The 44,973-nt window shown below is 61.8% G+C and carries 43 protein-coding genes and 1 tRNA gene; 33 read left to right on the top strand and 11 right to left on the bottom strand.

Going from position 1 to position 44,973, the window contains the following annotated elements:
• Positions 1 to 372: 372 nt before the first annotated feature.
• Positions 373 to 1,923 (top strand): 2-isopropylmalate synthase, encoded by a 1,551-nt coding sequence (locus DK391_RS30505; RefSeq protein WP_109481724.1) that lies wholly within the window; start codon positions 373 to 375, stop codon positions 1,921 to 1,923.
• 121 nt (positions 1,924 to 2,044) lie between these two features.
• Here DK391_RS30505 and DK391_RS30500 read toward each other — a convergent pair whose 3' ends face one another.
• Positions 2,045 to 2,569 (bottom strand): hypothetical protein, encoded by a 525-nt coding sequence (locus tag DK391_RS30500; protein ID WP_109481723.1) that lies wholly within the window; start codon positions 2,567 to 2,569, stop codon positions 2,045 to 2,047.
• Positions 2,570 to 2,746: 177 nt separating this feature from the next.
• Between DK391_RS30500 and DK391_RS30495 the strand changes: the two genes are divergently transcribed.
• From DK391_RS30495 to DK391_RS30360, 28 genes are all read left to right on the top strand, one after another.
• A complete protein-coding gene (locus tag DK391_RS30495; protein ID WP_109481722.1) occupies positions 2,747 to 4,024 on the top strand; it encodes a branched-chain amino acid ABC transporter substrate-binding protein in 1,278 nt (425 codons plus the stop codon).
• A gap of 170 nt (positions 4,025 to 4,194) precedes the next feature.
• Positions 4,195 to 4,464 (top strand): 30S ribosomal protein S15, encoded by a 270-nt coding sequence (rpsO, locus tag DK391_RS30490; protein ID WP_109481721.1) that lies wholly within the window; start codon positions 4,195 to 4,197, stop codon positions 4,462 to 4,464.
• A 313-nt stretch (positions 4,465 to 4,777) separates the two neighbouring features.
• The gene (gene pnp, locus DK391_RS30485; protein WP_109481720.1) at positions 4,778 to 6,916 is read left to right on the top strand and encodes a polyribonucleotide nucleotidyltransferase; all 2,139 of its coding nucleotides are present in this window, start codon (positions 4,778 to 4,780) and stop codon (positions 6,914 to 6,916) included.
• Between the two features lie 128 nt (positions 6,917 to 7,044).
• Entirely contained in the window at positions 7,045 to 8,061 is a 1,017-nt protein-coding gene (locus tag DK391_RS30480; protein ID WP_109481719.1) for an NAD(P)H-quinone oxidoreductase, read from the top strand.
• Positions 8,062 to 8,216: 155 nt separating this feature from the next.
• A complete protein-coding gene (tpiA, locus tag DK391_RS30475) occupies positions 8,217 to 8,996 on the top strand; it encodes a triose-phosphate isomerase (RefSeq protein WP_109481718.1) in 780 nt (259 codons plus the stop codon).
• Between the two features lie 86 nt (positions 8,997 to 9,082).
• Complete coding sequence (secG, locus tag DK391_RS30470) at positions 9,083 to 9,472, top strand: preprotein translocase subunit SecG (RefSeq protein ID WP_109481717.1); 390 nt, start codon at positions 9,083 to 9,085, stop codon at positions 9,470 to 9,472.
• A gap of 112 nt (positions 9,473 to 9,584) precedes the next feature.
• A tRNA-Leu gene (locus tag DK391_RS30465) sits at positions 9,585 to 9,669 on the top strand.
• Between the two features lie 172 nt (positions 9,670 to 9,841).
• Positions 9,842 to 10,201, top strand: coding sequence for an NADH-quinone oxidoreductase subunit A (locus DK391_RS30460; RefSeq protein WP_109481716.1), 360 nt, complete (start codon positions 9,842 to 9,844; stop codon positions 10,199 to 10,201).
• A 62-nt stretch (positions 10,202 to 10,263) separates the two neighbouring features.
• Positions 10,264 to 10,743 carry an NADH-quinone oxidoreductase subunit B gene (locus tag DK391_RS30455; RefSeq protein ID WP_006052903.1) on the top strand — a complete coding sequence of 160 codons (480 nt, stop codon included), beginning with the start codon at positions 10,264 to 10,266 and terminating at the stop codon, positions 10,741 to 10,743.
• A 20-nt stretch (positions 10,744 to 10,763) separates the two neighbouring features.
• Complete coding sequence (locus tag DK391_RS30450) at positions 10,764 to 11,366, top strand: NADH-quinone oxidoreductase subunit C (protein ID WP_109481715.1); 603 nt, start codon at positions 10,764 to 10,766, stop codon at positions 11,364 to 11,366.
• Between the two features lie 9 nt (positions 11,367 to 11,375).
• The gene (locus DK391_RS30445; RefSeq protein ID WP_109481714.1) at positions 11,376 to 12,629 is read left to right on the top strand and encodes an NADH-quinone oxidoreductase subunit D; all 1,254 of its coding nucleotides are present in this window, start codon (positions 11,376 to 11,378) and stop codon (positions 12,627 to 12,629) included.
• A gap of 170 nt (positions 12,630 to 12,799) precedes the next feature.
• Positions 12,800 to 13,285 carry an NADH-quinone oxidoreductase subunit NuoE gene (gene nuoE / locus DK391_RS30440; protein ID WP_109481713.1) on the top strand — a complete coding sequence of 162 codons (486 nt, stop codon included), beginning with the start codon at positions 12,800 to 12,802 and terminating at the stop codon, positions 13,283 to 13,285.
• Positions 13,282 to 14,610: an NADH-quinone oxidoreductase subunit NuoF gene (nuoF, locus tag DK391_RS30435; protein WP_109481712.1), complete on the top strand. Its 1,329-nt coding sequence runs from the start codon at positions 13,282 to 13,284 to the stop codon at positions 14,608 to 14,610. Before nuoE ends, nuoF begins: the two co-directional genes overlap by 4 nt.
• A 96-nt stretch (positions 14,611 to 14,706) precedes the next feature.
• A complete protein-coding gene (gene nuoG / locus DK391_RS30430) occupies positions 14,707 to 17,040 on the top strand; it encodes an NADH-quinone oxidoreductase subunit NuoG (protein WP_109481711.1) in 2,334 nt (777 codons plus the stop codon).
• Positions 17,041 to 18,105 (top strand): NADH-quinone oxidoreductase subunit NuoH, encoded by a 1,065-nt coding sequence (nuoH, locus tag DK391_RS30425; protein ID WP_109481710.1) that lies wholly within the window; start codon positions 17,041 to 17,043, stop codon positions 18,103 to 18,105.
• 14 nt (positions 18,106 to 18,119) lie between these two features.
• Positions 18,120 to 18,608 (top strand): NADH-quinone oxidoreductase subunit NuoI, encoded by a 489-nt coding sequence (gene nuoI / locus DK391_RS30420; protein ID WP_012401389.1) that lies wholly within the window; start codon positions 18,120 to 18,122, stop codon positions 18,606 to 18,608.
• A 164-nt stretch (positions 18,609 to 18,772) separates the two neighbouring features.
• Positions 18,773 to 19,441, top strand: coding sequence for an NADH-quinone oxidoreductase subunit J (locus DK391_RS30415; protein WP_109481709.1), 669 nt, complete (start codon positions 18,773 to 18,775; stop codon positions 19,439 to 19,441).
• 18 nt (positions 19,442 to 19,459) lie between these two features.
• Positions 19,460 to 19,765 (top strand): NADH-quinone oxidoreductase subunit NuoK, encoded by a 306-nt coding sequence (gene nuoK, locus DK391_RS30410; protein ID WP_006052894.1) that lies wholly within the window; start codon positions 19,460 to 19,462, stop codon positions 19,763 to 19,765.
• An 18-nt stretch (positions 19,766 to 19,783) separates the two neighbouring features.
• A complete protein-coding gene (gene nuoL / locus DK391_RS30405) occupies positions 19,784 to 21,850 on the top strand; it encodes an NADH-quinone oxidoreductase subunit L (RefSeq protein WP_109481708.1) in 2,067 nt (688 codons plus the stop codon).
• A gap of 24 nt (positions 21,851 to 21,874) precedes the next feature.
• Positions 21,875 to 23,368 carry an NADH-quinone oxidoreductase subunit M gene (locus DK391_RS30400; RefSeq protein WP_109481707.1) on the top strand — a complete coding sequence of 498 codons (1,494 nt, stop codon included), beginning with the start codon at positions 21,875 to 21,877 and terminating at the stop codon, positions 23,366 to 23,368.
• Between the two features lie 25 nt (positions 23,369 to 23,393).
• Positions 23,394 to 24,878, top strand: coding sequence for an NADH-quinone oxidoreductase subunit NuoN (gene nuoN / locus DK391_RS30395; RefSeq protein WP_109481706.1), 1,485 nt, complete (start codon positions 23,394 to 23,396; stop codon positions 24,876 to 24,878).
• Positions 24,878 to 25,174, top strand: a complete 297-nt coding sequence (locus DK391_RS30390) for a DUF2818 family protein (protein ID WP_109481705.1) — start codon at positions 24,878 to 24,880, stop codon at positions 25,172 to 25,174. Before nuoN ends, DK391_RS30390 begins: the two co-directional genes overlap by 1 nt.
• A gap of 41 nt (positions 25,175 to 25,215) precedes the next feature.
• Complete coding sequence (locus DK391_RS30385) at positions 25,216 to 25,806, top strand: NUDIX hydrolase (protein WP_109481704.1); 591 nt, start codon at positions 25,216 to 25,218, stop codon at positions 25,804 to 25,806.
• A gap of 240 nt (positions 25,807 to 26,046) precedes the next feature.
• A complete protein-coding gene (locus DK391_RS30380; protein WP_109481703.1) occupies positions 26,047 to 26,478 on the top strand; it encodes a DUF1178 family protein in 432 nt (143 codons plus the stop codon).
• A gap of 53 nt (positions 26,479 to 26,531) precedes the next feature.
• A complete protein-coding gene (locus tag DK391_RS30375; RefSeq protein WP_109481702.1) occupies positions 26,532 to 27,728 on the top strand; it encodes an acyl-CoA dehydrogenase family protein in 1,197 nt (398 codons plus the stop codon).
• A 10-nt stretch (positions 27,729 to 27,738) separates the two neighbouring features.
• Complete coding sequence (locus DK391_RS30370) at positions 27,739 to 28,866, top strand: acyl-CoA dehydrogenase (protein ID WP_109481701.1); 1,128 nt, start codon at positions 27,739 to 27,741, stop codon at positions 28,864 to 28,866.
• 27 nt (positions 28,867 to 28,893) lie between these two features.
• On the top strand, positions 28,894 to 29,352 hold the full coding sequence (locus DK391_RS30365) for a MaoC family dehydratase (RefSeq protein WP_109481700.1): 459 nt from the start codon (positions 28,894 to 28,896) through the stop codon (positions 29,350 to 29,352).
• Positions 29,349 to 29,813, top strand: coding sequence for a MaoC family dehydratase (locus DK391_RS30360; protein WP_109481699.1), 465 nt, complete (start codon positions 29,349 to 29,351; stop codon positions 29,811 to 29,813). The genes DK391_RS30365 and DK391_RS30360 overlap by 4 nt, the downstream gene beginning before the upstream one ends.
• Positions 29,814 to 29,878: 65 nt before the next feature.
• Here DK391_RS30360 and DK391_RS30355 read toward each other — a convergent pair whose 3' ends face one another.
• The 4 genes from DK391_RS30355 to DK391_RS30340 all read right to left on the bottom strand — a co-directional run bounded on the left by DK391_RS30355 (position 29,879) and on the right by DK391_RS30340 (position 34,694).
• Positions 29,879 to 31,096 (bottom strand): acyl-CoA dehydrogenase family protein, encoded by a 1,218-nt coding sequence (locus DK391_RS30355; protein ID WP_109481698.1) that lies wholly within the window; start codon positions 31,094 to 31,096, stop codon positions 29,879 to 29,881.
• A gap of 78 nt (positions 31,097 to 31,174) precedes the next feature.
• Positions 31,175 to 32,263, bottom strand: coding sequence for a phosphotransferase (locus DK391_RS30350; RefSeq protein ID WP_109481697.1), 1,089 nt, complete (start codon positions 32,261 to 32,263; stop codon positions 31,175 to 31,177).
• Between the two features lie 73 nt (positions 32,264 to 32,336).
• Positions 32,337 to 33,125: an enoyl-CoA hydratase gene (locus DK391_RS30345; RefSeq protein WP_109481696.1), complete on the bottom strand. Its 789-nt coding sequence runs from the start codon at positions 33,123 to 33,125 to the stop codon at positions 32,337 to 32,339.
• Positions 33,126 to 34,694, bottom strand: a complete 1,569-nt coding sequence (locus DK391_RS30340) for a 3-hydroxyacyl-CoA dehydrogenase (protein ID WP_109481695.1) — start codon at positions 34,692 to 34,694, stop codon at positions 33,126 to 33,128.
• Between the two features lie 136 nt (positions 34,695 to 34,830).
• On the opposite strand from DK391_RS30340, the gene DK391_RS30335 reads away from it, so the two are divergent.
• Complete coding sequence (locus tag DK391_RS30335) at positions 34,831 to 35,478, top strand: glutathione S-transferase (protein ID WP_109481694.1); 648 nt, start codon at positions 34,831 to 34,833, stop codon at positions 35,476 to 35,478.
• Between the two features lie 106 nt (positions 35,479 to 35,584).
• Here DK391_RS30335 and DK391_RS30330 read toward each other — a convergent pair whose 3' ends face one another.
• The gene (locus tag DK391_RS30330) at positions 35,585 to 36,775 is read right to left on the bottom strand and encodes a pyridoxal phosphate-dependent aminotransferase (RefSeq protein WP_109481693.1); all 1,191 of its coding nucleotides are present in this window, start codon (positions 36,773 to 36,775) and stop codon (positions 35,585 to 35,587) included.
• 121 nt (positions 36,776 to 36,896) lie between these two features.
• Positions 36,897 to 37,427, bottom strand: coding sequence for a putative toxin-antitoxin system toxin component, PIN family (locus DK391_RS30325; protein ID WP_109481692.1), 531 nt, complete (start codon positions 37,425 to 37,427; stop codon positions 36,897 to 36,899).
• Between the two features lie 57 nt (positions 37,428 to 37,484).
• On the opposite strand from DK391_RS30325, the gene yaaA reads away from it, so the two are divergent.
• Together yaaA and DK391_RS30315 are read left to right on the top strand one after the other, a co-directional pair.
• A complete protein-coding gene (gene yaaA / locus DK391_RS30320; RefSeq protein ID WP_109481691.1) occupies positions 37,485 to 38,267 on the top strand; it encodes a peroxide stress protein YaaA in 783 nt (260 codons plus the stop codon).
• A 29-nt stretch (positions 38,268 to 38,296) separates the two neighbouring features.
• The gene (locus DK391_RS30315; RefSeq protein WP_109481690.1) at positions 38,297 to 39,463 is read left to right on the top strand and encodes a M14-type cytosolic carboxypeptidase; all 1,167 of its coding nucleotides are present in this window, start codon (positions 38,297 to 38,299) and stop codon (positions 39,461 to 39,463) included.
• A 145-nt stretch (positions 39,464 to 39,608) separates the two neighbouring features.
• On the opposite strand, the gene DK391_RS30310 is transcribed toward DK391_RS30315, so the two are convergent.
• The 4 genes from DK391_RS30310 to DK391_RS30295 all read right to left on the bottom strand — a co-directional run bounded on the left by DK391_RS30310 (position 39,609) and on the right by DK391_RS30295 (position 43,481).
• A complete protein-coding gene (locus tag DK391_RS30310) occupies positions 39,609 to 40,217 on the bottom strand; it encodes a hypothetical protein (RefSeq protein WP_109481689.1) in 609 nt (202 codons plus the stop codon).
• A gap of 203 nt (positions 40,218 to 40,420) precedes the next feature.
• A complete protein-coding gene (locus DK391_RS30305; RefSeq protein WP_109481688.1) occupies positions 40,421 to 41,095 on the bottom strand; it encodes an energy-coupling factor ABC transporter permease in 675 nt (224 codons plus the stop codon).
• A 91-nt stretch (positions 41,096 to 41,186) separates the two neighbouring features.
• Positions 41,187 to 42,068, bottom strand: coding sequence for a response regulator transcription factor (locus tag DK391_RS30300; RefSeq protein ID WP_109481725.1), 882 nt, complete (start codon positions 42,066 to 42,068; stop codon positions 41,187 to 41,189).
• A 198-nt stretch (positions 42,069 to 42,266) separates the two neighbouring features.
• A complete protein-coding gene (locus DK391_RS30295; RefSeq protein WP_109481687.1) occupies positions 42,267 to 43,481 on the bottom strand; it encodes a DUF2863 family protein in 1,215 nt (404 codons plus the stop codon).
• Positions 43,482 to 43,741: 260 nt separating this feature from the next.
• Between DK391_RS30295 and DK391_RS30290 the strand changes: the two genes are divergently transcribed.
• Positions 43,742 to 44,872 (top strand): AI-2E family transporter, encoded by a 1,131-nt coding sequence (locus DK391_RS30290; RefSeq protein WP_109481686.1) that lies wholly within the window; start codon positions 43,742 to 43,744, stop codon positions 44,870 to 44,872.
• Positions 44,873 to 44,973 lie beyond the last annotated feature (101 nt).

Raw genomic sequence — 44,973 nt, 5'->3', positions numbered from 1 at the left:
GTGTTAGCCCGCTTTCTTTTGCCTACTTTTCTTTGCGGCGGCAAAGAAAAGTAGGTGCCGCCCCGCACAGGGGCAACCCAGGCAGACCACTAACAAAGAGCGGATGCCATCAAAAACCCAACCAACAGCCCCCGCAATTGCATGATTGCAACAATGCCGCTATAGTCTCTGGCATGGCACTTTCCCAGTTCCCCTTCCTGTCTCTTCAAGCCGGCAAGCTACTACGCTCGCTAGCGCTAGCGCGCCTGCCGCGCTGATCGTTTTCGCCCTCCGTCTGCCTCGTGCGTTGTCTAGCGTCGCCTGCGGTGGTGGCGCAAACACCCGAATTCCGTTTTCCAATTCAAATTGACCGAATCCCCCTGGAGACCCGAGATGGCAGACAAGCTCATCATTTTCGACACGACCTTGCGTGATGGCGAACAATCACCCGGTGCGTCGATGACGAAGGAAGAAAAGATCCGTATCGCGAAGCAGCTGGAACGGATGAAAGTCGATGTGATCGAAGCGGGCTTCGCCGCCAGTTCGAACGGCGACTTCGACGCGATCCACACGATCGCCGGCATGATCAAGGACAGCACGATCTGCTCGCTCGCCCGTGCGAACGACAAAGACATCCAGCGCGCCGCCGACGCCCTCAAACCCGCCGACCATTTCCGCATCCACACGTTCATCGCGACGTCGCCGCTGCACATGGAAAAGAAGCTGCGCATGACGCCCGAGCAGGTGTTCGAGCAGGCGAAGCTGGCGGTGCGTTTTGCGCGCAAGTTCACGACTGACGTCGAGTTCTCGCCGGAAGACGGCAGCCGCTCGGACATGGACTTCCTGTGCCGCGTGCTGGAAGCCGTGATCGCGGAAGGTGCGACCACCATCAATATCGCCGATACCGTCGGCTACGGCGTGCCGGAACTGTACGGCAACCTGGTCAAGACACTGCGCGAGCGCATCCCGAACTCCGACAAGGCCGTGTTCTCGGTGCACTGCCATAACGACCTCGGCATGGCTGTCGCGAACTCGCTGGCAGGCGTGCAGATCGGTGGCGCGCGTCAGGTCGAGTGCACGATCAACGGCCTCGGCGAGCGCGCGGGCAATACGTCGCTCGAAGAAATCGTGATGGCCGTGCGCACGCGCAAGGACTATTTCGGCCTCGATCTCGGCATCGATACGACGCAGATCGTGCCGGCTTCGAAGCTCGTGTCGCAGATCACCGGTTTCGTGGTGCAGCCGAACAAGGCAGTGGTTGGCGCGAACGCGTTTGCGCACGCGTCCGGCATCCACCAGGACGGCGTGCTGAAGGCGCGCGACACCTACGAAATCATGCGGGCCGAAGACGTGGGCTGGACCGCGAACAAGATCGTGCTCGGCAAACTGTCGGGCCGCAACGCGTTCAAGCAACGTCTGCAAGAACTGGGTATTTCGCTCGACAGCGAAAGCGAACTGAACCTCGCGTTCCAGCGCTTCAAGGAACTCGCGGACCGCAAGTCCGAAATCTTCGACGAAGACATCATCGCGATCGTCACGGAAGAATCGGCGGAAGCGCAGGAGAAGGAGCACTACAAGTTCGTGTCGCTGTCGCAGCACTCGGAAACGGGCGAGCGGCCGCATGCGCGCATCGTGTTCTCGGTCGAAGGCAAGGAAGTGATCGGCGAAGCGAACGGCAATGGTCCCGTCGACGCGACGCTGAACGCGATCGAAACCGAAGTGGGCAGCGGTTCGGAACTGCTGCTGTACTCGGTCAACGCGATCACGACGGGCACGCAGGCGCAGGGCGAAGTGACCGTGCGTCTGTCGAAGGCCGGGCGTATCGTGAACGGCATCGGCACCGATCCGGATATCGTCGCGGCTTCGGCGAAGGCCTATCTGTCGGCGCTGAACCGCCTCGGCGCGGGCCATGACAAGCTGAATCCGCAACGCTCGGAAATCTGACGCTTTCGGGCAGCATTCAGCCGCAATGAGAAAACCCCGCTACGGCGGGGTTTTTCTTTGCGTGCTGTCGATGAAAAAAGCCGCCCAACGAGGCGGCTTTTAAGATTCACAGCGTAACAACTCAGAAGAGACTGCGCCGATCCGGATCGTGCAATGGATCAGGCGTCTTCTGCGTCAGCCGCAGGATGCCCTGATCGTCGAAATAGAAGCTGTACATCATGTACCAGACGTTGTCTTCCAGATACCGATACGTCCAGACTTCGCGCTTCATCAGCGGGAAGTAATTCGTTTCGACGGGGCGCCCGAAGTTGACCAGAACGTCGTCGCGGGTCCATTTGCCGATTTCCGCGCGATAGAACTCGTTCGGCTGCAGCACCTGGCGAACGTTGAGGATCTTGCCGGCCGAATCGATGTCGGCAGCGGTGGTGTACTCGCCCATCGGCTGCGTCGGCCACATCAGTCGCTTGCCGCCGTTGGGCAGATCGTAGACTTCGCGCGGCGGGCCGAGGCGCGCGACGATGGTCGACTGATCCGCGCCCGCCTGATAGTTCTGCCAGGCTTGCGCGCATCCGGCGAGCACGACGGCGCAGGCGAGCGCGGCAAGCGCGCCGCGCACCGGGCGCACGGATGAAATGCGGTTGAACATGACCCCTCCAATGGTGTTCGATGACTGATCGTTGTTCTTCCCTGATATTTTGACACGCGCCGCATCAAAAGATTGTCGGGCGTTCGTCCGGCGGGACGCGCTTTCGCGTGCGGTCTGCTTGCTTGCGGGACGCGCGACGGCCTATGATCCGCGCTTCGATCGACAGATGAGACGCTGATGAAAGCAAAGTGGGTAAAAACGGCCATGGCCGCGATGACGCTGGCGGCGGCTTCCGTAGCCGGCGCGCAGGCACAGAGCGCGCCGACGGGTGCGCCAATCCGCATCGCGATGATCGAGGGCATGTCGGGCCCGTTCGCGAACGCGGGCGCGGCCGTCGAGCGGAATCTGCGCTTCGGTGTCGAAACGGTGAACGCGCGCGGCGGCGTGAAGCTTGCGGACGGCGCGCATCCTCTCGAACTGGTCGTGCTCGACAGCAAGGGCAGCGCGGAAGAGGCGCTGGTGCAACTGCGCGCAGCCGCCGACAAACACATTGGCTTCATCACGCAAGGCAATAGTTCGGCCGTGGCGGCGGCCTTGCTGACCGCCATCGACAAGCAGAACACCCGCGAGCCGGACAATCGCGAACTGTTCCTCAATTATTCTGCCGACGATCCCGCGCTCACCAACGCGAACTGCAGCTTCTGGCATTTCCGCTTCGACGCTCACGCGGGCATGCGTATGGATGCGCTCGCCGATGTGATCCAGCGCGATAAATCGGTGAAAAAGGTCTATCTGCTGAATCAGGACTACAGCTTCGGGCACGACGTGAGCACGCTGGCGCGCGCGGCACTGGCTTCGAAGCGGCCGGATGTCGCCGTGGTCGGTGACGAATTCCATCCGATCGGGCGTGTGAAGGATTTTGCGCCCTATATCGCCAAGATCCGTGCGAGCGGCGCCGATGCCGTGATCACAGGCAACTGGGGCAACGACCTGACCCTGCTGGTGAAAGCCGCGCGCGAGCAGGGCCTCGACACGAAGTTCTACACGTTCTACGGCAACAGCCTGGGCGCACCGGCCGCACTCGGCGATGCGGGCGTGAAGCGCGTGATCGCCGTGGCCGACTGGCATCCGAATGCGGGCGGCGCGGCATCGGACGCGTGGTATGCGTCGTTCCGCCAGCGCTTCCCGGCGGCGCAGGACGATTACCCGGTGCTTCGCATGCCGCTGATGATCGACATGCTGGCCGCGGCGATGACCAAAGCGGGCAGCGCGCAGCCGGACAAAGTTGCCAAAGCGCTGGAAGGCATGAAATACGACAACGGCTTCCACGCATCGTCGATGCGTGCCGACGATCACCAGTTGATCCAGCCCCTTTACGTGATGGAGATGGACAGGGCGGGCACGCCGGGCGTCCATTTCGACAACGAAGGCTCGGGCTACGGCTTCAGGACCGTGCTGGCGCTGCCGCCCGAGCGTACCGTTCTACCGACCACCTGCCAGATGAAGCGGCCCTGACGGGCGCCGGATCTGGCTGCCAGGCCGGTCCGGATGATGGTCATGAGCACGCCCCGAAACGGCAGGGTTCGCCGGATGACAGGGCTGTGCTACAATACGCGACTCGTTTTGGTGTAACCCACGGCACGGCCTTTCTTCCGTGACCGCCTGTCGATTCAAAGGAAATCAACATGTCCGTAGCTGAAATCAAGAAATCCGACGTCGTCGCGCAATTCGCACGCGCTGCTAACGACACCGGCTCCCCCGAAGTTCAGGTCGCTCTGCTGACCACGCGCATCAACGAACTGACGGTTCACTTCAAGGCCCACACGAAGGATCACCACAGCCGCCGCGGTCTGCTGCGCATGGTGAGCCGTCGTCGCAAGCTGCTCGACTACCTGAAGGGCAAGGACGCTGATCGTTACCGCGCTCTGATCGAGAAGCTGGGTCTGCGTAAGTAATCCGGCGCATCGGACTTTCTGTCAGCAAGATGCCTGTGTCAGTTCCGCTGATACAGGCATTTTGTTTTTCAACGGTGCGCTTCGTGTGAGGTTTGCCGTTGTATCACCCCGTCCAGCGTGCCGGTTGCGCTGGGGGTAAACGAATCAAAACCGGGCTTCAGGGTAGGGCGCTGTGTCATTCCAGCGGTTCGCGTGCCAGTACTGCATTCACGTGATTCTCTGGAATGGCATAACACTCCTCTACCCGAAAGGTTCCGGCCCTGACGGTGCCGCGCGTTGTTGCGCGGCATGACCAAAAGATCAAGGAGGACAAATGTCTCTGTTTAACAAGGTCGTCAAAGAGTTCAAGTGGGGCCAGCATACGGTTCGCATGGAAACGGGTGAAATCGCCCGCCAGGCGAGCGGTGCCGTGCTGGTCGACGTCGAAGACACCGTCGTGCTGGCCACTGTGGTCGGCGCGAAGACGGCGAAGCCGGGCCAGGACTTCTTCCCGCTGACCGTCGATTACCTCGAAAAGACCTACTCGGCAGGCAAGATCCCCGGTGGCTTCTTCCGCCGCGAAGGCCGTCCGTCGGAAGGCGAAACGCTGATTTCGCGCCTGATCGACCGTCCGCTGCGTCCGCTGTTCCCGGAAGGCTTCTACAACGAAGTGCAAGTCGTCATCCACGTGATGTCGATCAACCCGGAAGTCCCGGCTGACATCCCCGCGCTGATCGGTGCCTCGGCTGCGCTGGCTATCTCGGGTCTGCCGTTCAACGGCCCGGTCGGTGCTGCGCGCGTCGCGTACATCAACAACGAATACGTGCTGAACCCGACCCGCTCGCAGATCAAGGAATCGCGTCTGGATCTCGTCGTTGCCGGTACGGAACGCGCAGTGCTGATGGTGGAATCGGAAGCCGATCAACTGCCGGAAGACGTGATGCTGGGCGCTGTCGTGTTCGGTCACGAGCAGATGCAAACGGCTATCGACGCGATCCATGAACTGGTCCGCGAAGGCGGCAAACCCGAGTGGGATTGGCAAGCAGCGCCGAAGAACGAGGCGCTGATCTCGCGCGTCAACGAAATCGCGGGCAACGACCTGCTGTCGGCGTATCAGACGCGTGACAAGCAGGCTCGCTCGGCCAAGCTGAAGGAAGTCTACGCAGCGACGCAAGCCAAGCTGGAAGAAGAAGCGGCAGCAGCGGGCACGGCAGCAGCCGACAAGGCGTCGGTGGGCAACGTGCTGTTCGACATCGAAGCGAAGATCGTCCGTTCGCAGATCCTGAACGGCGAGCCGCGTATCGACGGCCGCGACACGCGCACGGTGCGCCCGATCGAAATCCGTACGGGCGTCCTGCCGCGTACGCACGGTTCGGCGCTGTTCACGCGTGGTGAAACGCAGGCGCTGGTTGTCGCCACGCTCGGCACCAAGGGCGATGAGCAGATCATCGACGCACTCGAAGGCGAGTACCGCGACCGCTTCATGCTCCACTACAACATGCCTCCGTTCGCCACGGGCGAAACGGGCCGCGTCGGTTCGCCGAAGCGCCGCGAAATTGGCCACGGCCGTCTCGCAAAGCGCGCGCTGGTTGCTTGCCTGCCGAGCGCAGAAGAATTCGGTTACTCGATCCGCGTCGTGTCGGAAATCACGGAATCGAACGGTTCGTCGTCGATGGCATCGGTGTGCGGCGGCTGCCTCGCGCTGATGGACGCCGGCGTGCCGATGAAGGCGCACGTCGCGGGCATCGCGATGGGCCTGATTCTCGAAGGCAACAAGTTTGCCGTGCTGACCGACATCCTCGGCGACGAAGATCACCTCGGCGACATGGACTTCAAGGTGGCGGGCACGGCTGACGGCGTGACGGCACTGCAGATGGACATCAAGATCCAGGGCATCACGAAGGAAATCATGCAGGTCGCGCTCGCGCAAGCGAAGGAAGGCCGCATGCACATCCTCGGCAAGATGACCTCGGCAGTGTCAGGCGTGAACACGGAAATGTCGGCGTACGCGCCGCGCATGATCACCATCAAGATCAATCCGGAAAAAATCCGCGACGTGATCGGCAAGGGCGGTTCGGTGATCCGCGCGCTGACGGAAGAAACGGGCACGACGATCGACATTTCGGACGACGGCGTCGTCACGATCGCTAGCACGAGCAGCGAAGGCATGGCTGAAGCGAAGAAGCGCATCGAGAACATCACGGCGGAAGTCGAAGTCGGCCAGGTGTATGAAGGCACGATTCTCAAGCTGCTGGACTTCGGCGCGATCGTCAACCTGCTGCCGGGCAAGGATGGTCTGCTGCACATCTCCGAAATCGCCAACGAGCGCATCAAGGACATCAACGACTACCTGAAGGAAGGCCAGCAAGTGAAGGTCAAGGTCATCCAGACGGACGAGAAGGGTCGTGTGCGTCTGTCGGCGAAGGCACTGCTGAACGAAGCACCGCAATCGGAACCGACGCCGCAGCAGTAATGCGGTGAAGGCAGAGCGGCCGGTAGCGCAACTGCGCGCCGGCCGTTTTTCATGTAGGGTGCATTGCAGTGCGAACGGGTTGTGCACGACCCGTTTGCAGCGCAATCCAGTCCTGGGGAGAGACGACGATGAACGCAATCGAAATCACCGAATTCGGTGCGCCGGAAGTCTTGAAACTCGCCGAACGGCCGATGCCGGAGCCGAAGGCGGGCGAAGTGCTGATCAAGGTGTCGGCATCGGGCGTGAACCGCCCGGACGTGTTCCAGCGCAAAGGCGGTTATGCACCGCCGCCAGGCGCGTCGGATCTGCCGGGGCTGGAAGTGGCGGGGGAAATCGTCGGCGGAAATATCGACGAGAAGCGCAATCCGTTCGGTCTGAAGATCGGCGATCGCGTCTGTGCGCTGATGGCGGGCGGCGGCTATGCGGAATACGCGGCTGTGCCGCTGCTGCAATGCCTGCCGGTGCCGAAGGGTTTCTCCGATATCGAAGCGGCTGCGCTGCCCGAGACGTTCTTCACGGTGTGGAGCAATGTTTTTGACCGTGCAATGCTCGGCAAAGGCGAGGGCGGCGAGAACGAGACTTTTCTCGTGCAAGGCGGGTCGAGCGGCATCGGCGTGACGGCGATCCAGATTGCGCATGCGCTCGGCTATCGCGTGTTCGCGACGGCCGGCACCGATGAGAAGTGCCGTGCGTGCGAAGCGCTCGGCGCCGCGCGGGCGCTCAACTACAAGACGGAAGATTTCGTCGAAGTGATCAAGTCGCTGACGAACGATCGCGGCGTCGCCGTGATCCTCGACATGGTGGCGGGCAGCTATGTGCCGCGCGAACTGAAGGCACTCGCCGATGGCGGCCGTATCGCGATCATCGCGTTGCTGGGCGGCGCGAAGGCGGAAGTGAACCTGAATGACATTCTGCGTCGCCGGCTCACGATCACGGGGTCGACGCTGCGTCCGCGGCCCGTCGAGTTCAAGGCGAAGATCGCTGCGCAACTGAAAGAGCGTGTGTGGCCGCATCTCGAAGACGGCACGATCAAGCCTGTGATCTACAAGGTATTCCCCGCCGCAGAGGCTGCACAGGCGCACGAACTGATGGAAAGCAGCACGCACGTCGGCAAGATCGTGCTGAATTGGGGCGCGGGTGCTTGACAGCGCTCATTGAATTGAGTTTGACCCAGTCTGTCAGCACACAGTAAAATCGCGTGTTTTGCGCGTTCTGCATGGTTTTTGCATGCGGAGCGGGTACCGGGCGCCGACGAAGCGGACGCGCTCATCACCCGTACCACGATAAAACGAGCGAGACGATGGCGAAACAACGAGCAAAACTGGTAGTCGGTAACTGGAAGATGCATGGCCGGCTGGGTGACAATCGCGTGCTGCTGCAGGCGGTGTCGAGCGGCGCGGAAGATCTTCCGGAAGACGTGCGTGTCGGCGTGTGCGTGCCGTGCCCGTATCTGGCGCAGGCGCAGACGCTGCTTGAAAGCGGCCGTGTCGCGTGGGGCGTGCAGGATGTCTCGGCGTACACGCAGGGCGCCTACACCGGCGAAGTCGCGGCCGAAATGGCTGCTGAGTTTGGCGCGTCGTTTGCGATCGTCGGGCACTCGGAACGTCGCGCGTATCATCGCGAGAGCGCCGAGACCGTTGGTGTCAAAACGCAGCGTGCGCTCGAGGCTGGCTTGACGCCCATCGTGTGCGTCGGTGAGACGCTCGAAGAGCGCGAGGGCGGCAAGACGGAGCACGTCGTCGGTGCGCAGCTCGATGCGGTGCTCGAGAAGTTGTCGGTGGAAGAGGCGGCTCGCCTCGTTGTTGCTTATGAACCCGTGTGGGCCATCGGTACCGGCAAGAGCGCGACGGCGCAGCAGGCGCAGGATGTTCACGCGTTCCTGCGCTCGCGTCTCGCGGCGAAGGGTGGCGATGTTGTCGACGTGCTGGTGCTGTACGGCGGCAGCGTGAAGCCGGAGAACGCGGAAGATCTGTTCAGCCAGCCGGATATCGATGGCGGCCTGATCGGCGGCGCGTCGTTGAAGGACAAGGATTTCCTGGCAATCTGCACGGCAGCTGTCGCGGCAACGGCCGCACGCTGATCGCGACGCAGAGTGCCCGGGCGAGGATGACCCATTGCGTGCAGCATGTCGTGCTGTGCGGTTAAATAAAGACTCAGGTGAGTGTGATGCTGTATTTGAAAACGTTGATCATTGTCGTGCAGTTGCTGTCGGCGCTTGGCGTCATTGGCCTTGTGCTGCTGCAGCATGGCAAGGGTGCTGACATGGGTGCTGCTTTCGGTAGCGGCGCATCGGGCAGTCTCTTCGGCGCGACAGGTTCTGCTAATTTTCTGTCACGTACCACTGCGATACTGGCAGCAGTGTTCTTCGTGACCACGTTGGCGTTGACTTACCTCGGTTCGTATCACTCGAAGCCTTCGGCAGGCGTGCTGGGTAGTGCGCCCGTGACTGCTCCTGTTGCTGCATCGGCCGCGCCTGCCACGTCGGCACCGGCTAATGCATCGGCTGCTGTCGCTGCACCTGCAGCTTCTGCGCCAGGTCAGGACGTGCCGAAATAAATTTTCGGGGAAAACACGTTTGTGCGTTGAACAAACTGTTTAGCCGGGTTACAATTCAAGTCTTGAAGCGATTCGCGGGTTTTACAAGTTGATTTCCCGGATTGCAGACAGTGCCGACGTGGTGAAATTGGTAGACACGCTATCTTGAGGGGGTAGTGGCGAAAGCTGTGCGAGTTCGAGTCTCGCCGTCGGCACCAATGTTATCGAATGCCAGCCGCTTGCTTCAGCTTCGGCTGGCATTTTCACTTCTGGGGTAGTGTTTGCTGTGGGCTTTCAACATCAAGCATCCCGAAGTGTTTCGCGTCAGGGGTTGTTCGAAGCAGTCAACGTCTCCTGACGTCACTCAGAACCAACCGATTGAGGATAGCTTTGAACCTCGCAGCCTATTTCCCCGTACTGATGTTCCTCGTCGTAGGCACCGGTTTAGGCGTAGCACTGGTCAGTATTGGCAAGATCCTCGGTCCGAATCGACCGGACACCGAAAAAAACGCACCGTACGAGTGCGGCTTCGAAGCATTCGAAGATGCGCGCATGAAGTTCGACGTGCGCTACTACCTGGTCGCCATCCTCTTTATCATTTTCGATCTTGAAACGGCATTCCTGTTTCCGTGGGGCGTTGCTCTGCGCGACATCGGCTGGCCGGGTTTCATTTCGATGATGATTTTTCTGCTCGAATTCCTGTTGGGCTTCGCCTATATCTGGAAGAAAGGTGGTCTTGACTGGGAATAACGGGTTAATCGCCAGTGTGTATAGGTGGCGATGGCTCGCTGCCTGTCTGGAGTGGAAAACAAATGAGTATCGAAGGGGTCTTGAAGGAAGGGTTTGTCACCACTACGGCCGACAAGCTGATCAACTGGACGCGTACCGGCTCGCTGTGGCCGATGACGTTCGGTCTCGCGTGTTGTGCGGTCGAGATGATGCATGCGGGCGCCGCCCGTTATGACCTCGACCGTTTCGGCGTGGTGTTCCGTCCCAGTCCGCGTCAGTCGGACGTGATGATCGTCGCCGGCACGCTGTGCAACAAGATGGCACCTGCGCTGCGCAAGGTCTACGACCAGATGGCCGAGCCGCGTTGGGTGATCTCGATGGGTTCGTGTGCGAACGGCGGCGGCTACTATCACTACTCGTATTCGGTGGTGCGTGGCTGTGACCGGATCGTGCCTGTCGATGTGTACGTGCCGGGCTGTCCGCCCACGGCTGAAGCGCTGGTCTACGGCGTGATCCAGCTGCAGGCGAAGATCCGCCGCACCAACACCATCGCCCGTCAATAAGACACAAGCCTTCCCACAATATGGCAAGCAAACTCGAGACCCTCAAAGCGAACCTCGAGGCGGCCTTTGGCGGCCGCCTGACGAGCATCACCGAATCGATCGGTGAGCTGACTATCGTCGTGAAGGCGGAAGATTACCTCGAAGTGGTCACGCGTCTGCGCGACGATTTGACGCTGCGCTTCGAGCAGCTGATCGACCTGTGCGGCGTCGACTACCAGACCTACGGTGAAGGCGCTTACGAAGGTCCGCGTTTTGCCGCCGTCCTGCATCTGCTGTCCGTGACGAACAACTGGCGCCTGCGCGTGCGCGTGTTCGCACCGGACGACGATGTGCCGCTGGTTCCCTCCGTCGTCGATATCTGGAGTTCGGCCAACTGGTACGAGCGCGAAGCGTTCGACCTGTTCGGCATCGTCTTCGAAGGTCACCCGGACCTGCGCCGTATCCTGACCGATTACGGTTTCATTGGTCATCCGTTCCGCAAGGATTTCCCTGTCTCCGGTTATGTCGAGATGCGTTACGACCCGGAAGAGAAGCGCGTCGTCTATCAGCCGGTGACGATCGAGCCGCGGGAAATCACGCCGCGCGTGATCCGCGAGGATCGCTATGGCGGCCTGAAACACTAAGAGAACGCCATGGCAGAGATCAAGAACTACACGCTCAACTTCGGCCCGCAGCACCCGGCAGCGCACGGCGTGCTGCGCCTCGTGCTCGAACTCGACGGCGAAGTGATCCAGCGCGCCGATCCGCACATCGGCCTCCTGCACCGCGCGACGGAAAAGCTCGCGGAAAGCAAAACCTTCATTCAATCCGTGCCGTACATGGACCGTCTCGACTACGTGTCGATGATGGTCAACGAGCACGGCTACGTGATGGCGATCGAAAAGCTGCTCGGCATCGATGTGCCGATCCGCGCGAAGTACATCCGCGTGCTGTTCGACGAAGTCACGCGCGTGCTGAACCACCTGATGTGGATCGGCGCACACGCGCTGGACGTTGGCGCGATGGCCGTGTTCCTGTACGCGTTCCGCGAACGTGAAGACCTGATGGACGTGTACGAAGCGGTGTCCGGCGCACGGATGCACGCAGCGTACTACCGTCCGGGCGGCGTCTATCGCGATCTGCCGGATGCGATGCCGCAATACAAGGCGTCGAAGATCCGCAACGCGAAGGCCCTGTCGAAGATGAACGAGACGCGTCAGGGTTCGCTGCTCGACTTCATCGAAGACTTCTTCAACCGTTTCCCGAAGTGCGTCGACGAGTACGAAACGCTGCTCACCGACAACCGCATCTGGAAGCAGCGTCTGGTCGGCATCGGCGTGGTGAGTCCGGAGCGCGCGCTGCAGCTCGGCATGACGGGCGCAATGCTGCGCGGCTCGGGTATCGAGTGGGATCTGCGCAAGAAGCAGCCGTACGAAGTGTATGACCAGATGGACTTCGACATCCCCGTTGGCGTGAATGGCGATTGCTATGACCGCTATCTGGTGCGTGTCGAAGAAATGCGTCAATCCACGCGCATCGCGAAACAGTGCATTGACTGGTTGCGCAAGAATCCTGGCCCTGTGATGACGGACAATCACAAGGTTGCGCCGCCGTCGCGCGTGGGCATGAAGTCGAACATGGAAGAGCTGATTCACCACTTCAAGCTCTTCACGGAAGGCTTCCACGTGCCAGAAGGCGAAGCGTACGCAGCCGTCGAGCATCCGAAGGGCGAGTTCGGCATCTATCTGGTGTCGGACGGCGCGAACAAGCCGTACCGCCTCAAGATTCGCGCGCCGGGCTATGCGCATCTGTCCGCGCTCGACGAAATGGCGCGCGGGCACATGATCGCCGACGCCGTGACGATCATCGGCACGCAGGACATCGTGTTCGGTGAAGTCGATCGCTAGCGCGGTCGTCGTAAGCGGTTTTCATCAAGGCGCGCGCTCTCGCAGCCGATAAAGCAATAGAAGCGGAGCGCACGTCAAGCAAAGGAACGCCGGGTCTGTCGCAACATGCCGCAATACGCAGTGCGCGACGGGTTTTCGTTCGGTAGGAATTGAAAGAGTCGTGTCTGAAAATGATCTCAGCTGAAGGCCAGAAAGAAATCGATCGCGCGATCGCAAAGTATCCCGCCGATCAGAAACAGTCCGCCGTGATGTCGGCGTTGGCGGTCGGTCAGGAAGAACTTGGCGGGCTGTCGCCCGAGCTCATGCAGGTCGTCGCCGACTATCTCGGTATGCCGGCTGTCGCCGTGCAGGAGGGCGCGACCTTCTACACGATGTACGAGCTCAAGCCGGTCGGCAAATACAAGATCACGCTCTGTACGAACCTGCCGTGCCAGCTCGGCCCCGATGGCGGTTCGGACAGCGCCGCCGACTATCTGAAGCAGAAGCTCGGTATCGACTTCGGCGAAACCACTGCGGACGGCAAATTCACCCTGAAAGAGGGCGAATGCATGGGTTCGTGCGGTGATGCGCCCGTGATGCTCGTGAACAACCATCGTATGTGCAGCTTCATGAGCCGCGAGAAGATCGACCAGCTCCTCGAGGAACTTTCGAAATGACGTCCCTACACGATCGTCACATCAAGCCGCTGATTCTCGCCGGTCTGAACGGCGACAACTGGCATCTTCAGGACTACGTCGAGCGCGGCGGCTACAAACAGCTGCGCCGTATTCTCGAAGAAAAGATTCCGCCCGAGCAGGAGATCGCCGACGTGAAGGCATCGGGTCTGCGTGGCCGTGGCGGTGCGGGCTTCCCGACCGGCCTCAAGTGGAGCTTCATGCCGCGTCAGTTCCCGGGGCAAAAGTACCTCGTCTGCAATTCGGACGAAGGCGAACCGGGCACATTCAAAGACCGCGACATCCTGCGCTGGAATCCGCATGCGCTGATCGAAGGCATGATCATCGGCGCGTACGCGATGAACATCACGGTCGGCTACAACTACATCCACGGTGAAATCTTCGAGGTCTATCGACGCTTCGAAGCGGCGCTGGACGAAGCACGCGCGGCGGGCTTCCTCGGCGACAACATCATGGGTTCGGGCTTCTCGTTCCAGCTGCACGCGCACCATGGTTATGGCGCGTACATCTGCGGCGAGGAAACCGCGCTGCTCGAATCGCTGGAAGGCAAGAAGGGCCAGCCGCGCTTCAAGCCGCCTTTCCCGGCGAGCTTCGGCGTGTACGGCAAGCCGACCACGATCAACAACACGGAAACGTTCGCGGCCGTGCCGTTCCTGCTGGCCGTCGGCCCACAGAATTACCTCGAAATGGGTAAGCCGAACAACGGTGGCACGAAGATCTTCTCGGTGTCGGGTGACGTCGAGCGTCCGGGCAACTATGAGATTCCGCTCGGCACGCCGTTCTCGACGCTGCTCGATCTCGCAGGCGGCATGCGCGGCGGCAAGAAGATCAAGGCGGTGATTCCGGGTGGTTCGTCGGCACCGGTTATTCCGGGCGAGATGATGATGCAGACCGACATGGACTACGACTCGATCGCCAAGCAGGGCTCGATGCTCGGCTCGGGCGCCGTGATCGTGATGGACGAGACACGCTGCATGGTGCGCTCGCTGCTGCGTCTGTCGTACTTCTATTACGAAGAGTCGTGCGGTCAGTGCACGCCGTGCCGTGAAGGGACGGGCTGGCTGTATCGCGTGGTGCATCGTATTGAGCATGGCCAGGGCCGCAAGGAAGATCTGGATCTGCTGAACTCGGTCGCCGAGAACATCATGGGCCGCACGATCTGCGCGCTCGGCGATGCAGCAGCGATGCCCGTGCGCGGCATGCTCAAGCACTACTGGGACGAATTCGAATATCACGTCGCCAACAAGCGTTGCGTCGTCGGCGGTCATGCCGGCGCGGCGGCGGCCCCGGAAACGGTCGCTGCATAAAGCGGGAATCAAACGCGGGCGCCGCCGCCAAGCGCATAGCGCAGCGGCGAGCGGGCGAACGATTGAGCGGTAACAGGTTAAGGAAGATTGACCATCATGGTTGAACTTGAAATAGACGGCAATAAAGTAGAAGTGGCCGAAGGCAGCATGATCATTCAGGCTGCGCACAAGGTCGACACCTACATTCCTCACTTCTGCTATCACAAGAAGCTGTCGATTGCGGCCAACTGCCGGATGTGTCTCGTCGATGTCGAGAAGATGCCGAAGGCTGTGCCTGCATGCGCGACGCCGGTGTCGGCGGGCATGATCGTGCGCACGAAGTCGGAAAAAGCGGTGAAGGGCCAGCAATCGGTGATGGAATTCCTGCTGATCAACCACCCGCTCGATTGTCCGATCTGCGACCAGGGCGGCGAATGTCAGTTGCAGGATCTGGCCGTCGGTTACGGCAAGTCGTCGTCGCGTTATACCGAAGAGAAGCGCGTGGGGTTCCACAAGAACGTCGGCCCGCTGATCTCGATGGAAGAAATGTCGCGCTGCATTCACTGCACGCGGTGTGTCCGCTTCGGTGAAGAAGTCGCCGGCGTGATGGAACTCGGCATGCTGGGCCGCGGCGAGCATTCGGAAATCACGTCGTTCGTCGGCAAGACGGTCGACTCGGAACTGTCGGGCAACATGATCGACCTGTGCCCGGTCGGCGCGCTGACCAGCAAGCCGTTCCGTTACAGCGCCCGTACGTGGGAACTGTCGCGCCGCAAGTCGGTGAGCCCGCACGATTCCGTCGGCGCGAACCTCGTGGTGCAAGTGAAGAACAACCGCGTGATGCGTGTTCTGCCGTTCGAAAACGAATCCATCAACGAATGCTGGATTTCGGACAAGGACCGCTTCTCGTACGAAGGCCTGAACAGCCCCGACCGTCTGACGCGCCCGATGCTCAAGCAGAACGGCCAGTGGATGGAAACGGACTGGCAGACGGCGCTCGAATATGTCGTCAAGGGTCTGAAGGGCATCTCGGCTGACCACGGCGCGAACGCGATTGCGGCACTCGGCAGCGCGCATAGCACGGTCGAAGAACTGTTCCTGCTCAAACAACTGGCACAAGCCGTCGGCACGCCGAACGTCGATTTCCGTCTGCGTCAGACGGACTTCACGGCAGCCGCGAACGGCACGCCGTGGCTCGGCACCTCGATCGCCAACCTGTCGATGCTCGACAGCGCGCTGGTGATCGGTTCGTCGCTGCGCCGCGACCATCCGCTGTTTGCTGCGCGTCTGCGCCAGGCCGCGAAGGGTGGTGCACAGATCACGCTGCTGCAGGCCACGCGCGACGACGCGCTGATCCCGCAAGCAGCGCGCATCGCGGCTGCGCCGTCGGCATGGCTGAACGAGCTGGCGGGTATCGCTGCCGCCGTGTCGGAAGCGAAGGGCGTGGCGCTGCCGGAAGCCTTCGCGGGCGCAACGGCATCGGATGCAGCGAAGCAGACGGCCAAGGCACTCGGCGCAGGCGAAACGCGCGTCGTGCTGCTCGGCAACGGCGCAGTCCAGCACCCGCAATTCGCAGCGATTCACGCAGCGGCGCAATGGATCGCTGACGCGACGGGCGCATCGCTCGGCTTCCTGACGGAAGCAGCGAATACGGTTGGCGCACATCTCGTCGGCGCATTGCCGGGCGAGGGCGGTCTGAACGCGCGTGAAGCATTCGAGCAGCCGCGCAAGGGCTACGTGCTGCTGAACCTCGAGCCTGAATTCGATACGGCCAATCCGGCTCAGGCGCTCGCTGCGCTGAAGCAGGCGGAAATGGTTGTGGTGATGTCGCCGTTCCAGACGGGCGCCGAATACGCGGACGTCATACTGCCGATCGCCCCGTACACGGAAACGGCCGGCACGTTCGTCAACGCGGAAGGCACGGTGCAGATGTTCAACGGCGTGGTGCGTCCGCTTGGCGATACGCGTCCCGCATGGAAGGTGCTGCGCGTGCTGGGCAACCTGCTCGGCGCGTCGGGCTTCGACTACGATACGGCGGAGCAGGTGCGTGTTGCTGCACTCGGCGACGGCGACCTCACGCCGCGTCTGTCGAACAAGACGTCGGCCAGCATCGCTCGCGGCAATGGCGCGCAGGCGGCGGAAGGCACGTTCGAGCGTATCGCCGACGTACCGATCTACCACGCCGACCAACTGGTGCGTCGTGCGGAGTCGCTGCATCTGACGGCCGCTGCGCGTGCTGCCAACTCGGTAGGCCTGCCCGCCGCGCTGTTCGACAAGCTGGGTTTGAAAGAAGGCGACGCCGTGCGCGTTCGTCAGGGCGATCGCTCGGTGCAGATTCCGGCCGTGCGTGATGCGAATCTTGCGGAGACGGTCGTCCGCGTGTCGGCAGCTACGTCTGCCGGTGCAGCGCTGGGCAGCCTGTTCGGTGAACTGGTGGTGGAGAAGGCGTAAATGACCTTGTTCGAATCGATCAACGCAGGCGGCAGCGAACTTCTCGGTGTGGCATGGCCCACGGTGTGGGCGCTGGTGCGCATCCTGGTGGTGGCCGTCGCGATCCTGCTGTGCGTGGCGTACCTGATCCTGTGGGAACGTAAGCTGATCGGCTGGATGCACGTCCGTCTCGGCCCGAACCGCGTCGGTCCCGCCGGTCTGCTGCAGCCTATCGCCGACGTCTTGAAACTGCTGCTGAAGGAAGTCATCCAGCCGTCGCAGGCAAGCCGTTGGGTGTATCTGATCGCGCCCGTGATGGTGGTGGTCCCCGCGTTCGCGGTCTGGGCGGTGATTCCGTTCCAGGCAGGCGCTGTGCTCGGCGACATCAACGCGGGCCTGTTGTATGCAATCTCGATCTCGTCGGTCGGTGTGTACGGCGTGATTCTGGCCGGCTGGGCGTCGAACTCGAAGTACGCGTTCCTTGGCGCGATGCGCGCCGCGGCACAGATGGTGTCGTACGAAGTGTCGATGGGCTTCGCACTCGTGGTCGTGATGATGACGGCAGGCACGATGAACCTGTCGGACATCGTCGGCTCGCAGATGCGCGGCATCTTCGCGAGCCACGGCATCACGTTCCTGTCGTGGAACTGGCTGCCGCTGCTGCCGGCGTTCGTCGTCTACTTCGTGTCGGGCATCGCCGAAACCAACCGTCACCCGTTCGACGTGGTGGAAGGTGAGTCGGAAATCGTCGCAGGTCACATGATCGATTACTCGGGTATGGCGCTCGCGCTGTTCTTCCTCGCCGAGTACATCAACATGATCGTGATCTCGGCGCTGGCATCGATCCTGTTCCTGGGCGGCTGGAGTGCTCCGTTCGAGTTCCTGTCGTTCATCCCGGGCATCTTCTGGCTGGTCCTGAAGGTCTTCTTCCTGCTGTCGGTTTTCATCTGGGTGCGTGCGACGTTCCCGCGTTACCGCTATGACCAGATCATGCGTCTGGGCTGGAAGATCTTCCTGCCGGTGACCGTGATCTGGGTGATCGTGGTCGGCCTGTGGATCATGTCGCCGTTGAATATCTGGAATTAAGGGGCGGACGAACCATGACCGCAATCCAAAACTTCTTCAAGACCTTCTTTCTGACCGAACTGCTCAAGGGTTTGGCGCTGACGGGACGCTATACGTTCCAGCGCAAGATCACCGTGCAGTTCCCGGAAGAGAAGACGCCGATTTCCCCGCGCTTCCGTGGCCTGCATGCACTGCGCCGCTACGAGAACGGTGAAGAACGCTGTATCGCGTGCAAGCTGTGCGAAGCGGTGTGCCCGGCGCTCGCCATCACGATCGAATCGGAAACGCGCGCGGACAACACGCGCCGTACGACGCGCTACGACATCGATCTGACCAAGTGCATCTTCTGCGGTTTCTGCGAAGAGAGCTGCCCGGTCGATTCGATCGTCGAAACGCACATCCTCGAGTATCACGGCGAGAAGCGCGGCGACCTGTACTTCACGAAGGACATGCTGCTGGCAGTCGGCGACCGCTACGAAGCGGAGATCGCCGCCAACAAGGCAGCGGACGCACCCTATCGTTGACAGGTTGACCCTGTAGTTCGAAGTCGCACGTATCTGCCAGGCATAAGAAACGTGCGACGCTGCCAGACCGCTCTGGCGCTGCGTCGAGCAAAGCAACACAATGCTGCAGGCGACGCGCGCCAAAGCACCAAGCCTGACGATGGCCTAACGATGAATCGGTAATCATGGACTTCACGACCGTACTGTTCTACATCTTCGCGCTACTCCTGACGGTGTCAGGGCTGAAGGTGATCACTTCGCGCAACCCGGTGTCGGCCGCGTTGTTCCTCGTGCTCGCGTTCTTCAACGCGGCCGCGATCTGGATGCTGCTGCAGGCAGAGTTCCTCGCGATCCTGCTGGTGCTGGTGTACGTCGGCGCGGTGATGGTGCTGTTCCTGTTCGTCGTGATGATGCTGGACATCAATCTCGACGTGCTGCACCGTGACTTCAAGCGCTTCGTGCCGATGGCCACGGTCGTCGGCGCGATCATCGTGATCGAGACGGCACTGATCCTGTGGCACGGCTACGGCGCGACGGTTCAACCCGTGCGCGACACGACGGCCGCCGTTGCAGGCGCAGCCGACTGGTCGAACACGCGCCTGATCGGCAAGATCATTTACACCGACTACATCTTCGCATTCGAAGTGGCGGGCCTCGTGCTGCTCGTCGCGATCATCGCGGCGATTGCGCTGACCGTGCGTCAAGGCAAGGACAGCAAGCGCCAGCGCGTGTCGGATCAGGTCAAGGTGCGTGCACAAGACCGCGTGCGCGTGGTCAAGATGGCCGCAGAGAAGGAACGTCCGGCTGAACCTGAAACCGTTGCTGGCGACACGGGCGCCGGCAAGAACAGCTGACGTGAGGAGGAAAAAATCATGTTGACTCTTGCCCATTACCTCGTGCTTGGCGCGATCCTTTTCGCGATCAGCATCGTTGGCATTTTCCTGAACCGTCGCAACGTCATCATTATCCTGATGGCAATTGAACTGATGCTGCTGGCGGTCAACACGAACTTCGTCGCGTTCTCGCATTATCTCGGCGATGTGCATGGCCAGATCTTCGTCTTCTTCGTGCTGACTGTTGCGGCAGCAGAAGCGGCGATCGGTCTTGCAATTCTGGTGACCCTGTTCCGTAGCCTCGACACGATCAATGTCGAGGATCTCGATCAGCTCAAAGGTTAATTTCAGGCACAGGCGTATATGTCAACCACACTCAATGAAAACCTGCTGCTGGCGGTAGCACTCGCACCGCTGGCCGGCTCGCTGATTGCGGGGCTGTTCGGCAACACGGTAGGGCGCAAGGGCGCCCATACGGTCACGATCCTCGGCGTCGCGATTTCCTTCGTGCTTTCGTGCATCGTCTTCCTCGACGTGCTCAACGGCGCGAGCTTCAACGCGACCGTGTACGAATGGATGACGGTCGGCAAGGTGAAGTTCGAAGTGGGCTTCCTCGTCGATACGCTCACGGCGATGATGATGTGCGTGGTGACCTTCGTGTCGCTGATGGTGCACGTCTACACGATCGGCTATATGGCCGACGAAGAAACGGGTTACCAGCGTTTCTTCTCGTACATCTCGCTGTTCACGTTCTCGATGCTGATGCTCGTGATGAGCAACAACTTCCTGCAGCTGTTCTTCGGCTGGGAAGCGGTGGGCCTCGTCTCGTACCTGCTGATCGGCTTCTACTTCAAGCGTGAAAGCGCGATCTACGCGAACATGAAGGCGTTCATCGTCAATCGCGTGGGCGACTTCGGCTTCATCCTCGGCATCGGCCTGATCCTCGCGTACGGCGGCTCGATGAACTACGGCGACGTGTTCGCGAAGCGCCACGAACTGGCCGCGCTGAGCTTCCCGGGCACCGACTGGGGTCTGCTGACGGTCGCATGTATTTGCCTCTTCATCGGCGCGATGGGTAAGTCGGCGCAGTTCCCGCTGCACGTGTGGCTGCCTGATTCGATGGAAGGCCCGACGCCGATTTCCGCACTGATCCACGCGGCAACCATGGTGACGGCCGGTATCTTCATGGTGACGCGTATGTCGCCGCTGTTCGAACTGTCGGACTCGGCGCTGTCGTTCATCACGGTGATCGGCGCGATCACGGCGCTGTTCATGGGTTTCCTCGGCATCGTGCAGAACGACATCAAGCGTGTTGTCGCTTACTCGACGCTGTCGCAGCTTGGCTACATGACGGTCGCGCTCGGCGTGTCGGCATACCCGGTAGCCGTGTTCCACCTGATGACGCACGCGTTCTTCAAGGCGCTGCTGTTCCTCGGCGCGGGTTCGGTGATCATCGGCATGCACCACGATCAGGACATGCGCAACATGGGCGGCCTGCGCAAGTACATGCCCATCACGTGGATCACGTCGCTGGTGGGTTCGCTGGCGCTGATCGGCACGCCGTTCTTCTCGGGCTTCTACTCGAAAGACTCGATCATCGACGCGGTGAAGCTGTCGCATCTGCCGGGTTCGGGCTTCGCGTACTTCGCGGTGGTGGCGAGCGTGTTCGTCCCGGCGCTGTACTCGTTCCGCATGTACTTCATGGTGTTCCACGGCGAAGAGCGCTTCCGCGGTCCGAAGCATCCGGAATCGCCGATGGGCATCGAAGCGGCTGCGCACGCACATGACGACCACGGCCATGGCCACGGTCATGATGATCACGGCCACGCTCACGAGCCGCATGAGACGCCGTGGGTGGTGTGGGTGCCGCTGGTGCTGCTCGCCATTCCGTCGATCGTGATCGGCGCGATCGCGATCGGCCCGATGCTGTACGGTGATTTCTTCCAGCACGGCGTGGCGTTCGACAAGGTGATCTTCATCGGCGAATACCATCCGGCGCTGCACGAGATGGCCGAAGACTTCCAGGGCTGGGCCGCGATGGGTCTGCACGCTAACTCGGGTCTGCCTGTGTGGCTGGCGCTGGCTGGCGTCGTGGTGTCGTGGTTCCTGTACCTGAAGCGTCCGGATCTCCCGGCCGTCATCAAGCGTGGTTTCGGCCCGATCTACACGCTGCTGGATAACAAGTACTACATGGACAAGATCAACGAAATCGTCTTCGCGCGCGGCGCCGTGGCCATCGGCCGTGGCCTGTGGAAGGAAGGCGACGTCGTGGTCATCGACGGTATCGTCAATGGAAGCGCACGCTTCGTTGGCTGGTTTGCGAGCGTGATCCGTTTCCTGCAATCGGGTTACATCTACCACTACGCATTCGCCATGATCATCGGCATGCTGGGGCTCCTGACCTTGTTTGTAACGCTCGGCGGCAAATAAAAAAACAGGCTGGAGAGACATCTCATGCACACGACGTTTCCGATTCTGAGTATCGCGATCTGGCTGCCGATCGTTTTCGGCCTGGTGGTTCTGGCCATCGGTTCAGATCGCAATCCTGGTCCGGCGCGGTGGGTCGCGCTGATCGGGTCGGTGTTGAGTTTCATCGTGACGATTCCGCTGATGACGGATTTCGACACGAGTACGGCAGCATTGCAGTTCGAAGAAAAGGCTAACTGGATCGAGCGCTTCAACATCACGTACCACCTCGGTATCGACGGTATTTCGATGTGGTTCGTCGTGTTGACGGCGCTTATTACGGTGATCGTCGTGATCGCCGCATGGGAAGTAATCACGAAGAACGTTGCGCAGTATCTGGCGGCGTTCCTCATCCTGTCGGGCATTATGGTCGGCGTGTTCTCGTCGGCCGACGGCATGTTGTTCTATGTGTTTTTTGAAGCAACGCTGATTCCGATGTACATCATCATCGGCGTATGGGGCGGGCCGAACCGCGTGTATGCGGCGTTCAAGTTCTTCCTCTACACGCTGATGGGCTCGCTGCTGATGCTGATCGGCCTGCTGTATCTGTACACGCAGACGGGCACGTTCGATCTCGCTGCATGGCACGCCGCCAAGCTGTCGATGACGCCGCAGGTGTTGCTGTTCATCGCGTTCTTTCTCGCGTTCGCCGTCAAGGTGCCGATGTGGCCGGTCCACACGTGGCTGCCGGACGCGCACGTGGAAGCGCCGACGGGCGGCTCGGTGGTGCTGGCTGCGATCATGCTGAAGCTCGGTGCATATGGCTTTCTGCGTTTCTCGCTGCCTATCGCGCCGGATGCGAGCCATTTCCTCGCGCCCGTCGTGATCACGCTGTCGCTGATCGCGGTGGTCTACATCGGTCTCGTCGCGATGGTGCAGGCGGACATGAAGAAGCTGGTCGCGTATTCGTCGATCGCGCACATGGGTTTCGTGACGCTCGGCTTCTTCATCTTCAACCAGCTGGGCACCGAAGGCGCGATCGTGCAGATGATCTCGCACGGTTTCGTGTCGGGCGCGATGTTCCTTTGCATCGGTGTGCTGTATGACCGTATGCACTCGCGTCAGATCGCCGATTACGGCGGCGTCGTCAACACGATGCCGAAGTTCGCGGCGCTCGTGATGCTGTTCTCGATGGCGAACTGCGGCCTGCCGGGCACGTCCGGTTTCGTCGGCGAGTTCATGGTGATTCTGGCCGCTGTCCAGTACAACTTCTGGATTGCGTTCGGTGCGGCCGTCACGCTGATTCTCGGCGCGGCCTATACGTTGTGGATGTACAAGCGCGTGTACTTCGGCGCGGTCGTGAACGACCATGTGAAGAGCCTCGTCGACATCAACCGTCGCGAGTTCTTCATGCTGGCCGTGCTCGCGCTGTTGACGCTGTACATGGGGCTGTATCCGAAGCCCTTTACCGAAGTAATGCACGTGTCGGTGGAAAACCTCCTGTCCCACGTTGCGCAGTCGAAGCTGCCGCTGTCGCAGTAATGCGAAGCGTAGGAATTTAAAGATCATGCAAAACGCACCTATGACCGCCTTGTTGCCCGACGCGCTAGTGATGGCCGCTATCGTCGTTGCGTGGCTCAACGACACGTTTGCCGGACCCGAGAGCCGCCGCACGACGTATTTCATCGCGCTGATCTCGACGGTGGTGGCCGGCGTCTGGTACCTCATCGACGCTTTCGCGCCGGGCGCCGGGCCGCAATACTACTTCTCGCGCATGTACGTGGTGGATCCGTTCGCCAACGTGATGAAGGCGGTGGTGTCGCTGGGTTACGCGGTGTCGATCGTCTACTCGCGCAAGTATCTGGAAGACCGCGGGCTGTTCGAAGGCAACTTCTTCCTGCTCGGCATGTTCTCGCTGCTCGGCCAGCTGGTGATGATCTCGGGCAACAACTTCCTGACGCTGTATCTCGGTCTGGAACTGATGTCGCTGTCGCTGTACGCCGTGATTGCGCTGCGCCGCGAAAACGCGCCGTCGAACGAAGCCGCGATGAAGTACTACGTGCTGGGCGCGCTGGCATCGGGCTTCCTGCTGTACGGCATCTCGATGCTCTACGGCGCGACGGGTTCGCTCGAACTGAACGAAGTGCTGAAAGCGGTGGCATCGGGCCATATCAACGATGTCGTGCTGCTGTTCGGCGTGATCTTTATCGTTGCGGGTATCGCGTTCAAGATGGGCGCCGTGCCGTTCCACATGTGGGTGCCCGACGTGTATCAGGGCGCGCCGACGGCGATGTCGCTGATCGTTGGTGGTGGTCCGAAGGTTGCCGCGTTCGCGTGGGGCCGGCGCTTCCTGGTGATGGGCCTGCTGCCGCTGGCAGTGGACTGGCAGGAGATGCTGGTCATTCTGGCGGCGCTGTCGCTGATCGTCGGCAATATCACGGGTATCGTCCAGCGCAACGTCAAGCGGATGCTCGCCTACTCGGCCATCTCGAATATGGGCTTCGTGCTGCTCGGCATGCTGGCCGGCGTGGGGGACGGCAAGACGGGTTCGGCGGCGAGCGCCTACGGCTCGGCGATGTTCTACAGCATCGTCTATCTGGTGACGACGCTCGGTTCGTTCGGCGTGGTGATGCTGCTTGCACGCCGCGACTTCGAAGCCGAAACGCTCGACGACTTCAAGGGCCTCAACCAGCGCAGCCCGGTGTTCGCGTTCGTGATGATGGTGATGATGTTCTCGCTCGCCGGCATCCCGCCCGCAGTCGGTTTCTACGCGAAGCTGGCCGTGCTCGAAGCGACGATGAACGCGGGTCTCACGTGGCTGGCCGTGCTGGCCGTGATCACGTCGCTGTTCGGCGCGTTCTACTACCTGCGTATCGTCAAGCTGATGTACTTCGATGATCCCGTCGATACGACGCCGATCGCCGGCGACTCCTGCAAGCGCGCGCTGCTGGCGCTCAACGGCGTGGCCGTGGTGGTGCTCGGTATCGTGCCGGGTCCGCTGATGTCGCTCTGCCTGAACGCTATTTCGCATACGCTGCCGTTCCCGCTGTAATGTCGGCAGCGGGGTGGTTTATCGTGCTGTTGGCGCTCGTCGGCGCCAACCTGCCGTTCCTGAATCAACGTGTGTTCGGATTCATGCCGCTCAAGGGCACGAAGAAGAGCGCGTGGATCAGGATCGGCGAACTGATCGTGCTGTATTTCATTGTCGGTGCGCTCGGCTTCATGCTTGAAGCACGCGCCGGCAACCGCTTCGAGCAGGGCTGGCAGTTCTACGCGATCACCTTCAGCCTGTTCATCGTGTTCGCCTTCCCGGGCTTCACGTTCCAATATCTCGTCAAACGGCGCTGACGGTTCCGGCCGTCGCGCTTCCTGCTGCAAAGAGGCCGCACATGGCAGACCTGCCCGATCACGACGCTGCGCTGAAAGAAACCTGCATCACGAGCGAAGTCGCCTATCAAGGGCCGTTCATGACGGTCAAGTTCGACACCGTGCGTCTGCCCGACGGCAAGCAGGCCACGCGCGAATATGTGCAGCATCCCGGCGCGGTGATGGTGATTCCCCTGTTCGACGACGGCCGCGTGCTGATGGAAAGCCAGTACCGTTACGCGATGGGCAAGGTGATGTATGAATATCCGGCTGGCAAGCTCGATCCGAACGAAGATCCGCTCGATTGCGCGAAGCGCGAGCTGCTCGAAGAAACGGGATACACGGCGCGCGAGTACATCTACCTGACGCGCGTGCATCCGATCATTTCGTATTCGACGGAATTCATCGACATCTACGTCGCGCGCGGTCTGACGGCAGGTGAGCGCAAGCTCGACGATGGCGAGTTTCTCGAGACGTTTATCGCGAAGCTGTCGGACGTATCGGAGTGGGTGCGCACGGGGCAGTTGAGCGATGTGAAGACGATCATCGGTACGTTCTGGCTCGAGAAGCTGCTGTCGGGTGCGTGGCCGGAGAATGCGCCCGAAGCGGGCTGACGCGGTCAAAGCCTTGCGTCTCACCAGAAACGGCAGCTTCGCGCTGCCGTTTTTTATTGCGAACGTTGCCCGGCGGGCCGTAAATCGAGCGTCGGCGCGTCCTGCGGCAACGCGCTAGAATGGCTGGTTGCCGTTCGTTGCCATGCTGGCCTGGCCAGCAAAAAAGCAGAATGATTTTTACGAACGACCGTTCACAAATTTCCATTTTGCGCTACACTCATACGCAAGCCCTGATTCCACATGAAGGTCCTCGATCTACAGTGTCCGCACGATCACCGGTTTGAAGGCTGGTTTGCCTCCGCCGATGAATTCGAATCGCAGTTGTCCCGCAAGCTGGTCGCATGTCCGGTTTGCGGCGCGACGGAAGTGAGCCGGTTGCCATCGGCGCCGCGCCTGAATCTGTCGGGCGCGACGAGCGCGTCGAAGGAGAAGGCGGCGGACGTTGGCGAGTTGCAGGCGCAAGTGATGCGCGCACTGCGCGAGGTACTGGAAAAGACCGAGAACGTGGGCGACCGCTTCGCCGAGGAAGCGCGGCGCATTCACTACAACGAAGCGCCCGCTCGCAGCATCCGTGGCGTCACGACGCCGGAAGATGCACGCGCCCTTGTCGAAGAAGGCATCGATGTGATGCCGTTGCCTGTGCCCGCCGCACTGAAAGAGCCGCTGCAATAGCCATCGCTTGCAGTGCTCCTGGCGGCGCAAGGCCGCGGCCAGGAGCACTGCGCATGGATCTGAATTATTCCCCCGCTGACGACGCGTTCCGCGCCGACATCCGCGCCTGGCTCGAAGCGAATCTGCCTCACGAGCTGCGCGACAAAGTCCTCAATCACAAGCGTCTGAACCGCGACGATTTCGCGAGCTGGCACAAGCTGCTCGGCAAGCGCGGCTGGTCAGCGCCTGCGTGGCCTGAGCAGTACGGCGGCCCGAACTGGAACGCGACGCAGCGTCATATCTGGGACGAGGAGTGTGCGCGTCTCGGTGCGCCGACAGTGCTGCCGTTCGGCGTATCGATGGTCGCGCCCGTGCTGATGAAGTACGGCAGTGAAGCGCAAAAGCGCCACTACTTGCCGCGTATTCTCGATGGCACCGACTGGTGGTGTCAGGGGTATTCGGAGCCGGGTTCGGGTTCCGATCTTGCGTCGCTGCGTACGCGCGCCGAACGCGTCGGCGATCACTATGTCGTGAACGGCCAGAAAACCTGGACCACGCTCGGCCAGCACGCCGACATGATGTTCTGCCTCGTGCGCACGGATAGCGGCGCGAAGAAGCAGGAGGGCATCTCGTTCCTGCTAATCGACATGAAGACGCCGGGCATCACCGTGCGTCCTATCATCACGCTCGACGAAGACCACGAAGTCAACGAAGTGTTCTTCGAAGACGTCAAAGTCCCCGTCGACAATCTCGTCGGCGACGAGAACCGCGGCTGGACCTACGCGAAGTATCTGCTCGGCCACGAGCGCACGGGCATTGCGCGCGTCGGTCAGTCGAAGCGCGAACTCGCATTCCTGAAGCGCATCGCGCTGAATCAGAAAAAGAACGGCAAGCCGCTGCTGCTCGATCCGTTGTTCGCCGCGAAGGTCGCGAGCCTTGAAATCGAACTGATGGCGCTCGAAGTAACGGTGCATCGCGTGGTCGCGAATGAAGCGGGCGGACGCGGGCCGGGACCGGAAGCCTCGATGCTGAAAATCAAGGGCACAGAAGTGCAGCAAGGTTTGACCGAGTTGATGTTCGAAGCCGTCGGTCCGCTCGCCGCGCCGTTCGATCTGCCGTTCCTCGAAGGTGAACGCGCGCACAGCATCGCGGGCGACGACGATGCCGCGCCGCTGGCCGCGTACTACTTCAACTACCGCAAGACGTCGATCTACGGCGGCTCGAACGAAATTCAAAAGAACATCATCGCGCAGATGATTCTCGGACTGTGAGGAGCGGCGCATGAACTTCAATTTCACCGACGAACAGCAGCAATTCGCCGACGCGCTGCGCCGCTATCTCGACAAGCACTACGGCTTCGAAGCACGTCAGGCCATCGTCAAGACGGAAGCGGGCGTATCGGGCGAGCATTGGTCGGCGCTGGCCGAACTGGGGCTGACGGCCTTGCCTGTGCCCGAAGCGCAGGGCGGCTTCGACGGCAGCGCGATCGACATGCTGGTCGTGATGCAGGAACTGGGACGTGCGCTCGTCGTCGAGCCGTATTGGGCGACGGCGGTCGGCATCGAGGCGCTGAAGCTGTCCGGCACGGGCGAGGGCGACGATGCCGCGTTGCTCGAACGCGCGGCGCAAGGCGAGATCAAACTTGCTGTCGCGTTTCATGAACCCGATGCACGCTACGACCTGTTTTCGGTCGCAACGACGGCAGCGCGCGCGGGCGATGGTTTTGCGTTGAGCGGCACGAAATCGGTCGTGCAACATGGTGCGCAGGCTGACTACTGGATCGTGCCGGCGCGGCTCGACGGCGAGATCGCCCTGTTCATCGTCGCGCGCGATGCAGCGAACACGCAGATCACCGATTACCGCACGATCGACGGCCAGCGCGCCGCGACGCTCGTGTTCAACGCGACACCAGCGCGCAAGCTGAATGGCAGGCATGCGGGCGCCGCCGCGCTGGAACACATCGCGGACTACGCCACAGTCTTGCTGTGCTCCGAAGCCATCGGCGCACTCGACGCACTCAATGCCGCGACGGTCGAATACACGAAGACGCGCCAGCAGTTCGGCGTACCGATTGCACGCTTCCAGGCGCTGCAGCATCGCATGGTCGAGATGCTGATTCACACCGAACAGGCGCGCTCGGCCACCTATCTCGCCGCCGTGCATTACAGCAGCGACGATCTCGACGAGCGGCGTCGCGCGGTATCGGCGGCCAAGGTGCGCGTGGGACAGGCAGCGCGCTTCGTCGGCCAGCAGGCGGTGCAACTGCACGGCGGCATGGGCGTGACGAACGAAGTCGCGGCGGCGCATCTGTTCAAGCGTCTCGCCATCATCGAAACCACGCTCGGCGATGTCGATCATCATCTGGCGCGCTTTGCCGCGCTGCCGGGCTTCATCATGACTGACGCCTGAACGCGCGGGCACACAAACGAGGTAAACATGGGCTTGAGCTACGAAGACATGGAAGTCGGCAAGTCGTACGAAGTCGGCTCGCACACGTTCACGCGCGATGAAATCGTGCGCTTCGCGGAGCAGTTCGATCCGCAGCCGTTTCACGTCAGCGATGCGGGCGCGGCGGCGTCGCCATACGGCACGCTGATCGCGAGCGGCTGGCACACGTGCTCGGTGATGATGGGCATGCTGGTGCGCAACGCGCTGGCAGGTTCGACGTCGATGGGGTCGCCGGGCATCGACGATTTACGCTGGCTGAAGCCGGTGCGCGTCGGCGACACGATCCGCATGATGAATAGCGTGCTCGACAAGCGCGTGTCGGCGAGCAAGCCGGATCGCGGCATCGTGTCGACGGAATGGCAGGGCTTCAATCAGGATGGCGAACTCGTGATCACGGTGCGATCGAAGGCGATTTTCGGGCTGCGTAATCCTGGAGCGTCAGCATGACGCCGGAGCTGACGCTCGCTTCAGCGGACGACGTGCGCGCGCTGGTCGGTCAGCCGGAGCGCGTGAGCGATTGGGTCGAAGTGGATCAGGCGCGTGTCGACCGGTTTGCCGTCGCAACGGGCGATCATCAATGGAGTCACGTCGATCCTGAGCGTGCGAAGCGCGAGTCGCCGTTCGGCGGGCCGATTGCGCATGGTTTTCTGACGCTGTCGCTGATGCCTGCGTTGCTGGTCGATACGTTTCGTTTCGAGCAGCGCATGGGCGTCAACTATGGGCTTAACCGGGTGCGCTTCACGGCGCCTGTGACCGTGGGATCGCATTTGCGCGCGAGCTTCGTGGTCGAGAGCGTGACGGACGTCGAGGCAGGCGGTGTGCAGATCGCGTGGAACGTGACGCTCGAACGGCAGGGGAGCGAGCGTCCCGTGTGTGTCGCTGAGTTCATTACGCGGCACTATTTCTAGTGGTTGGCGCGGCGCCCGGTGTTGTGCGTCTGACGCAGTCGGCGCGCCGAACCGGAAAACCGACATCACTCCCCATACCTGGCAAGTTCAATCCTGGCGATGGCATTGCGATGCACTTCATCGGGACCATCGGCGAACCGCAGCCATCGCGCGGTGGTATAGGCATAGGCCAGAGGAAAATCCTCGCTCATCCCTGCTGCACCATGCGCCTGGATTGCCCAGTCGATCACCTGACAGGCCATATTGGGTGCAACAACCTTGATCATCGCGATCTCACCGCGAGCGCCTTTATTGCCGACGGTATCCATCATGTAGGCCGTCTTCAGCGTGAGTAGTCGCGCCTGCTCGATCAGACACCGCGCCTCGGCAATCCGCTCCTGCGTCACACCTTGCGCAGCAATCGGCTTGCCGAATGCCACCCGCTGCAGCGCCCGCCGCGCCATCAATTCGAGGGCGCGTTCAGCGAGCCCGATCAGCCGCATGCAATGATGAATGCGGCCAGGCCCGAGCCGTCCTTGCGCGATCTCGAAGCCACGTCCTTCGCCTAGCAGCAGGTTGGCAGCCGGCACGCGCACGTTGTCGAGCGTAATCTCCATATGGCCATGCGGCGCGTCATCGTAGCCAAACACCGTCAACGGACGATGCACGGTGATCCCCGTCGCATCGGCCGGCACGAGTATCATCGATTGCTGCGCGTGACGCGGCGCGTCCGGGTCTGTCTTGCCCATCACGATGAACAGCTTGCAGCGTGGATCGCCCGCACCCGATGACCACCACTTGTGCCCGTTGATCACATAGGTGTCGCCGTCGCGCACGATGCTGGTCTGGATGTTCGTCGCATCCGATGACGCCACCTCAGGCTCCGTCATCAGAAAGGCCGAGCGGATCTGTCCTTGCAGCAGCGGCTCCAGCCACTCGCGCCGGTTTTCTTCGCTGCCGTAGCGCTCGATCGTTTCCATGTTGCCCGTGTCGGGCGCGTTGCAGTTGAACACTTCGGGCGACCACGGCACGCGACCCATGATCTCGCATAGCGGCGCATATTCGAGGTTCGTCAGTCCCGCGCCGCGCTCGGAGTCGGGCAGGAACAGATTCCACAGGCCAGCGTCGCGCGCCTGCTGCTTCAGCGTTTCGATCAGTTCCGTCGGCACCCATGCGTTGCCCGCCTGGCGATTGCGCGCAACCTCGGCGGCATAGACCGGTTCGTTCGGATAGATGTGCTCGTCGAAGAACGTGAGCAGTTTGTCGCGCAACGCCTGGACCTTCGGTGTGTAGTCGAAATTCATTTTGCCCTCATGGATGACGTTGAATCCGGTCTACAGAGTGAGTCGATGCGGCGCCGACAGTTCATCGACGCAGTCGAATCAGCGCACTTTCTGCGCGTAGCGCCACGCGAGTTCGGCCATCGGTTTCGCGCGCCGCCCCGCGTCGGCCGCCTGTTCGCTCGCCGCCGTGCCATCGACCACACGCTTCATGATCCCTTGCAAGATCGCCGCGATGCGGAACATGTTGTACGCGAGATAGAAGTTCCAGTCGCCGGCAATCGTCAACCCCGTGCGCTCGCAATAACGTTGCACATAGCGTGCCTCGTCGGGAATGCCGAGCGCTGTCCAGTCGAGTCCCGCGATGCCGCGAAACTGCGTCGGATCGACGTGCCACGCCATGCAGTGATAGGCGAAGTCGGCGAGGGGATCGCCTAGCGTCGACAGTTCCCAGTCGAGCACGGCGAGCACGCGCGGTTCGTGAGGATCGAAGATGAGATTGTCGAGCCGGAAATCGCCATGCACGACCGACGCGTGCGTGCCCGTTTCCGCAGGCATATGCTGCGGCAGCCATTCGATCAGGCGATGCATCGCGTCGATCGGTTCCGTCTCCGAGGCCAGATACTGCTTGCTCCATCGGCCGATCTGACGTACGAAGTAGTTGCCGGGCTTCCCGTAGTCCGCAAGACCCGTTGCGTCGACATCGACCGTATGCAGCGCGGCCATCACGCGATTCATCTCGTCATAGATCGCGCCGCGCTGCGCCGGTGTCATGCCGGGCAGCGACGGATCCCACAACACACGGCCCTCGACGAACGCCATCACGTAGAAGGCACGGCCAATCACGCTTTCGTCCTCGCACAGCGCCAACATCCTTGCGACAGGCACATCCGTGTCGCGCAACGCGTGCATCACCCGATACTCGCGCTCGATCGCATGCGCGGACGGCAACAGTTTCGCGGCAGGCCCGGGTTTCGCGCGCATCACATAGGCGCGCGTCGGCGTGATCAGCTTGAAGGTGGGATTCGACTGGCCGCCCGCGAACTGTTCGAGCGTCAAGGGTCTCGTAAAGCCTTCGACATGTTGCGATAGCCACACGGACAGCGCGTCGATATCGATACGCTGCCGCTCGCTCACGGGCCGCGTGCCTTCGAATGCGGAGTAGTCGGTCGGTGTCGCGTCTTGCGGCATGTCTCCTCCGTTTGAAATCCGTCTGCTAGCTGCGCCTTATTAAAGTGAATTGCGGGTGCCGCATGCAGCATGTTTATCTGTAGTTCGGCTTGCGCTTTTCGAGGAACGCCGTGATGCCTTCCAGCCCGTCGCGATGATGCAGCGACGCGACGAAGCTGTCTCGCTCGGCAACGAGATGCTCGGGCAGTGACTGCGCGCCTGCCGCCGCGATCAGCCCTTTGATGCGCGCCTTCGAATTCGGCGAAATCTTGCCGAGATCGTCGGCCCACGCAACAGCTGCATCACGCGCGGCACCCGCCTTCGTGAGCCGGTTTACGACGCCGAGTTCATGCAGACGCTCCGCGCCGATCGGCTTGCCTTCGATCAGCACTTCCGTCGCAAGCTGGCGCGGCAACGCGCGGGCGAGAAACCACGAACCGCCGCCATCGGGCGTGAGACCGACGCGCGCGTACGACATGACGAACTTCGCGTCATCGGCGGCGACGATCAGGTCGCAGGCCAATGCGAGCGAAAAACCCGCGCCCGCCGCCGCGCCTTCGACAGCCGCGATCACCGGTTTCGTCGACGCCTGCAGCGCGGCAATCCACTCACCGAGCAGATCGATGCTTTGCGCCTGCACGGAAGGATCTTTCGCACGGTTTTCGAGCAGGCGGTTCAGGTTGCCGCCCGCACAAAAGAAGTTGTCCGCGCCCGTGATAACCACGGCACCAATCGACGTATCGCGTTCGGCCGTGTTCATCGCTTCGATGCCGGCTGCGTACATGTCCGGGTGCATCGCATTGCGCGCACCGGGGTTGGAAAGCGTCAGCACGAGCGTCGATTCGCTTTCGGCTGGGCGGGGGGCGAGCAGTTCGGCGGCCATTTATGCGGTCTCCTTTGCGTTGTCCTGATCTGCGATATCGGATTGTGTGAGCGACATGCCGAGTTGTGCACGGCGCGCGAGCCACGGCGACGGGCGATAGCGCGGATCGCCGAGCACGCCGAACATGTTGCGCAGGATCGTCAGGATGGTTGGCGCGCCGAGCGCGTCGCCGAGCGCGAGCGGCCCGCGCGGATAGCCGAGGCCGAGCGTCACGGCGAGGTCGATGTCCTGCGGCGAGGCAATCTGGCGCTGCGCGATGTCACAGCCGATGTTGACGATGGTCGCCACCACGCGCTGCGCGACGAAGCCCGTCGAATCGCGGATCACGGTAACGGGCACGCCGTCGTGCGCGAAGAGGGCGTGTGCCGTGTCGCGCGCGGCGCGCGTGGTCGCGGGCGTGGTCATCAGCGTGCGGCGCTTTGCGTCGGCGAGCGGGAACAACGTATCGATGGCGACCACACGGCTCGCGTCGAGGTTTTCATCGACGGCGGCTGTCGTTGCGTCGAAACCGAGCGGCGTCACGACGATCAGCGAATCGGCGGCTGGCGTCGTGCCTTCGTCGATGGCAACGTTGGCCTTGGCGATCAGCGCGAGTACGGCCTCGCGCGCAGCGGGCACGCGTGCGCTGATCCAGACGCGCTGCGGCAATTGCGTCGGCGCGGGCGCTTCGACGGGCGCCTGCTGCTTGCCATCGACATACGTATAGAAGCCTTCGCCCACCTTGCGTCCGATCAGTCCACCCGCGAGGCGCGTGCCCGTAATCGGTGACGGCGTGAAGCGCGGCTCTTCGTAGAACTGGTGATAGATCGATTCCATCACGGGATGCGAAACGTCGAGCGCGGTCAGATCGAGCAGTTCGAACGGCCCAAGACGGAAGCCCGCCTGTTCGCGCATGATGCGGTCGATCTCGACGAAGCTCGCGACGCCTTCATCTGCAACGCGCAGACCTTCCGTGTTCATGCCGCGGCCCGCGTGATTGACGATGAAGCCGGGCATGTCTTTCGCGCGCACGGGTGTGTGCCCCATGCGGCGCGCGAGATCCATCAACGCATTGCCTGCCGCGTGATCGCTGCGCAGACCGTCGATGACTTCGACGACCTTCATCAGCGGCACCGGGTTGAAGAAGTGATAGCCGAGTACGCGTGAAGGATCGGCGCATGCGGCCGCAATCGCCGTGATCGACAGCGACGACGTGTTCGACGCGAGAATGCAGTGCTCGCCAACTACGCCTTCGAGTTCCTTGAACAGCGCGCGCTTCACATCGAGCTTCTCGACGATCGCTTCGATGACGAGATCGCAATCCTTGAGATCGCCGATGGCGTTCGCGCCCGTCACGTTGGCGAGCGCGGCCAGCGAGCGCGAATTGTCGAGCTTGCCTTTGCTGACCAGTTTCGAGAACGTATCGGACAGGTAATCGCGTGCCGCGCCGACAGCCTCAGGGCTCGTGTCGAAACGCCTGACCTTGAGGCCCGCGAGCGCGGCGATCTGCGCGATGCCGCGACCCATCGCGCCCGCGCCGACGATGCCGACGGTCTCGATGGTGTACTGGCGAGAGGTGTTCGATGACATGATGTGACTCACTCCATGATTATTCTAAAATAGTACGTGCGTTTCTATTTGCCGTGTTCGCGCGCCTTGGCATGAACCGCGAAGACCGGGACGAATCGCAAGCGTATTTCGACATCAATCCGCAGGGAGATAACGGATGATCAAGCTGCACGGTTTTGCGCTGTCCAACTATTACAACAAAGTGAAGTTTGCGCTGCTCGAATTCGGCATTCCGTTCGAGGAAGTGCCGGTGGCGTTCAGCCAGGATGAAGCGATGCTCCAGCACTCGCCGCTCGGCAAGGTGCCGTATATCGTGACCGAGCGGGGCAGTTTGTGCGAGTCGCAGGCGATCATCGAATATCTGGCGGCGGCGTTTCCCGAGAAGGCGATTTTTTCGCCCGATCCGTGGGAAGCGGCGAAGCAGCGCGAGCTGATCACGTTCATCGACGTGCATCTCGAACTGACGGCGCGCAATCTGTACAAGCAGGCGTTTTTCGGCGGCACGGTCACGGACGCCACGAAAGGACGCACCGAGAAACTGCTGATTCATCATATCCGTGGCTTCAGAAGGCTGGCGCAGTTCACGCCGTATCTGCGCGGCGAGCAGTTCAGCATTGCGGATATTGCGGGCTTCGCGAGCCTGCCGCTCGTCGGCATGACGACGCAGGCCATTTATGGCCGCGATTTCCTGCTCGATGTCGGCATCGACTGGAAGCCGTACGTGAAGGCGATTAATGCGCGTCCCGCCGCGCAGCGCGTGACGGACGACCGCAAGGCGTACGTGGAAGCGCAAAAGAAGCAGTGAGCGCGCGGCCTGTGCGTGGGACGGATGCGACACGGCACAGGCGCCGTCTTGCGTCGCGCGCGATGACGAAGAACCTGGGTTCATTCGCAACATCGCGCGCATCGTCTTAGAGACGCGCCAGCCGTTCGAGCGCGGTGGCGAGCGTGTCTTCTTTCTTCGCGAAGCAGAAGCGCACGACGCCCGATTCGTGCGACTCGTGATAGAACGCCGAAACGGGAATGGCGGCCACGCCGATCTCGCTGGTCAGCCATTGCGCGAACTCGGCCTCGGGCATGTCGCTGATGGCCGAATAGTCGACGCACTGGAAATACGTGCCCGTACACGGCAACAGCTTGAAACGCGATTGCGCGAGACCTGCGCGGAAGAAGTCGCGCTTCTTCTGATAGAAGGCGGGCAGGTTCACATACGGTGCCGGGTCCTGCATGTAGTGCGCGAGGCCGAGTTGCATCGGCGTGTTGACCGTGAACACGTTGAACTGGTGGACCTTGCGGAACTCGGCCGTCAGCGCGGCGGGCGCGGCCACATAGCCGACCTTCCAGCCCGTCACGTGATAGGTCTTGCCGAAGCTCGACACCACGAAGCTGCGCTGCGCGAGTTCCGGATAGCGCGCGACGCTTTCGTGCGGCGCGCCGTCGTAGACCATGTGCTCGTAGACTTCATCGGACAGAATCAGCACGTTGGTGCCGCGCACGATGTCTTCGAGCTTCTTCATGTCGTCCGCGCGCCAGACGGTGCCCGTCGGGTTGTGCGGCGTGTTGATCAGGATCATGCGCGTCTTCGGCGTGATCGCGGCGGCGAGCTTGTCGAACGGGATCGCGTAGTCGGGTGCGTCGAGCGTGACGAACACGGGCTTGCCGCCCGCCAGTTCGATCGACGGCAGATAGCTGTCGTAGGTCGGCTCGACCACGATCACTTCATCGCCCGGATGGACGGCGCACAGGATGGCTGTGAGCAGCGCTTGCGTCGCGCCTGCCGTCACCGTGATTTCGGTGGTGGCATCGTAGCGGCGGCCATACAGGTTCGAGATTTTCTCGGAGATCGCCTGGCGCAACGGCGCGACACCGGCCATCGGCGGATACTGGTTGTGGCCTTCGCGCATTGCGTTCGACACGGCATCGACGATACGCGGATCGCAGTCGAAATCCGGAAAACCCTGGCCGAGATTGACGGCGTTCTTTTCGACGGCGAGCGCGCTCATCACGGTGAAGATCGTCGTGCCGACGTTGGGCAAGCGGGACGGGAACGAAGGAGTCGTGGTGGTCATGGTCGTGGTCGTCGGATCGTGCGGTGCGTTCATAAGGTAGTGCCGGGGCGGTCGCCGTCGTGGATGCCGTGCTCGTCAGGCGTGAAGCTCGATTGTAGGGAAAATCGGCGCGGCGGTTGGCCGGGCGGTGTTTTGGATACGTCGCGTGCGTGCGTCAGGCCGCGGCAGGTTCCACGGAGGCCAGCGCACATTCGGCGACGAACGGCGCGGGCTGCGCGATCCGGAAACCGAAATCGCGCGCGATCCGTTTGGCCATTTTCAGCACCGCGCGATCTTTCGACACCAGCCAGTCCGCCTGCATCGCATACGCGAGCTCGAGAAACTTCTGATCATCGCGATCTTTGCATTTGGGCACCGGAGGCGGGTGTTCGGTGGGCGCTGGCGGCTCAACCAGCGTCGAGAGCCGCGCGAGCCGGGCCAGCGCGGCGGCTTTGTCGATGGCGCGCTTTTCGAACTGCGGATAATCGAGCACGTACGTCAGTTCGGCGAGGCAGCGTGCGTCGATCAACGCGCGCAGCGCGCCGCTTTCGAGCGCGGCGAGAATGGGGCGCGTGTGCGGATCGTCGAACACGAGAATGTCGATCCACACGTTCGAATCGAGCACGACAGCGGGCGTTGGCGTCGCGGCCGGGCCGGCAACGGAGGCGGGTGTGTTCTGTTCAGGCAAGGCAGGGGTTTCGGGCATTCGTTACAATCTGGCTTTCGTCTTTGACCGCCAGGCACGGCGTGCCTGAAAGCCTCTATGATAATCGTTCTGTCGCCGGCCAAATCGCTCGACTACGAGACGCCGCCGCACGTCAAGAAGCACACGATCCCCGATTTCGTCGATGACGCCGCCGAGCTGATCGGCGATCTGCGCCGTCTGTCCCCGCATGACATCGCCTCGCTGATGGACATTTCCGATCAGCTTGCGCATCTGAATTTCCAGCGTTACGCCGAGTGGTCGCCTAAATTCGACACGTCGAATGCGAAACAGGCCGTGCTCGCCTTCAATGGCGACGTGTACGAAGGCTTCGACGCGAAGTCGCTGTCCGCTTCCGATCTCGACTACGCGCAGCAGCACGTGCGGGTGCTGTCGGGCCTGTACGGGCTGCTGCGTCCGCTCGATCTGCTGCAACCGTATCGCCTCGAAATGGGCACGCGCTTCGAGAACAGCCGCGGCAAGGATCTGTACGCGTTCTGGGGCGAGCGCATCACGCACGCGCTCAATCATCAGCTGGAAAAGAAGAACGGCGAATCGCGCGTGCTGATCAACTGCGCGTCGACCGAGTACTTCAAGTCGGTCAAGCCGAAGAAGCTCGCCGCCCCCGTGATTACGCCCGTGTTCGAGGACTGGAAGGGCGGCCGCTACAAGATCATCAGCTTTCATGCGAAGCGCGCGCGTGGCCTGATGGCGCGCTATCTGGTGGAGAACCGTTTCGAAGCGCCGGAACAGTTGAAGGGCTTCGACGTCGAAGGCTATGCATTCGATGCCGACGCATCCAACGATTCCACCTACGTCTTTCGCCGGCGCATCGCGGACTGACGCCGCGCCGAACCAGCAGGAACCTCATCATGACGCTATCCATTACCAGCAATTTCGACGCGGGCGCGATCGAAGTCCTGTCGTGCACGCAAGCCGACAACATTCGCTTGCGCGTGCGTCCCGACAGCCATGCCGATTTTGCGCAGTGGTTCTATTTCCGCCTGTCGGGCGCGCGCGGCGAGCGCTGCGTGATGACCTTCGAGAACGCCGCCGATTGTGCGTTCGCCGACGGCTGGCGCAACTATCAGGCATGTGCGAGCTATGACCGCGTGAACTGGTTTCGCGTGCCGACTTCGTACGATGGCCGCGTGCTGACCATCGATCACACGCCCGATTTCGACCGTATCTACTACGCGTACTTCGAGCCATACGGCGAAGAGCGCCATTCGGAATTTCTCGGCGCGGTTCAGCAGATGCCGCAAGCGGCGCTGACGGAACTGGGCAAGACGGTCGAAGGCCGGCCGATGTCGCTGCTCACGCTGGGCGCGCCGACCTTGCTCGACGACGGCTCGTTGAAGCCGAAGAAGAAAATCTGGATCATCGCGCGCCAGCATCCGGGTGAGACGATGGCTGAATGGTTCGTCGAAGGGCTGGTGCAGCGGCTCGCAGGGTGGGGCGACTGGTCGGGAGACCCCGTCGCGCGCAAGCTCTTCGATTACGCCGATTTCTTCATCGTGCCGAACATGAATCCGGACGGCAGCGTGCACGGCAATCTGCGCACGAATGCGGCGGGCGCGAACCTGAATCGCGAAGGGTTGGAGCCGGATGCCGCGCGCAGTCCTGAAGTGCTGCTGGTGCGCGACGCTATTCACGCGACGGGCTGCGATCTGTTCTTCGACATTCACGGCGACGAAGCGTTGCCGTATGTGTTCGTGGCCGGCTCGGAGATGCTGCCGAGCTTCACCGAGCGTCAGCGCGAAGAGCAGACCACGTTCATCGAGAACTTCAAGCGCGCGAGTCCCGACTTCCAGGACAAGTTTGGTTATGAGGCGAGCAAGTATCGGCAGGACGCGCTCAAGCTTGCTTCGAAGTACATCGGCAATGAGTTTGGCTGTCTGTCGCTGACGCTCGAGATGCCGTTCAAGGACAACGCCAATCTGCCTGACGAACGTGTGGGCTGGAATGGCGAGCGCAGCGCGTCACTCGGCGCGTCGATGTTGCAGGCGATTCTCTGGCACATGGAAACGTTCGCCTGACGCACTACGTTGCTGAATAGCAAAGGTATGTAAAAAGCGAGGCCACGCGGAATGCGTGGCCTCGCTTTTTGTTGCTTGCGTGGTTTGCGGGCATGACTGCCCGCATGGTCCGATTACGCGTTGGTCAACACGCGCAGATGCAGCTTCAATGCGTTTTGGCCGCGGACTTCTTCGTGCTCGACTTGGTGGCGCTGCTCTTGGTCGTCACCGCCTTGCCCGAGTTCTTCTTCGAGCCTTTGCCGCTCGCGCCGTGCTTGCCCTTCACGCTATTCGATCCCGACGACGCCGCACTGCGCGCGCGCAACGGTGCCACCGGGTCGTTCCAGCTGAACGCGAGCATCTGCGCGCCGACGTAGCCACAGCGGAATTTCAGTTGCGATGGATCGCCGCCGCCTTGCGGCATGCCGAGGCCCTCGACGGTCACGATGCTGTCGACCTTGACCTTCTGCTTGCCTTCGTCGAACGAATCGTTCCACGGCGTGACGGCTGCGTGTGCGCTATCGAAAGAACTGGGTGGAAACTCGACGTGATCGAAAGCCGTCGATGTGCTGGCAACGAAGTCGCCATGCGCAGCGCAATCCGCGACGAGCGGATCGGCGTGCATATCGTTGATGAACTTGCTGACGAGGTCGTTGTGCTGCCCGAGTTGATCGGCGAAAGCAGGCAGCGAGCATGCGAGCGCTGCGCTCGCCACCCACACCGCTAACCGGCCGACCAACCGCGGCAATCGGCGCGGTGCGTTGGTGCGATCCATCTATCTCTGTTCAATGCTGTGAAGACTTCAGGCACATAAGATGCCCGTCCGCATGCAGGAGTTCAATCCTGGCACAAATATTTTCCTATGTCGTGGTGGCGAGGCTCAACAGGCGATAGATCGGCGGATCGTGCAGGGTATGCAAGCGCATGCGGTGACGGCTGGGCCGTCTCGCTGTCCTTGCAATGCGAAGCTGGAGAGAGTCAGGTGCGTGGGCCGCCGAGGCGATACCGGCGCACGTCGTAAGTCGTGACCCACGCGGGGCGATAGACGGCGATCAACGCAGTCGACATGCCCGTGAACCACGATTCACCCGACGCAAGCAGGAACACGCTGAACACATAGCCGGCCGGGATGACGGACATGGATCCGTTCGCGAGCGCGATATGCGTTGCCAACGCAACGGCCGACGCCACCGTAACGGCGATGGCAGGCGACACGAAGCCCTGACCGAAGATGAACATGAAGAGATTGCGCGGCAGCCATGCGACGCTCGCGCGTTGCAGAAGTGTCGATACACCGACGGGCACTGCACCGAATACGAGGAAGGTAAGCGCGATGCCTTGCCATGGTGCGTCGAACACGACGGCAGCAAGGCCCGTCACGATAGCCATTGCGATGAGGGCGAGTCCCCAGTCGAACAGCGTGACGACGAGCGTGGCGCCGAGCAGGTGAATGACGGTGCCGTCTTCGAGCCACGCGTTGGTTGCCCACAGCACCGAAACCGCGACGATGATGGCGAGCCACACGTGCTGGAGCACGGGTTCCTGCAGGCGCCGGAACGGGTTCTTCCAGAACGCGAGCGCGAGCAAAGCCACAGCGGCGATCCAGCCACCGACAGCGACCCACAATGGAAGCGGTGTGTAGAGGAAACCCATAGCTTCATATTACTCGTTGAACAGCGAAACGTGTGAGCGGATTCCGTGCCAGTGATGATTTATGTCGATTGGCGGTGATTCCTTTCGACCTTTACATCGCGCCATCGTCGCGCTCCGGGCGCTTGCGCCGTGTGTTGTAAGGCGTTGTCGCTTCGGCCGCCATCGGCAGTTGAGCAGTCGTGTCGCTGGCGGGCAACGGATAGCGGAAAGACCGCGGTTTGTGTTGACGCAGAGGCACGACATTCGGCGCTACGCGAGCAGGGCGTTGGATGCGATTGTGTCCGCTGCGCAGCACTTCGAGTTGAGCCGTGAGCCAGCCGTTGTAGATCGCGACGGCGGCGGCGCGATTGGGCGCGCCCAATTGCTGGAAGATTGTCGCCAGATGGATTTTCACGGTGCCCTCGCTGATGCCAAGCGCGCGAGCAATCATTTTATTCGTATTGCCCATATGGACGCAGCGCATGATCTGCTCCTGTCGCGGCGAGAGGCCGCCGGCGAGGCGCGGACGCCGGGGCGGCGCGACCCGTTCGAGCGAGTGAGCTTCGTTCAGCGGACGCACAAGCTTGCCCGATGGCTTGGGCGCTTCGAACGCAAGCGCGCCGGCGGGAATGTAGTGAACGCCCAGCAGGACCATTTCGAGCGCACGCACGATCACGCGTGGATCGGTCGAGCGTGGGATCACGCCGAGCACGCCTTTCTCGACGAACGCGCGAACCTGGGCAGGCGAGATGTCGTCGACCAGCACGGCGACGGGCAGGCCGGGATGATTGGCGAGCAGGATGCGCGCCTCCGCGGGCGACATCCATTCCTCCCAGTCGATCAGCAGCAGATCCGGCTGCAGGCGGCGCAGCGTTCGCTCGACCTGCGGCCAGTCCTGCGCTTCACCGAACCGGGCCTGCCGGTCCACTTGCCGTAACAGCGCCTTGAGTCCTTCCCTGCGTTCGGCGTCTGAGTTGAATACTAAAAAACGCATGCATTGCCTCCTGAGCGATCGGTCGTAGCGGCGCGATGCACGCAACGAAATCGTCGTTGCGCGGCGATGCACCATCGTGACGATAATGACAAATTCCGAGTCGCATGGCGGCCTGTCCAAGTGGCATAGGACGAGTGCCATAAAAAAAGCCCCGCACGCGGCGGGGCTTGATCTAAGGCATAGAAAATTCTGAAGTTATCAGTGGAAATGCGGTTGAGCAGGCTCGGCATCTTCCGGCATTTCTGCGTGAACGATCTCACCTAGCGGATCGGCGTAAAGCGGGACGCCGCAATCGTCGCAATACTCAGGTTCGAAACGGCCGGCGTGACGGCGGATATCCGTGATGCCCGTTTCCTTTAGCAACGCCACGATGTCTTCGAGCGGGCCTTCTGCCGACATGGCTTCCTGCGGTTCTTCGTCGATGCTCGGGTCGCCGTTCTCGCGTCCGTACAGCGGCCACACGACGCCGTAGATCACATCGTTGCTGCCGCGGCGTGTGAAGCCGATGCGATATTCGTCGATGCGCCGTTCGCCGAAACCCGCGACCACCGCGCGCAGTTCGTCGGGCGTCGCGCCGATCGTGTCGAACAGATAGCGGACTGCCGTGCGCACGGTGTGCGGGCGCACGCGTTCGTCGGCGTCGCGGCAGGCCGAGTAGTAGGCGTCCGGCAGCAGGCATTCGAACTCGCAGCCGGGCAGCACGACGGCCAGGTTGGCGCCACCTTGCGTAGCCCATTGCTCGAGGCACTGGCTGCGCTCGATGCGGGTGCCGTGTTCTTCTTCCTGCCAGCGGAACACGGGCGCGCCGACGGGCGCGGCCACGACGGCCAGCAGGAAACGCGGGTCGGCCAGAATAGGTGACGTTTCCGGCAACTCGCCAAAGTTGATTTTTGCGTTGCCGCCGCCGACAGCCGCCTGCGCAAGCTGCTGCGCAAGGCGCCACGTTTCGACGTGATGACGCGGCAACTGGTCGATGCTATACATAAAGGGCGCCATCGCGACGCGGGTATCGGCAGCCAGCACGTGAGCCTGCAGATGCGCGCGCAGGGCGTCGGCCGCGTCGCCCTTGAGCGCGCCCGATGGAATGACGTAGCGCGTCCAGGCGAGTACGGGCGCGGCGATCAGCAGCGCTTCGTACTGCACGCCCTCGTGATCGACGATCAGCGACTCGCTATGCGTTTCGGCCATGTCGGCGAGCGCGCCATAGGCGTCGGGATGATTCTGCTGCAGATGGTCGAGCGCGGCGTCGAGCGTCGTCTGGTTGCCGTTGCGGACTATTTTCGCGAGCAGAGCGTCGAGCTTGGCTTCCCAGAAACGGTCTTCGGTGCGGCTGCCCGACGCAAACAGCGCGAGCGACAGACCGACCAGCTTGTCGGCATCGGGAGGGAGACGTTTGGCGATTCGCGAGCGCATAAATCCGGAGGTTGTGTGCAGAGAACCACATATTCTAGACGTTTCTTCGTCGACATATTATCGACACGCGCTGCTGGCAGCGAATCGCCCGCATTGTGGGCGTTCCGGGCCTTGCGCGGTCTGGGTACGGTCGTTGGCCGGCGAGGCGTGGCGCGCCGCGCGTGGCTTTCGCCTGAGCTTTCCTATACTCGTTCTACAGACGTTTCGAGGTCCGCGCGGCAGTCGTTCCGGCGGGAGTGGGTTCGTGTCGGGGGTGACGCATGGTGAAGTCGGATCAACTGATCGAGCGGCTGGCGGCCGTGTTCGCGTTGCTGCTGCTGGTGGGCGGCTCGCTGCTGGTGCTGGCGCCGTTCACGACCGCGCTGCTGTGGGGCGCGATTCTCAGCTATAGCTCGTGGGGCTTGTACTGCAAGCTATCGACGACGCTTGGCGGGCGACGCAAGTGGGCGGCCACGCTGATCGTTTTGATCATTCTGGTGGTCGTGCTTGGGCCGTTCGTCTATGCGGGGTTTGCGTTGGGCGCCCACACCAAGGAGCTCACCCAGTTCGTTCAGCATCTGATGGACGCAGGCTTGCCCGATCTCCCGGATTGGGTGGCGCGGATACCGCTCGTGGGTTCGAGCATCGAATCTTTCTGGGAGCGCGTGACCAGTAGCAATTCCGAGATGGTCGCGCAATTGCGCGTGCTGGCCGCGCCGGCCGGCAAGTGGATTCTCGCTGCTGCGCTTGCTATCACGCATGGGTTGGGACTGCTCGCGCTCAGTATCATCCTGACGTTCTTTTTCTATACGGGCGGTGAGGGCGCGGCTGCGTGGCTCAACGCGGGCATGCGGCGCATCGCCGGAGAGCGCGCCGACTATCTGCTGAATCTGGCGGGCAGCACGGTGAAGGGCGTGGTGTACGGCATCCTCGGGACGGCGCTGGTGCAAGGCGTGCTGGCGGGCTTCGGCTGCTGGATCGCGGGCGTGCCGACGCCGGCATTGCTCGGGCTGGCGACGTTCTTTCTGTCAGTGATTCCTGGTGGTCCTGTCGTGGTGTGGTTGCCGGCTGCCATCTGGCTGTATCACGGAGGCGCGACGGGATGGGCGATTTTTCTGGTGGTATGGGGCGTTGTCGTCGTGGGGATGTCGGATAACGTCGTCAAGCCTATCCTGATCGGCAAGAGCAGTGACATGCCCTTGATCCTCGTGATGCTCGGCATTCTTGGCGGCGCGTTCGCGTTTGGTTTCCTTGGCGTGTTCATCGGTCCGACGCTGCTGGCCGTGGCGTACACCGTGCTGCACGACTGGACGATCGGCTCGCCCGACGCGCGTGAGCTAGCGGCGCGAGCTGGCGGAAAACCGTTGGACCCGGTCGCGACTGTGCCAGTCGAGAAAGCGCGCGAGGATTGATGGGCTGTGCCTGCGTAAAAAAACTTGCGTCACACCCTTGTCACGGGGCGCGGGATGGCCTAAGATTCGCGTCCTCGTTCGGTAGCGCAGTGGTTGGGCGC

Source organism: Paraburkholderia sp. C35 (assembly GCF_003121405.1).
Classification (GTDB): Bacteria; Pseudomonadota; Gammaproteobacteria; order Burkholderiales; family Burkholderiaceae; genus Paraburkholderia.
Note: the sequence above shows the minus strand (reverse complement) of the source record. Positions and strands in the feature narration are given on the sequence as shown.

Excerpts from the sequence above, each read along its gene's own strand:
- yaaA (WP_109481691.1), top strand. The coding sequence starts at position 37,485 with ATGATAATCGTTCTGTCGCCGGCCAAATCGCTCGACTACGAGACGCCG.
- secG (WP_109481717.1), top strand. The coding sequence starts at position 9,083 with ATGCTGTATTTGAAAACGTTGATCATTGTCGTGCAGTTGCTGTCGGCG.
- DK391_RS30385 (WP_109481704.1), top strand. The coding sequence starts at position 25,216 with ATGGCAGACCTGCCCGATCACGACGCTGCGCTGAAAGAAACCTGCATC.
- DK391_RS30295 (WP_109481687.1), bottom strand. The coding sequence starts at position 43,481 with ATGCGCTCGCGAATCGCCAAACGTCTCCCTCCCGATGCCGACAAGCTG.
- DK391_RS30380 (WP_109481703.1), top strand. The coding sequence starts at position 26,047 with ATGAAGGTCCTCGATCTACAGTGTCCGCACGATCACCGGTTTGAAGGC.
- DK391_RS30340 (WP_109481695.1), bottom strand. The coding sequence starts at position 34,694 with ATGTCATCGAACACCTCTCGCCAGTACACCATCGAGACCGTCGGCATC.
- nuoE (WP_109481713.1), top strand. The coding sequence starts at position 12,800 with ATGATCTCAGCTGAAGGCCAGAAAGAAATCGATCGCGCGATCGCAAAG.
- nuoL (WP_109481708.1), top strand. The coding sequence starts at position 19,784 with ATGTCAACCACACTCAATGAAAACCTGCTGCTGGCGGTAGCACTCGCA.
- DK391_RS30480 (WP_109481719.1), top strand. The coding sequence starts at position 7,045 with ATGAACGCAATCGAAATCACCGAATTCGGTGCGCCGGAAGTCTTGAAA.
- DK391_RS30290 (WP_109481686.1), top strand. The coding sequence starts at position 43,742 with ATGGTGAAGTCGGATCAACTGATCGAGCGGCTGGCGGCCGTGTTCGCG.
- DK391_RS30355 (WP_109481698.1), bottom strand. The coding sequence starts at position 31,096 with ATGAATTTCGACTACACACCGAAGGTCCAGGCGTTGCGCGACAAACTG.
- DK391_RS30335 (WP_109481694.1), top strand. The coding sequence starts at position 34,831 with ATGATCAAGCTGCACGGTTTTGCGCTGTCCAACTATTACAACAAAGTG.
- nuoF (WP_109481712.1), top strand. The coding sequence starts at position 13,282 with ATGACGTCCCTACACGATCGTCACATCAAGCCGCTGATTCTCGCCGGT.
- DK391_RS30325 (WP_109481692.1), bottom strand. The coding sequence starts at position 37,427 with ATGCCCGAAACCCCTGCCTTGCCTGAACAGAACACACCCGCCTCCGTT.
- nuoI (WP_012401389.1), top strand. The coding sequence starts at position 18,120 with ATGACCGCAATCCAAAACTTCTTCAAGACCTTCTTTCTGACCGAACTG.
- DK391_RS30455 (WP_006052903.1), top strand. The coding sequence starts at position 10,264 with ATGAGTATCGAAGGGGTCTTGAAGGAAGGGTTTGTCACCACTACGGCC.
- DK391_RS30400 (WP_109481707.1), top strand. The coding sequence starts at position 21,875 with ATGCACACGACGTTTCCGATTCTGAGTATCGCGATCTGGCTGCCGATC.
- DK391_RS30500 (WP_109481723.1), bottom strand. The coding sequence starts at position 2,569 with ATGTTCAACCGCATTTCATCCGTGCGCCCGGTGCGCGGCGCGCTTGCC.
- nuoH (WP_109481710.1), top strand. The coding sequence starts at position 17,041 with ATGACCTTGTTCGAATCGATCAACGCAGGCGGCAGCGAACTTCTCGGT.
- DK391_RS30305 (WP_109481688.1), bottom strand. The coding sequence starts at position 41,095 with ATGGGTTTCCTCTACACACCGCTTCCATTGTGGGTCGCTGTCGGTGGC.
- DK391_RS30390 (WP_109481705.1), top strand. The coding sequence starts at position 24,878 with ATGTCGGCAGCGGGGTGGTTTATCGTGCTGTTGGCGCTCGTCGGCGCC.
- DK391_RS30360 (WP_109481699.1), top strand. The coding sequence starts at position 29,349 with ATGACGCCGGAGCTGACGCTCGCTTCAGCGGACGACGTGCGCGCGCTG.
- DK391_RS30445 (WP_109481714.1), top strand. The coding sequence starts at position 11,376 with ATGGCAGAGATCAAGAACTACACGCTCAACTTCGGCCCGCAGCACCCG.
- nuoK (WP_006052894.1), top strand. The coding sequence starts at position 19,460 with ATGTTGACTCTTGCCCATTACCTCGTGCTTGGCGCGATCCTTTTCGCG.
- DK391_RS30505 (WP_109481724.1), top strand. The coding sequence starts at position 373 with ATGGCAGACAAGCTCATCATTTTCGACACGACCTTGCGTGATGGCGAA.
- DK391_RS30450 (WP_109481715.1), top strand. The coding sequence starts at position 10,764 with ATGGCAAGCAAACTCGAGACCCTCAAAGCGAACCTCGAGGCGGCCTTT.
- tpiA (WP_109481718.1), top strand. The coding sequence starts at position 8,217 with ATGGCGAAACAACGAGCAAAACTGGTAGTCGGTAACTGGAAGATGCAT.
- DK391_RS30315 (WP_109481690.1), top strand. The coding sequence starts at position 38,297 with ATGACGCTATCCATTACCAGCAATTTCGACGCGGGCGCGATCGAAGTC.
- DK391_RS30370 (WP_109481701.1), top strand. The coding sequence starts at position 27,739 with ATGAACTTCAATTTCACCGACGAACAGCAGCAATTCGCCGACGCGCTG.
- pnp (WP_109481720.1), top strand. The coding sequence starts at position 4,778 with ATGTCTCTGTTTAACAAGGTCGTCAAAGAGTTCAAGTGGGGCCAGCAT.
- nuoG (WP_109481711.1), top strand. The coding sequence starts at position 14,707 with ATGGTTGAACTTGAAATAGACGGCAATAAAGTAGAAGTGGCCGAAGGC.
- DK391_RS30415 (WP_109481709.1), top strand. The coding sequence starts at position 18,773 with ATGGACTTCACGACCGTACTGTTCTACATCTTCGCGCTACTCCTGACG.
- DK391_RS30365 (WP_109481700.1), top strand. The coding sequence starts at position 28,894 with ATGGGCTTGAGCTACGAAGACATGGAAGTCGGCAAGTCGTACGAAGTC.
- DK391_RS30345 (WP_109481696.1), bottom strand. The coding sequence starts at position 33,125 with ATGGCCGCCGAACTGCTCGCCCCCCGCCCAGCCGAAAGCGAATCGACG.
- DK391_RS30300 (WP_109481725.1), bottom strand. The coding sequence starts at position 42,068 with ATGCGTTTTTTAGTATTCAACTCAGACGCCGAACGCAGGGAAGGACTC.
- DK391_RS30375 (WP_109481702.1), top strand. The coding sequence starts at position 26,532 with ATGGATCTGAATTATTCCCCCGCTGACGACGCGTTCCGCGCCGACATC.
- DK391_RS30495 (WP_109481722.1), top strand. The coding sequence starts at position 2,747 with ATGAAAGCAAAGTGGGTAAAAACGGCCATGGCCGCGATGACGCTGGCG.
- rpsO (WP_109481721.1), top strand. The coding sequence starts at position 4,195 with ATGTCCGTAGCTGAAATCAAGAAATCCGACGTCGTCGCGCAATTCGCA.
- DK391_RS30350 (WP_109481697.1), bottom strand. The coding sequence starts at position 32,263 with ATGCCGCAAGACGCGACACCGACCGACTACTCCGCATTCGAAGGCACG.
- DK391_RS30310 (WP_109481689.1), bottom strand. The coding sequence starts at position 40,217 with ATGGATCGCACCAACGCACCGCGCCGATTGCCGCGGTTGGTCGGCCGG.
- DK391_RS30330 (WP_109481693.1), bottom strand. The coding sequence starts at position 36,775 with ATGAACGCACCGCACGATCCGACGACCACGACCATGACCACCACGACT.
- nuoN (WP_109481706.1), top strand. The coding sequence starts at position 23,394 with ATGCAAAACGCACCTATGACCGCCTTGTTGCCCGACGCGCTAGTGATG.